Source organism: Xenorhabdus khoisanae (assembly GCF_001037465.1).
Classification (GTDB): domain Bacteria; phylum Pseudomonadota; class Gammaproteobacteria; order Enterobacterales; family Enterobacteriaceae; genus Xenorhabdus; species Xenorhabdus khoisanae.
In genome coordinates, this window is record NZ_LFCV01000050.1 from 1 (window position 1) to 57671 (window position 57671).

Below are 57671 nucleotides of genomic sequence, written 5' to 3' on the forward strand. Positions count from 1 at the left end.
CAATAAATTATGATTTTTATGATAATAACCTTATAAAATTAGTTGATTTCAATCAAAGAATCTTCTCATTTGTATTGGTATACAGGAAATCAAGAATGATGGTTGATTAAGCGCCTATCCGATTAGGCTCTAAGTAATGGTTTGACTAAATAACCAAGATGATGTTGGAGGTATAAATGATTACGGGGATTCAAATTACCCAATCTGACAACGCTGCATTGATGAATTCTTTTTGGCTGTTGGATGATGAAAAAAATGAAGCACGTTGTATCTGCGCTAAAGCAGATTACGATGAAGGCCAGATTGTTGCCAAAGATGAATTGGGGCAATTTGAATATCGAGAAATTCCGTTGGAAGTGAAACCGACTGTGCGTGTAGAAGGGGGACAGCATCTGAATGTGAATGTCCTTCGTCGTGAAACGCTGGAAGATGCAGTGAAGCATCCTGAAAAATATCCTCAACTCACTATTCGTGTTTCTGGTTATGCAGTGCGTTTTAATTCTCTGACTCCAGAACAGCAGCGTGATGTTATTGCCCGTACTTTTACAGAAAGTCTGTGATTTTGTCTAAATTCAGGCAGCTGAGGCTGCCTGATTATTTATAATTGACCACTTCCACCTGCTTCTGATGCAAACCTACCCGGCGTTATTTCTGCGCGTAAAATCATTTTCTTATCTAACTTCGTAATTTTATTTCTTTTATTCATAATAAACAAAATTGTTAATCAAAGATTAAATTTGTTATAAAGGCGTTAATTATTCTGCCGATAGAGAGTTTGGAGTTTTGATTACCTCTAACCTGAATAATCTGTAGGAGAATTTTATGACTCTATCAGTAAATACCAGTTTTTTAAGTGAACTAGGGATATATTCATTACAAGGAAATTCTCTGCAACCTCAATCTAATTCTCCAGCCGAGTCATTACCAGATAAAGCTGAGCGCATTTCTGCCTCATCTATTTTGCTGTCAGAAAACACCAGGCAATCTAATGCACTTTATCAATCATTGATCAACGATATCAGTGCTCGTGCGATGGAATCACCCATATTGACAGCCAATGATATTGCAGGAAAACAGTCTAAGTTTATTGACTATAACCTGACATTAGTTACTCGTGATGTTTACCGGGAGCAAAGTTTAGGAATTCCTAGTTTTGAACGTTTGTCTGATGATGACTTATCACAAGCAGGTATTGATCCTGATACATTGAATGATTATTCAACAGGATTTCAAGCAGGGGTATATAAACATCAGGGGTTATATATTGTTTCTTTCACTGGCTCGAACGAGTTGAGAGATTTCATGGTAAGTATTCGTCAAGGGCTTGGCTACAATGAAAAACAATATAACCAGGCGGTGGAATTAGCGCACAAGTCATTAAAAGTATTTGGGGAAAATGTCATTTTCACGGGGCATTCCTTAGGGGGCGGATTGGCAACAGCGGCTGCACTGGCAACAGGAAAACCCGCAGTTATTTATAATGCTGCCGGCGTTTCAGATCCCACGTTGAAACGTATGGGGGTATCGCCTGAAGTTGCTCGTGAATTGGCCGACAGTGGTTTGATACGCCATTACTCTGTTCAATACGATTGGTTGGGGGATTTGCAAAAAGCATTGCCTGTTCCTCAACCTATGGGTAACACAATCGAGCTTAAATATGAATTAGGAAGTATATGGGATTCCATTCTGCCTCATCGATATGGATTGCATTCATTTAAGGCTCATTTTTTGGAGGCTGTATTGGAATTAATGACGGAACAGAAGCCTTGGCTGAATAATGGCGATGCCATGTTGGCGTCAACTGATGTGACAGATGAAGGGATGTTTGCATTGAACATGCCTTCTTTGCACTCATTGGCGATGACTATGGATGAACCTGCCATTCGAGAACAATTTGAGGAAACTTATCAGCAAATTACATCACAAAGAAGTGGATAAAATTAAGCGATGTAATGCTTGAATAATGTTCAGGTGATATAAGTGGAGAGGCGAAGTCAATTCATATTCAATGACTTCGCCTGTATTGAGATAATTAATCGTTGCCAGATTCAATTACTTCTGGTCTGGGATTACCAGAAGAAGTGCGGCGTTTACCGATATTTTTGCTGTCACGATGACGAACTTTTACTCGTTTTTTCTTCGTGTCTTCTGATTTTCTCTTCTCTTTGCGTTTTTCCAACACTTTTTTAGAAGGTTTATAATTCTTTTTCTCACTTGGTGCTTTGGTTTGCGGGCGAAGCTCATCGACAACCCGTATTTTCAAAGGCTCTTGGAGATAACGGCTAATTTTACCCAGCAGAGGATGATCGTGAGATTCAACCAGAGCAATGGCAGTCCCTTTACGGCCTGCACGGGCTGTACGGCCAATCCGATGCAGGTAAACATCCGCAGTGCGGGGTAAATCAAAGTTAAAGACGTGGCTGACGTTTTCAATATCTAGCCCACGGGAAGCGACGTCTGTTGCAACCAGAATCTTGACTTTGCCATCATTCAGCCGCTTCACGGCATCTGTGCGCTTGGCCTGTACCATTTCACCTTCAAGGAAACTGGCTTGAATTCCTGCCTGACTCAACCAGTCAACCAGTTCACGTACACGTTCACGTTTGCGTACGAACACAATGGACTTTGTAACATCAGGCTGTTGAAGAAGGTTGCATAACAGGGCTGTCTTATGCTCTAACGTATCAGCACGATAATAAAATTGCTGGATTTTCTTGCGTTCGCGACGAGAAGGCTCTGCATCAATCTCAACAGGATCAGTTAACAGGCGCTCGGCAAAATCACGGATGGATTCACCTTCCAGTGTGGCGGAAAATAACAGTGTTTGTTTACGCCAGCGGGTCTCACCCGCAATGGTTTCGACATCATTAGCAAATCCCATATCCAGCATGCGATCAGCTTCATCAAGGATCAACGTTTCCACAGCACGGCAGTCGAAGTTTTCTTCTTTGATGTATTGCAGCAGACGTCCTGTCGTTGCGACAACAATATCCTGATTCTCACTGAATACTTCTGCGTGATTCATATAGGCAACGCCGCCAGTGATTGTGGCGATATCTAAATGAGTGTGAGCTGCAAATTCTTTTGCTTGTTCTGCAACTTGCATTGCCAGTTCACGGGTTGGAGTCAGAATCAGGATACGCGGTGGCCCTGATTTTTTACGGGGAAAATCGAGTAAATGCTGTAATGCTGGCAACAGGTAAGCGGCGGTTTTACCTGTACCGGTTGGGGCTGAGCCAAGGACATCCCGCCCATCCATGGCAGCAGGAATGGCTGCCGCTTGAATTGCTGTCGGGCGTTCGTAGCCTTTATCATTCAGTGCATCAAGCAGGGATTCATCAAGTTGGAATTCAGAAAAGTTTGTCGCAGTCATTATATACCTCTGTTTGGGCCGCCGATTATAAACAGGTTGGGCACATTCTTCATCCTATAAAAACATCCTATAAGCAGGTTGCTTTTATCCGCGAGCCATAAGATTTATGCTATGAGAAACTTTTATTTCAGCAGATATGACTCATGACATCGATAGATAAACCCGTTTTTCGTCGCGGTGGTTTTACATTTAAACAGTTTTTTGTTGGGCATGATAAATGTGCGATGAAAGTCGGAACGGATGGTGTGCTGTTGGGAGCCTGGGCACCAGTATATAACAAGAAAAGGTGTCTGGATATTGGGTGTGGCAGTGGTTTGATTGCATTGATGTTAGCTCAGCGCACAGGAGAGCAGACTGTGATTGATGCGGTAGAACTGGATACTTCTGCTGCAATGCAGGCGATTGACAATATACAGCAATCGCCGTGGTTTTCCCGTATTACGGTACATCAGCAGGATATTCATGACTTTGTGCGGCAGCATGTGGAACAAAATGGGTTACAGGAACATGGTTTGCTGCAAGAACACGGTTTGCAGCAAGACAGTACCCAATATGATTTAATTGTCAGTAATCCTCCCTATTTTGAACCCTCTATTGCATGTCGAAATGAAGCTCGCAATCAGGCTCGTTATACGGAATCATTGACACATCAGGGATTATTGGCGTGTGTACGGGAATTGATTGCCCCTACGGGGCTGTTTTGCGTGGTTTTGCCTTATGATATTGGTGAACAATTTGAAAAGATGGCAGTAGGGTTAGGGTGGTTTACTCATTTTCGTGTCAACATTCGTGACAGACGGGATAAGCCGTTGCATCGCCTGTTGCTGGGATTATCTCTGCATGAGCAGCAAAATCAGGTAAGTGAATTAACGATTCGCGCCTTAGATGGCGCGTATTCAGATGAATTTCGTCAGTTAATAACAGATTTTTATATTTATTATTGATAAGGTTAGCAATATTGGAGTAATGAGGCCGGTTAAAGCAATATTTTCTTTTCACGCATTAAAATCACGTGTCCTGTGAAATAGGGACTATGATTTGTACTATATGTACTCAATATGATGCACTTAATATGATGCACTTAATATGCCCAATAGATTTCTGGTCGCTATGTGGTGATAAGATAAAACTATAAATAAATATAAATATCAATTGGATAAAAGAAGTGAAATACGAAATGACAGGTGGTTGTAATATAAAATTACGGCCAAAGTTGAACTTCACAGTAAATTGATACTCAAAGTCATGCTTGTTCGGGAAAGCAGGACATCATATTGGTTTAAATTAGTACAGAATGTGGAGTTTTACCTCAGGAGAGTGAACCTCGGATGAGCGAGCAGTTAACGGATCAAATGCTGATTGAACGGGTCCAGAAAGGTGATCAAAAAGCATTTAATTTGCTGGTGATAAGATATCAGCACAAAGTAGCGGGCCTGATTGCTCGTTACGTACCTCAAAGTGACGTTCCTGATGTTGCTCAAGAGGTTTTTATTAAGACTTATCGGGCACTTTCTTCTTTCCGGGGCGATAGTGCTTTTTATACTTGGCTGTACCGTATCGCTGTTAACACGGCTAAAAATTATTTGGTTGCTCAGGGGCGTCGTCCTCCATCCAATGATTTGGATGCTAACGATGCAGAAAATTATGATGCGTCAAGTTCATTGAAAGAAATTTCGAACCCTGAGAACTTAATGTTGTCTGAAGAATTAAAGGAAGTGGTTTTCCGTACTATTGAATCGCTTCCGGAAGATTTGCGGGTAGCGATTACGTTGAGGGAGTTGGATGGGTTGAGCTATGAAGAAATAGCCGTCATCATGGAATGTCCCGTAGGCACTGTACGTTCACGAATTTTCCGGGCAAGGGAAGCCATTGATAATAAAGTTCAACCACTAATCCAACAGTAGTGGGACAAAACAATTTTAAAGGTACTTTGGCATGCAAAGAGAGAAACTTTCCGCTTTAATGGATGGAGAAGCTCTTGATAGTGAAGTCGTTCATTTGGTCTCTGAAGATGCAGCCATGCAGAAGCAATGGGAAAGATATCATCTTGTCCGTGATGTCATGCGTGGCGATGTGGGGGATGTATTACATTTGGATATCGCGAGTCAAGTGGCACTGGCGCTTGAGAAAGAGCCCGTCCAGATTAATCCAGCGGCTGTTCTAGAGTCTCAGCCAGAGCCTAAAACATGGGCTAGAATGCCATTCTGGGGAAAAATTCGCCCATGGGCGAGCCAGATTACACAAGTTGGTATTGCTGCATGTGTATCTTTGACTGTGATTATTGGCGTTCAGCAATATAATAGCAGTAGTAGTGTTGACACAGATATTCAATCTGATACGCCAGTCTTCAATACATTGCCTGTGATGGGATCAGCTTCCCCGGTAGGTTTGGCGACTCCTGTCGATGATGAAGCCTTCGGTGGTGACCTGAGCATGCAAGTTCGGGAAAGCAATAAGCGTATTGATGCGATGTTGCAGCAATATGAACTTACCAGACGCATTCATTCTGAAAAAAATTACGGTGTTACTCAGATTAATCAGCCAATTGGAGCACAACAACAATCACAGCAACAGTAATGAAACGTATTTGGGTTTCCATTTTTTTATTGGCGGTTAGCCTGTTGAATCCTCTCAAAGCCTCGGCGCAGCAAAGCGGTACCGAGGCTTTGTTGCAGGATATGAATAATGCTGTACAAACGCTGAATTATGAGCTTGGCTTTATCAACATAGGCCAGCAATTCCTGATTCCGTTGCGTTATCGTCATGCCATTATTGGCGGTAAACCTATTGCGCAAATTATACAAATGGATGGTTCCCGCCGGGAAATCATCCAGCGTGGTGACCAAATCAGCTATTACGAGCCGGGTCTGGATTCATTCAGCTTATATGGCAATCATATTGTCGATTATCTTCCACCGATCATCTTTGCCGATTTTACGCAATTACAAAAGTTCTATCGTTTCATTGATGCCGGCAGTACGCACATTGGTGATAATCCAGTGAGATTTGTTCGCATCATATCGAAAGATGAATCCCGCTATAGCTATAACATTCTGATTGATGAGAAAAATCACCTTCCTTTGCTGATTGATTTGTTGGATAAGGATAATATAACCGTTATTGAACAATTTCGTGTTGTGTCGTCAACCGTGAATGACTACATTAAAAACGAGCTGAGTGCGATTACTGATCTGAAATTACCGCCGATGCTGCTCATTCCGCCTTCCGAAAAATGGAAGTTTAATTGGCGAGTTGGGAAAATACCTGAAGGCTTCAATGAAATTTCCCGTACCAGCCGTAAACTGTCAGAAACAGAATGGTTGGAATCCATCATGTATGGTGATGGATTATTTAATTTTTCCGTAAATGTAGTGGCTGCAAACAAAAAGGCCGTTGGGGAACAACCATTTCGGCAAGGCAGGAGAACGGTTTATACTTTGGCCCGCGGTAAAAATAGCATTACCGTTATTGGGGAGCTGCCTTTCACGACCGCTGAGCGGATTGCGGCAAGCGTGACATTTACGGAGGAAAACTGATGGTCAAAGAGTGGGCGACAGTTGTCCGTTGGCAAAAAGGCCGCGCATTGTTGCGTTATGGTTCATCTTCAGGTTGTGGTAGTTGTCAGTCCAGAACTACCTGTGGTTCTTATTTATTGGAAAAAATAGGGCCGGAAAGTATTCATCAGTTGGAGCTGGAGATCTCTCAGCCACTTCAGCCGGGGCAGAAAGTTGAAGTGGGCATTCCTGAAAGTAGTTTGTTGCGTTCAGCAATGTTAGTTTATTTAACGCCATTACTGGGGTTATTTTTGGGAGGGGTGCTTTTCCAGTTTTGGACGAGCGACCAGTTATGGATATGTTTAGGGGGAATTGGCGGAGGGTTTGCCGGTTTCTTCATTGCCCGCAAGATTGCTACGTATTGGGACAACCTGCAAGCTTACCAGCCTGTTGTGTTACAAATTGGTCTGCCGCCCGATACGATTAAGGTTCTACAGCAAGAATAATCTGTTTTACCCTATGAGCTTCAACTTTTTTATCATACTGGAAATCACAAGGTCATACTGAAAACCACAGGCATGACTAGGTTTTCACAGGTTTGGCATGTAGAATACGACTCCTCAAGGCCAGTGGCCGAACCAATAAACTGTCGCTTTATGTCCATCAGTGTGTCCATAGGCGAATGATTCAGAAATATTAAGGCAAAAAAGATTTAATAATGAAGCAAATACGAAATTTCTCCATTATCGCCCACATTGACCACGGTAAGTCCACTCTATCTGACCGGATTATTCAAATCTGTGGGGGGCTGTCAGATCGTGAAATGGCAGCACAAGTACTGGATTCAATGGATCTTGAACGTGAACGTGGCATCACTATCAAGGCGCAAAGTGTAACTCTTGATTACAAGGCAAATGACGGGCAAGTTTATCAGTTGAACTTTATCGATACGCCCGGACATGTTGACTTCTCTTATGAAGTTTCCCGTTCTCTGGCTGCTTGTGAAGGTGCTTTGCTGGTGGTTGATGCGGGTCAGGGGGTTGAAGCTCAGACCTTGGCTAACTGCTATACTGCCCTCGAAATGGATCTGGAAGTGGTTCCGGTTCTGAACAAAATTGACCTCCCAGCAGCGGAGCCAGAGCGTGTTGCAGATGAAATTGAAGACATCGTTGGCATTGATGCAACAGACGCTGTTCGTTGTTCTGCAAAAACGGGTGTCGGAGTGCAGGATGTTATTGAACGTCTGGTGAAAGAAATCCCGGCACCGGAAGGTGATCCTGATGAACCATTGCAGGCTCTGATTATTGACTCATGGTTTGACAATTACCTTGGCGTTGTTTCGCTTGTCCGTATTAAAAACGGTACATTGCGTAAGGGTGATAAAGTTAAGGTAATGAGTACAGGTCAGGTATATAACGCCGACCGTCTGGGTATTTTCACGCCGAAGCGAATCGATCGTGACGTGCTGAATTGTGGTGAAGTGGGCTGGCTGGTTTGTGCTATCAAAGATATTTTGGGAGCTCCGGTTGGTGATACGTTGACGACTGCACGTCACCCTGCGGAAAAAGCACTTCCGGGTTTTAAAAAGGTTAAACCGCAAGTTTATGCGGGATTATTCCCTATAAGTTCTGATGATTATGAAGCATTCCGTGACGCATTGGGTAAATTGAGCTTAAACGACGCTTCATTATTCTATGAACCGGAAAGTTCTACCGCATTGGGCTTCGGTTTCCGTTGTGGTTTCCTTGGCTTGCTGCATATGGAAATCATTCAGGAACGTTTGGAACGTGAATATGATCTCGATTTGATTACGACTGCACCAACAGTTGTTTATGAAGTTGAGACAAATAGTGATGATATTATTTACGTTGATAGTCCATCTAAGTTACCAGCCTTAAATAATATTAAGGAACTGCGTGAACCGATTGCAGAATGTCATATGCTTTTGCCGAAAGAATACCTTGGCAATGTCATTACGCTCTGTGTGGAAAAACGTGGTATGCAGACTAATATGGTTTATCACGGTAACCAGGTTGCACTGACTTACGAAATCCCAATGGCTGAAGTTGTTCTGGACTTCTTTGACCGTTTGAAATCAACATCTCGTGGTTATGCATCTTTGGATTATAACTTTATCCGTTTCCAGAACTCTGACATGGTGCGTGTGGATGTTTTGATTAATGGTGAACGTGTTGATGCGCTGGCATTGATTACTCACCGTGACAACTCACAGTATCGTGGTCGTGAGTTAGTGGAAAAAATGAAAGAACTGATCCCACGTCAGCAATTTGACATTGCAATTCAGGCTGCCATAGGCGCTCACATTATTGCGCGTTCTACTGTCAAACAGTTACGTAAAAACGTACTGGCAAAATGTTATGGCGGTGACGTCAGCCGGAAGAAAAAACTATTGCAGAAGCAAAAAGAAGGTAAAAAACGCATGAAGCAGGTCGGAAATGTTGAACTGCCACAGGAAGCCTTCTTAGCAATTCTGCACGTTGGAAAAGATAATTAACGAGGTTGTAAGGAGTTTAAATGGCTAACACTTTTGCCTTGATCTTAACGCTAGCAACGTTAATTACCGGTATTTTTTGGTGTATAGATCGGTTTAAATTAGCTCCTGAACGCAAGAAAAAACTTGCGCTCATTCAGGAACAGGCGGCAGGCGCAGAAGCTCAGGAATCTTTGGCTAAAGAAATTAATAAACCTTCATGGGTTGATACATTTGCATCTGTCTTTCCGGTGTTAGCCATTGTTTTGGTGCTGCGTTCTTTTGTGTATGAACCTTTTCAAATCCCTTCTGGTTCAATGATGCCAACATTGTTGATCGGGGATTTCATTCTGGTTGAAAAATTTGCTTATGGTCTGAAAGACCCGATTACACAAACAACCTTGATTAAAACGGGTGAGCCTAAGCGTGGAGATATCGCTGTTTTTAAATATCCAGTTAATCCAAGCATTGATTTTGTGAAACGAATCGTTGGCTTACCCGGAGACCGGATTGTTTACGATTATGTCAAAAAAGAGCTTCAGGTGTATCCAGATTGTGGTTGGAATGCTGAATGCAAGGGAGCTTTACCTGTCATTTATCGGGACATGTTTCCAAGTGAATGGACTATCAAAGAAGATGTAACCCCTGAAGGGGTCCGTGTAAGTGGTGTTTATCAAGTACCACTTGATGAAATATTAGGGCCATATACACTCCGCCAAGGGGAAAGGATTGAAAGCTTAGGTAATGTGTCACACCATATTTTGACCATTCCCCCGGTGCAATCTATACCTCATTATCGTCAGGCAGGTTTGCCACCTGGTGTTTGGGTTGTGCCTGAAGGCCAATATTTCGCGATGGGTGATAACCGTGACAATAGTGCAGATAGCCGGGAGTGGGGATTCGTACCGGAGAAAAATCTGGTAGGCCGTGCAACCGCCATCTGGATGAGTTTTGAAAAACAAGAAGGTGAGTGGCCTACCGGTGTACGTTTGAACCGAATTGGTGGAATTCACTAATATTTATATATTAGCGCAGCATTAATTTATCTCACAGTGTAGAATATTCTTTCAAACGAGATGACTGGTTCCTTATGATGATGGACATCTTAGGGAGCCAGTGCAAACGCAACAGTTTTGTAAGGCTCCCATATTAACCTTTAGGGATATCGCCTCACAGGTCTGTTGCGTGTGCTTTTATTTGATGAATTCTAACTGAATTGGTAGCACATGAACTCCATAATAACGAACCGATTACAACGTAAGCTAGGATATAACTTTACACAGCACGATTTATTGCTTCAAGCCTTGACTCACCGCAGTGCCAGCAGTAAGCATAATGAACGTCTGGAATTTCTTGGCGACTCAATCCTGAGTTTTGTCATTGCTAATTCGCTTTACCATCGTTTTCCCCGTGTTGATGAAGGGGACATGAGTCGTATGCGGGCAACATTAGTGCGTGGCAATACGTTGGCAGAACTGGCTAGAGAATTTGAATTAGGTGAATGCTTACGTTTGGGGCCAGGTGAGTTAAAAAGCGGGGGACACCGTCGCGAATCCATTTTAGCGGATAGTATTGAAGCATTAATTGGGGCTATTTTTCTTGATAGTGATATTCAGACAATTGAAAAGATTATTTTGAGTTGGTATGAAACTCGCTTGAATGAAATCAGCCCGGGCGACAAGCAAAAAGATCCTAAAACACGTTTACAGGAATATCTGCAAGGGCGTCATTTGCCGTTGCCTACATATTTGGTTGTTCAAGTTCGTGGGGAAGCACACGATCAGGAATTTACAATTCACTGTCAGGTCAGTGGATTTGAACAACCTGTCAGAGGAGTAGGTTCCAGTCGCCGCAAGGCAGAACAGGCGGCTGCGGAACAAGCATTAAAACAACTGGAGCTTGAATGAGCGAAGAAAAAAACTATTGTGGATTCGTTGCAATAGTCGGGCGGCCCAACGTCGGTAAATCAACTTTATTGAATCAGTTATTGGGTCAGAAAGTATCCATCACCTCTCGTAAACCTCAAACGACGCGTCACCGCATCATGGGGATTCATACGGAAGGGGTTTACCAGGCCATTTATGTTGATACGCCGGGCCTTCATATTGAAGAAAAACGTGCGATCAACCGTCTGATGAACCGTGCGGCGAGCAGCTCTATTGGTGATGTAGAACTGGTTATCTTTGTTGTGGAAGGTACGCACTGGACACCGGATGATGAAATGGTGGTGAGTAAGTTGCGTCACTTGCGTTGCCCTGTCCTGCTTGCCATCAATAAAGTGGACAATGTGACAGACAAAACCATTCTCCTGCCACATATCGGTTTTCTTAGCCAACAGATGAATTTCATTGATGTTGTGCCGATCAGTGCAGAAAAAGGCATGAATGTTGATACTATTGCCAAAATTGTACGCGATCATATACCACAGGCTGAGCACCATTTCCCTGACGATTATATTACCGATCGTTCACAGCGTTTTATGGCTTCAGAAATCATCCGTGAAAAGCTGATGCGTTTCTTGGGGGATGAGCTGCCGTATTCCGTGACAGTGGAAATTGAACAATTTGTTGCCAATGAACGTGGAGGGTATAAGATCCACGGTTTGATTCTGGTAGAGCGTGATGGCCAGAAGAAAATGGTGATTGGTAATAAAGGCAGCAAAATCAAGACGATTGGTATAGAAGCTCGTCAAGATATGGAAAGGCTGTTTGATGTAAAAGTCCATCTGGAACTGTGGGTAAAAGTAAAAGCGGGTTGGGCTGATGATGAACGAGCGCTGCGTAGCCTCGGTTACATCGACGACTTATAAGGTTGACTTGTGGACGGCTGGCAGAGAGCTTTTGTGCTTCATGGACGCCCTTACAGTGAAACCAGTTTATTACTGGATTTCTTTACTGAAAATGAAGGGCGGGTACGTGTTTTAGCGAAAGGCGCCCGCAGCCGTCGCTCTCATCTAAAAGGTTGCTTGCAACCTTTCACCCCGCTGCTCATTCGCTGGAGTGGGCGGGGGGAAATCAAAACATTACGAGATGCCGAACCTATCTCATTGGCTCTTCCCTTAACGGGGAGCGTACTTTACAGCGGATTGTACGTGAATGAACTCTTATCCAGAGTTCTTGAGCAAGGAATGGCATATCCCGCTCTTTTTTTCGATTATCTCCAATGCCTACAAGTTCTCGCTGCGAGTGAATACACGCCGGAATATGCTTTGCGCCGTTTTGAGTTAGCGTTACTGACCAATATGGGATACGGCGTAGATTATCTTCACTGTGCAGGCAGTGGTGAGCCTGTCGCGGATGAGATGACTTATCGTTATCGTGAAGAAAAAGGGTTTATTGCCAGTTTGGTTATTGATCACTACAGTTTTACAGGTTATGAACTAAAGGCGTTGGCAGCGGGTGAGTTTCCTGATGGTGCGATTTTGAAAGCAGCTAAGCGCTTTACCCGCATTGCATTGAAGCCTTATTTGGGCGGAAAACCACTAAAAAGTCGTGAACTGTTTCGCCAATTTGTACGTAAAAAAACTGATAATCCCAACAAGAAAAATGAAAATTAAAGTAAGTCACTTCTTCATGATGAAGGTATAGACTTTACTGAATTTTATATTATTGCAGGAGCTAAAAATGGCTGAAGTATTGTTAGGTGTCAACATTGATCATATTGCAACCTTACGTAATGCCCGTGGGACACAATATCCTGATCCCGTTCAGGCTGCATTTGTGGCGGAACAGGCGGGAGCTGATGGTATAACGATTCATCTGCGTGAAGACCGTCGCCACATTACTGACAGAGATGTTCAACTATTAGAAAGAACGATTCAAACTCGCATGAATCTCGAGATGGCTGTAACGGATGAAATGGTTGGTATTGCCACTCAAATCAAACCTGCTTTCTGTTGTTTAGTTCCTGAAAAGCGTCAGGAAGTCACGACAGAAGGGGGATTGGATGTGTGTGGACAAAAAGAACATATTGCTGAGGCTGTTAAGATTCTATCGGAAGCGGGCATTCTGGTATCTCTGTTTATCGATGCGGATCACCAACAAATTGATGCTGCTGTTGAAGTTGGAGCGCCATTTATTGAGATTCACACTGGTGCGTATGCAGATGCGGAAGACGAGATACAGCAGGAAAAAGAGTTCCAGCGTATCAAAGAAGCTGTAACTTACGCGGCTGGAAAAGGCATTAAAGTCAATGCTGGTCACGGTTTGACCTATCACAATGTACAGCGTATTGCGGCCTTGCCTGAAATTTATGAACTGAATATCGGGCATGCCATCATTGGCCGTGCTGTATTTAGTGGCCTGTCTGCTGCGGTTGCGGATATGAAAACTTTATTGAGAGAAGCACGTCGTTAATGGGCATTATTGGATTAGGCACAGATATTGTTGAAATATCCCGTATTGAGGAAATTATCGGGCGTTCCGGTGAACGTCTGGCAAGGCGTATACTGTGCGATGGGGAATGGCAACAATATCAACAGCATAATCAGCCTGTCCGCTTCCTTGCAAAACGGTTTGCAGTCAAGGAAGCGGCAGCCAAAGCACTTGGAACGGGTATCCGCAATGGCTTGGCCTTTAATCAATTTGAAGTTATCAATGACCTACTGGGAAAACCCACATTAAAACTTCATGGGGAGGCTAATGTGCTGGCTAATAAACTGAATGTCAGATCTATGCATGTCACACTAGCAGATGAGCGTCGTTATGCTTGTGCGACAGTCATATTGGAAAGTTAAATTCAGATTTTATCAGCATGATGTAAGAGCACAAACTTATCCCACAATTGCTCTTCGGTTTCCTGATGGTTAGGATCAAAAATAATAGTATTAGTGATCGGGCAGACAGACTGGCAAGTTGGCTTTTCATAATGCCCGACACATTCAGTACAGCGTTCAGGCTCAATTTCGTAGATCTCCGCACCCATTGTGATAGCCTGATTAGGGCATTCAGGTTCACACATATCACAATTGATACAGCGTTTGGTAATTAATAGTGCCATTTCAACCTCTTACATAAATTAAGTCTTTTCATTAGTGACTTAATCTTTTCCTGATTTGTTGCTTAGATCGTCCTTGTTATTCCATACGGTGTATTTTTACAAAAAACGCTCTGGGAGACTATATTAGCACAAAGTTAGCACAAAATTTATTGAGACGTGTTTTGTCAAATAAATATTAACAATCGAACTGTGTCATTCTTGTTCAATAAACATTCCATTTAGACAATAACGGAATGGAAAGTCATCGAAGTTCTTCCAGCCAGCTCAATGGAGAATATTTATTGATAATTTCGCCAAAAATCCCGTGTAATTATCATGGTATATACTTAGGTATGTTTTAAATAATTTAGAGTAACAATATGATTGAATACATCGTAAAACACGGTAATGACATCGTGAAGGTCTTGGGATCTATTGGTACTTTCATTGGTATTATTTTATCTGTATTAAAGAAGCTTTATGCAGACGTGTGTGTGTTCAGAGAACGGAAAGCGATAAAGTACATTAAGTATCTGAATCAGTATAATAATTACTTGGATGAAGGTGACAAAAGTTATCTTAAATATGCGATTGCATCTGAGATAATGTTTGATACCACAAAAATTAAATCTGACAGATTCAGAAAAATATTCATCAAGCTGAAACAAGGTGGGCTAAGTGCTGAATGTATCGCTAACCTGAAAAAGTTGAAAACATATGCTGTGTTAGATTCTGGTGTGGTTCAAGTGAAAGTTAAGCCATTTTATTATGTTACTTATTGGTTTGAAAAGATATTTTCTATTTATTTTTTTGCATTGGCATTTGTTGTATTGATTGCGTTTTTATTAAGGGTTGATGTTTTTACTAATACAATAGGAGGGGCTTTCGATTTTCTCTTGGTTATTTTAAGCATGATTTTATTTATGGGTATTGGGATCTACCTATTGGTATTAAGTCCATCAAAATATCAAATTAAAGAACTGAATGATGAATTAATTCAATATAAAATTGATGATGTTTTGTAGTTTAGGTTTGTGAATTTGCCATTGTGTTGTAACTTGAAGCCTGTTACATATTCATCTCAATTATGTAAGTTCCGGAGTTTTTTAATGAAGGCAAGCGGTTTTATAGAAAATGGTTTTATAGAAATAGTATTACCAACTAATTATCACACGAAGGATTTTTTAGCCTTTCATCAAAGAGATGAAATGGAAGTTTCTGAAATCGTGCAACAGAATAAAATTAAAAAGGGAATGGTCTGGCAGGAATACCCGGCTCTCCTGACAATAGCCCTTGAAAAGAATAAAGCACGTATACAGCTTGATATTGATGGCGATGGGGATCTTTGCTCAGATGAAGCATTATCTGCGCTGGCTTCACACATGTTAGGGTTGAAGCAGCCTGTCGAATTGTTTGAATCCATATATCAAGATCATCCTGTTATTGGCGATTTGGTTACCAGACAAACGGGTTTACGCATTTATCAGTCAGCCACACCTTTTGAAGCACTAAGTTGGGCAATCATCGGCCAACAGATCAGCGTAAGTGCAGCAATTTCTATTCGACGGCGTTTTATTCAGGCAATCGGCATCCAGCACTCTTCAGGATTATTGTGCCATCCGACTCATAAACAGGTCATTCAGTGTTCTGAACAGGATCTGCGTCAGTGTGGTTTTTCCGTAGGTAAAGCCAATGCCTTGCTGAATGTTTGCCGGCTTATCGATTCTGGCGCGTTGGCGTTGAATATTCCAGAGGGGGAAAATGAAATCAACTGTCTGACGGATAATTTACTTGCCATCAAAGGCATCGGCATGTGGACAGTTAATTATGCTTTGCTGCGGGGGCTTAATTATCTGAATGGCTCACTGCATGGTGATGTTGCGGTAAGGCGTAATCTCCAATATTTGCTTAAGCAAGAAGATAAAGTGGGCGCTGCTCAGGCAGAAGAATGGCTGGCAGGCTTTTCTCCCTGGAAGGCTCTGGTAGGCGCACATTTATGGCGACAGCAGTCCAGTAGTGGGTATTAATTAATACCATTCCAATCCCTTGTAAGGCTTGTTCCTTAAGGTATCAAGGCGGCTTGCAAGTGAACCAACGTGGATTTCAAGTTGGTGCCCATCGGGATCAAGCAGATAAATGGATTCTCCTTCACTGCGATTCTCTTTCCATTGTTGTATACCCGCAGCCAGTATTTTCTCTTTGAAAGCAGGAAAATCATTAGCCGAAATGCTAAAGGCGATGTGGGTATAATCCCTTGCAGGTTTGGCTTCATCACAAGAAAGACAAAGCCACAGTTCTCTAAGACTTAGGTAAGCGCCATTTTGCCAACGTACATGTAGCGTAAAACCAAGCTGATTAATGTAGAAATTCAGGCTGCGTTCAAGGTTTGATGTGGTAAGTGTCAGGTGATTAAGTCCTGTCAGCATGGATATTTATCCTTTGGGGAAATAATGGATCTTAATAACCAATATCAGGATGTTAAAAAAAGCGCGTTTAATAAGCAAGTTTTGTTTATAGATGAACATCCTGAATACAGATGAAATGTTATTGTTTGTTTTGCTTATATGATACTTCCATTCATTGAGAGGTTTTGACCATGTTACTTTTTTCACCATTTGAAAATCTAGCTCAACAACTTTTACCTATGGCAATAGAAGGTGATGATGGTGCTCATGATGTTGCCCATCTTTATCGGGTATGGAGAAATGCGAAGCAAATTTGTGAAGCGGAGTCTGGTGATTTGCGGTTGGTGTTTGCTGCTGTGTTATTACACGATTGTGTGAATGTTGAAAAAAACGCCCCAAACCGACACCTTGCTTCACGCATGGCAGCAGAAAAAGCAGCATTAATATTGGAAGAGTTGGGGTGGAATGAAGAGGATATTATTGCCGTCGGTCATGCTATTGAAGCGCATAGTTATTCAGCAGGGTTAACGCCCAAAACATTGGAAGCCAAAATTGTGCAGGATGCAGATCGGCTGGATTCCATTGGTATGGTTGGTATTGGGCGCTGTTTTTATATTGCAGGGCGTATGGGGTCTTCACTGTATGATTTCCACGATCCTTTGGCAAAACACCGGGAATATAATGACAGGGCTTATACTATCGATCATTTTTATACCAAGTTACTTAAAATAGAGGCCGGATTTCAGACTGCATCGGGCAGGAAAATGGGCAGTGAAAGAACAGCACGCATGAAACTATTTCTTGATGCTTTTCTGGATGAAATTCAGGTTGAATCAGCAAATTGAGATGAGTAAACAATATTGATGATGACCCGCTATAATGAACGGGATTTTCATAAGTAAGAGAACATGCAGTGACAGAAATATATACGGTAACCGAAAACTATAATGATGAATATTGGATGCGTCGGGCAATAAAGTTAGCAATGCAGGCACAAGAAAAAGGTGAGATTCCTGTAGGTGCTGTATTGGTAGCAGATAATGAAATTATTGCCGAAGGATTTAATCATCCGATTACCGATCATGATCCTACCGCACATGCAGAAATCATAGCTCTGCGACGTGGTGGTATGCAATTGCAGAACTATCGTCTATTGAATACGACACTGTATGTCACTCTGGAACCTTGCATCATGTGCGCTGGGGCAATGGTGCACAGCCGGATACAACGGTTGGTTTATGGTGCCAGCGATATGAAAACGGGGGCTGCGGGATCATTGATTGATATATTGCGTCATCCGGGCATGAATCATCAGATTGACATCACCGGCGGTGTATTGGCGCAAGAGTGCTCCTCTATGTTGAGTGCGTTTTTCAAACAACGTAGGGAGCAACATAAGGCATTGAAGAAGTTGAAAGCCCAACAACAAGAAATGCCATAGTCAGTGATGATTGAAGGCCTGTTATGGCTGGACTACCTTCTCAGATTGCGCCGGGGTTTTTTCCTCCGGCGTTTTTTCATGAGATTCAGCTTTAGTGCCTTCCGCTTCATCATTACTGTCGGTTTTAGAATCTTCTGTTTTACCATTTTCAGGTTGAGGCTCGCTGACTGTGGTTGTATTCGCTGAAACTTCATCTCTCTCTGCTTTCTCGCGGTTAGCTTTTGCCCGCAGATACCCTTCCAGACTCAAATAGTAACGCCGGATATTTTCCACATAGCGGTAAGCTTCATAGCCGCGAGCATAACCATACGTTGTATTAGTATAGTATTTTTTCTTACTTAGCAGAGGCAGGCGTTTTTTAACATCCAACCAACTGTCAGGACTGCCTTTTTGTGCAGCAGTTAGTTTTCTGGCATCAAGCACATGCCCATACCCCATATTATAAGCGGCGAGGGCGAACCAGATACGTTCATCTTCCGGAATAGTTTTTGGCAACCGATCCATCAAATAGTGTAAATAAGACATTCCACCTTTCACACTATCTTCCGGATCTAACCGATCGTGAACGCCTGCCCATTCCGCTGTCGGGCGAGTGAGCATCATCAGGCCACGGACGCCGGTGGGAGACGTTGCCTGAGGGTCCCAATGCGATTCTTGCCATGCAATAGATGCCACTAATTGCCAATCAAGTGAACCGGCATATTTTTCAAAAATCGGCTGATATGTCGGTAATGTTGTATTGATGGCGCGAATAAATGAAATAGTGTCGAAATAATCGAACGAACCGACATGACTGAAATACTTTTCTTGCAGCCGCGACATAATGCCGTTTTCAGCCAACATGCTGAAAAAATCAAGCATGGCTGAATAGAGACTATAATCATCATTTCGTCTTAAATACCAAGTCAGGGGACGTTCTTCACTGACATCAAAAGCAACAGCTAAATTGGGATGAATACGCTGTTGCAGGGCTAAGCTGATTGAATCGCTGATTGTATAGTCGATTGTCCCTTCGGAAACTTGTTCAAGTAATTGCTGAGAGTTTTCGTGTAACGTCTCTTGCCAAGTTAAATCAGGATAAGATTGCTCTTTCCATTTTCTTAGTTCGCTTGCATGGGTTGAGCCAGCGGTGACGATGAGAGTGCCTTTTAAATCATTAAACGAGCGTGGGCGCGTTGTTCCCTTACGATAAACCAGCTGTTGTAAGACTGAAGCGTAGGCAGGGCCCGTGCGTGTTTGATCCAGCCTATCTCTATTATAGATAAGACCAGCAGCCAAAAAATCGGCTTTATCATTTTCTAAGTCGTCAAAAAGCTGGTTAATGTTGGTACGAAATTTAATGACAAGTTTAACACCCAAATAATCAGCAAACCGTTTGGCTAGTTCATAGTCGAATCCCGTGGGTTCATTTTTATTGTTAAGAGAAATCAGAGGAGAGGTGATGGTACTAACCCGAAGCTCTCCCCGTGCCAGAATTTTGTTTATCTGCTCCTGCTGTTTATTGGGCCAATTGATGTTTAGGCCAATGATGGCAGCAGAGAGGAGCGCGATAATCACGATAACAAAATAATTAATCTTTATATTACTCAAATAGTTATCTCTCGCTAGTGCGATTAGGCTCCGTGTGAAATGTAAGATAATAGCATGGTCAAATTCCCAGTAATCGAGAATTTTGCGCAACAAAATTGGGATGTGCAACTTTATTAAATTAATTTAGAGGCTTTATTAAGTGTATTGTTAGGTTAATAAATGGTCGCGCAAACGGTTTCGTCAGGGAGAACATTCCTCTATAATGTCTCGCGTTTCCCCTGAGGCATCAGTCAGGCTTTGCTTCTAAGATGAGAGAACCTATTATTATGGAAATTCTGCGTGGCTCGCCCGCTTTATCAGCGTTTCGTATTACCAAGCTCCTTTCCCAGTGCCAAGATCAGCGGCTTCCTGTTACAGACATTTATGCAGAATATGTGCACTTTGCAGATGTTAACGCTCCAATCGCAGGAGATGAACGGGAAAAATTAAATCGGTTATTAAAATATGGTCCCTCTTTGGCTGAATATGAGCCGAAAGGTCAACTATTGTTAGTTACACCAAGGCCGGGAACAATATCTCCTTGGTCATCGAAAGCGACAGAAATTGTCCGCAATTGTGGTTTAAACCAGATTGTCCGTTTAGAAAGGGGAATTGCCTATTATATTCAGGGTGCTGGTATGAATGCTGAGCAGGGACAAGCGCTGTCAGCGTTATTGCATGATCGCATGATGGAAAGTGTGTTCACGGAGTTTGAACAGGCTGATGCTCTGTTTTCCCAACAAAAACCTTCGCCATTGAAACAGATTGATGTCTTGCAATTGGGGCGGACAGCACTGGAATCAGCAAATATTGAACTGGGATTGGCTTTGGCAGCGGATGAAATTGATTATCTGGTAAGAGCGTTCCAAATGTTGGAACGTAATCCGACGGATGTTGAACTCTATATGTTTGCTCAGGCGAATTCTGAACACTGTCGCCACAAAATTTTCAATGCAGATTGGGTTATTGATGGCCAGGCCCAACCCAAGTCGTTGTTCAAGATGATCAAAAATACATTTGAACAGACACCGGATCATGTGCTCTCAGCTTATAAAGATAACGCTGCTGTGATGGAAGGCTCCCATATTGGTCGCTTTTTCCCTGATCCCGCAACAGGTATCTATGATTATCACCAAGAGCCCGCTCATATCTTAATGAAAGTCGAAACCCATAACCATCCGACGGCGATTTCGCCTTGGCCTGGTGCTGCAACCGGCTCTGGTGGAGAAATCCGTGATGAAGGCGCAACAGGACGAGGAGCCAAACCTAAAGCCGGATTGGTAGGGTTTTCAGTTTCAAACTTGAAAATTCCTGGCTTTGAACAGCCGTGGGAAGAAGATTTCGGCAAGCCTGAACGTATTGTCAGTGCGTTGGATATCATGCTGGAAGGGCCATTGGGAGGCGCTGCGTTTAATAATGAGTTTGGTCGCCCGGCATTATTGGGGTATTTCAGGACTTATGAAGAAAAAGTGTACTCCCATAACGGTACAGAACTACGTGGTTATCACAAACCCATCATGCTGGCAGGGGGAATTGGAAATATTTGTGAAGAGCACGTCCAGAAAGGGGATATTCCGGTTGGTGCAAAATTAATTGTGCTGGGTGGGCCAAGCATGAATATCGGTTTGGGGGGCGGTGCTGCATCCTCAATGGCTTCGGGTCAATCTGATGCGGACTTAGATTTTGCCTCTGTGCAGCGTGATAATGCAGAGATGGAGCGCCGTTGTCAGGAAGTGATTGATAGTTGCTGGCAGCGGGGGGAGAAAAATCCCATTCTGTTTATCCATGATGTAGGGGCTGGTGGTTTATCAAATGCCATGCCTGAATTAGTCAGTGATGGCGGCCGAGGCGGGCGCTTTGAACTGCGTAACATTCTCAATGATGAACCGGGAATGAGTCCATTACAGTTATGGTGCAATGAATCTCAGGAGCGTTATGTTATGGCTGTAGCCCCTGAGCAGCTTGCTCTGTTTGAAGAAATTTGCCGTCGTGAACGTGCTCCCTATGCCGTGATTGGGGAAGCAACAGAAGAACGACGCCTTGTGTTGAATGACAGCCATTTCAATAATCAGCCAATCGATATGCCTTTGGATGTGCTGCTCGGCAAGACACCCAAAATGCTAAAAAATGTGCAGGTCTTGAAAGCGCAAGGGCAAAATTTAGATCGTAAAGGAATTGATCTTGCGGAAGCCGTAAAACGTGTTCTGCATTTACCGGCTGTTGCAGAGAAAACATTCCTGATTACGATCGGGGATCGCTCTATAACGGGTATGGTTGCCCGTGATCAAATGGTTGGCCCGTGGCAAATCCCTGTGGCAGATTGCGCAGTGACCACTGCCAGCTTGGACAGCTATTACGGTGAAGCCATGTCAATGGGAGAGCGGGCACCGATTGCATTACTGGATTTTGCTGCCTCGGCACGTATGGCGGTTGGGGAAGCATTGACCAATATCGCTTCTGCGTATGTGCAGGATCTGAAGCGAGTGAAATTATCGGCTAACTGGATGTCGGCATCAGGTCATGCAGGCGAAGATGCGGGTTTGTATGCTGCGGTGAAAGCGGTGGGGGAAGAGCTGTGTCCGGCGCTGGGATTGACCATTCCAGTGGGTAAGGATTCGATGTCAATGAAAACCTGTTGGAATCAAAACGGGGAAGAACGTGAAATGACTTCACCACTTTCATTGGTTATCAGTGCCTTTGCCCGGGTGGAAGATGTTCGCCGCACAGTAACACCAGAATTATCTACCGAAGATGACAATGCACTTTTGTTGATCGATCTGGGGCAAGGGCAGAATGCGCTGGGAGGAACCGCGCTGGCCCAGGTTTATCGTCAGCTTGGCGATAAAACGGCGGATGTTCGCAGTGTTGAACAACTGGGCGGTTTCTTTAATGCAATTCAGCAACTGATTTCAGAACAAAAATTGTTGGCTTATCATGATCGTTCAGATGGTGGCCTGCTGGTAACATTGGCTGAAATGGCTTTTGCGGGCCATTGTGGATTGCATGTCGATCTCAGTGCATTTGATGAAGACATTCTGGCAGCATTGTTCAGTGAAGAATTGGGTGCAGTGATACAAATTCGCGAAACTGACAGAGAGCAGGTTGAAAAGCTGTTGGCTGACTATGGCTTGAGTGGTTGTGTACATTATTTGGGTAAAGCTCAGTCAGGCGATGACTTCATTATTTCCAGTGACAATATGGAGGTTTATCGCCAAAACCGCAGTACGTTGCGCTTATGGTGGGCGGAAACGACGTGGCAAATGCAGCGCCTGCGTGATAACCCAGAATGTGCTGATCAAGAACATCAGGCAAAACAGGATGAGCATGACCCTGGTTTGAATGTGAAATTATCTTTTGATCCTGCTGAAGATATTGCTGCTTGTTATATCTCGAAAAAAGTACGCCCGCGTGTTGCCGTATTGCGTGAACAAGGTGTTAACTCTCAGGTCGAAATGGCGGCTGCATTCCATCGTGCGGGGTTTGAGGCCGTGGATGTCCATATGAGTGATTTGCTGAGTGGACGCATCACGTTGGATCAATTCCAGACATTGGTGGCTTGTGGTGGCTTCTCATATGGGGATGTACTTGGTGCGGGTGAAGGTTGGGCAAAATCCATTCTGTTTAATTCACAAGTGCGTGATGATTTTGCGAGCTTCTTTGCAAGACCGGATACTTTGGCACTTGGCGTGTGTAACGGTTGCCAGATGATGTCTAATTTGCATGAACTGATTCCGGGGACAGAACACTGGCCGCGTTTTGTTCGTAACCGTTCAGAGCGTTATGAAGCGCGTTTTAGTTTGGTGGAAGTCGTGGATAGTCCCTCACTGTTCCTGAAAGATATGGCAGGTTCTCGCTTGCCGATTGCGGTTGCTCATGGCGAAGGTCAGGTGGAATTCAGAAACAGCCTGAGTCTGGCGGAACTTGAAAAGCAGCAGCAAGTGGCACTGCGCTTTGTTGATAACTACGGTTCAGTGACAGAAAATTATCCTGCAAACCCGAATGGTTCTGTGAACGGGATCACGTCAGTAACTAACCTTGATGGTCGAGTCACGGTGATGATGCCTCATCCTGAAAGGGTATTCCGTACTGTCAGTAATTCCTGGCACCCTGAAGAATGGGGCGAAGATAGCCCGTGGATGCGTATTTTCCGTAATGCCCGCAAACAGTTAGGTTAATTTCTCTGGCAATTTCATTTTTCTGTGTAAAGGCTCTGAAAATTCATCAGGGCCTTTATTTTTCATTTGACACCTTGAAAGAAAATGATGCTAATCATTTGTTTTAAAAGTGCTTTTAGAGTGTCATTACATGATTATCTGATAGACTGATTTGAACATAACTGCCTTATCGAGTGTTGACGTTTGTCAACGATGGATTTATTCTAGTCATATCAGGGAGGAAGATGAAGAAGCATCCTAACCAATTCATTCAGGCAGCAATTGACTATGCATTATACAAAGGATGGAAATTCCGCCCGAGCTACGGGCATGCTTTTGGTCGGCTTTATTGTGGAACACCAAATCATCCTGAACATATGATGAGTATATGGTCTACTCCACGAAATCCTGAGAATCATGCAAAGCAGATTATTCGTAAAGTAGATACCTGTCAGTAATGAATATGTTTAATAAAGAAATGACTAAGGCGGAGAAATCCGCCTTTAAAGAGGAGCTCTCAGTGCGATTTTACCATTTTTCATTAACACTTTCTGGTGTGACAGCGGAAACAGAGGGATTGGAAGACAAGCTATTTGAAAATGGTTGTGATGATGCTTTGATTTGTTTTTACGGTAGATATGTTTACTTGGAATTTGATCGTGAAAGTGAATCGTTTTCTAAGGCAATTTTGAGTGCGATTAATGATATTGAATCAGCAGGGTTGAACGCAAAAGTCGTCGCTGTTGATGCTGCACTGGTCGGGTTAAGTGATATCGCCAGATTGACGGATATGTCCCGTCAGGCTATTAGCATGTTAAAAGATGGGGTACGTGGCTCCGGTGATTTTCCTGCACCAATCCAAAGAATAAAGGGAACCTCCCCTTTATGGCGTTGGTCTGAGGTTGCGTCATGGTTGGCTGACAGAGGCAAGATAAATGCTGAGCTGTCCGAGAATGCGCAGGTTTTGGATACTATCAACATGGTTCTGCAATTGCGGGAGTTCAAGGGGATTAAAGATATTGAATATTATGTGAAGCTGCTTAGCCATCCTGAAAAATTGAACGTATTTTGCCACTGATTTGATGTTATTAATGAGTTTTAAGGGCGGCGTCTCTAAATGGCGACAATAGCCCTTGATGGTGTCTCAAATAGGTGACACTTAATTTATTGATATAAAAGTAAAAATACTCACATGTGCTTAAGTGTCATAAATAGACGACAATAATACATACCGGGCATTAGAAAACAGAATTAGAAGACATTGATAAAGAAACCCAAAGAATTTATCCATTTTAAATTTTCAATAAAATCAATTAATTAAAAATTATTTTGCAAGTTGGCACACAATGTGCATAATAACTGGCAGTTGCTCATTCAACTTCTTATGTCGGCCCGCAAATAGGTGGAAACATGCCACATAAGCCCAGAATGACGCCGAAGTAAGGTGCCTACCGTCCAACATCATGATACTCGCTTTCGGGCTTTATCAAACACAGGGCGACACGTGGAGTGAGGCACCACCTATCATACTCATCAGGTAGCATGAAGGTTCCTCGCTGGCGGGATAGCAAATTAAAATTGTTATCCCGCCGTCATTATTACAGGCGAATCCTGTCCATCGTGTTCATGTATGCATCCGCATAGTTTCCAATTACCCGTTATTTTCAACTAGATTAAAAAAGCAGAGAAAAAGTAACTTTATAATCTATCATCAGGCAGACTTCCTCTTCCGCCTTATGTCGGTTAGCATCAATGTAATTGCAGGTTATGAGATGATTTCTTTGAAAAAATGGCGTTTATTTCCACGCTCATTGCGCCAACTGGTTGTAATGGCTTTCTGTCTGGTGTTATTACCACTTTTAGTGCTGGCTTATCAGGCTTACCAAAGCCTTGACCAGTTGAGTACTCAAGCCGCTGAAATTAGTCGTTCGACTTTATCGGATGCGCGCCGCAGCGAAGCGATGATTGGCTCTGCCCTTGAGATGGAGCGTAGTTACCGTCAATACTGCGTATTGGGGGATGTGCGGCTGGAAAAGCTCTATCAACGTCAATACCGACAATATACCAATATGCTCGGTAATCAGATAGCCATGTTGGCTAATGCAGAGTATACGAAAAAGTTTAATGAACTATTATCAGGCCTGACAAAAATTTCCTGTAGTAACGGTGTCCCGGAGCCTGCTGTATCTAAATTACTTGAAGAATTCTCTACTGCTAATAATCTTTTGGTACAGGAAACCCGAAATATCATTTTCAGTCGTGGTGAACAATTGCAAAAAGATATTGCAGAGAAAGGGCAACTTTTTGGTTGGCAGAGCCTTATCCTATTTCTGTTAAGTGCGTTTTTAATCGCGCTATTTACACGTATGATCATTGGACCGGTGAAAGGCATTGAGCGGATGATTAATCGGTTAGGAAAAGGACAATCATTGGAAAATGAGATTGAATCATTTAAAGGGCCACGGGAGTTGCGATCGCTGGCACAGCGCATTATTTGGTTAAGTGAGCGGTTATCCTGGCTTGAATCTCAGCGCCATGAATTTTTACGTCATATTTCCCATGAACTGAAAACACCTTTAGCCAGTATGCGCGAAGGGACAGAGTTATTGGCAGATGAAGTTGCCGGGCCGCTGACCGCAGATCAAAGAGAAGTTGTCAGTATTCTGGATAGCAGCAGCAGGCATTTGCAACAGCTTATCGAGCAATTGCTCGAATATAACCGTAAACTGGCAGATGGCCCTGCTGAGCATCAGGTTGTGTCTTTAAAAGAGATTGTGAATAGTGTTGTGTTGTCACATCAACTGCCGGCACGTGCGAAAAACATTAATACAGCAATTCAATTGTATATGGAGTATTGTTGGGCGGAACCTAATTTATTGAGAAGGGTGATTGATAATCTCTACTCCAATGCAGTGCACTATGGTGCTGAATCCGGTAACATTTGGATTTCCAGTCGGCAAACGGGAGAAAATCTTCAAATTGACATTGCCAACACAGGAACGCCTATCCCTGAATTAGAAAAAAGTATGATTTTCGAGCCTTTTTACCAAGGAAAACTGCAAAGAAAAGGGGCTGTTAAAGGAAGTGGCCTTGGCTTGAGCATTGCGCAAGATTGTATTAAACAGATGGGGGGAGAGCTTCATTTGATAGAATCCGAATGTGCTGACGTATGTTTTCGAATTGAACTGCCATTAACCGCAGAGAACGGCTAAATAATATGTATAACCGGTTTACTTACCGCCTTATGACGAAGACGGGACAGCAAGATATTGTGACTCAGCCGATGAAAAAAACTGCTGTTATGCGGTCTATTCTGGCACGCGCTTCAACCTTACGTTTCCGTGCCATGTTGTTATTGTTTATTCCCTATTTACTGACCGGGTGCGTTAAAACCACCGGAGCAGACAATTTGGCATCGATTGCACAATCTATCCTGCCTGAGCAACATGTCACAGATTATCGTTTTAAGGATTGTGATTCAATCTGGGATATAACAAAGCCATCGGCAATGGAAAACGGGCTTTATTGGCTGAGGGTTATTGATTGTGCGGATCGCCTGTCCTCAGTTGAAGCGCGTGAAATAGCGAACAACTTCAATACAACCGATTGGCATCAAACGTTCAAACAGAGTATCTTGATGAATAGAGCGGCTTCTACAGTGGTTGAACGCCGGAAAATTGTAGAAAATCTTAATCAATATAGTACGCAATTTCCCGTGGCCTTGCGGACACTCTTCCAATTGTGGCGTGAACAGCAATATCTGAAAATCAACCTCGCTGAAGAGAGGGCTAAGTTTCAGCGGTTCCAGTTTGACAGTGATAATAAAGTTGACCGCTTGAAAGAAGCACGAGCACGTTTAGAATATGAACTTCACTCAATATCCCGCAAACTAGAAAATCTGACAGATATTGAACGCCAGCTTTCCTCCCGTAAACAAGGCCAAAATAGTCTTGTCACGCCAAGTGGAACAGAACAAATGAAGGACTCAGATACTTCATCCAATAAATTAAAGCTGGAAGATAAATCGGCAACGGATGAGGAAATGAAAAACCCGGAAACTAAAGCGGAAGCTAATCCTCCAGCAGAAAAAGGAGCCGAATAATAATGACAGTACGCAATCCCGCCCATCTTCTTTTAGTTGATGATGATCCAGGCTTGCTAAAACTATTGGGAATGCGTCTGACTAGCGAAGGGTTTCGTGTCACGACAGCAGAGAGTGGTCATGAAGGGTTGCGTATTCTGGTAAAAGATAAAATAGATCTTGTTATCAGTGACTTGAGAATGGATGAAATGGATGGTATGGCACTGTTTGCCGAAATTCAGAAACAGCATCCTGGTATGCCTGTCATTATTCTGACCGCTCACGGTTCTATCCCTGATGCAGTGGCAGCAACCCAGCAAGGCGTATTTAGTTTCCTGACCAAGCCCGTTGACCGTGATGCACTTTATAAAGCTATTGATGATGCTCTGGAGTTGTCAACGCCAGCTATAGATGGGCAATGGAGTGAGCAGATTGTCACGCGCAGCCCCTTGATGTTGCGTCTGTTAGAGCAGGCAAAAATGGTGGCTCTGTCTGATGTCAGCGTTTTAATTAATGGGCAAAGCGGAACCGGTAAGGAAGTATTGGCTCAAGCCATCCATCGGGCAAGTCCCAGAGCGAAGAAACCTTTTATTGCAATTAACTGCGGGGCCTTACCTGAGCAGCTACTTGAGTCTGAACTATTTGGTCACGCCAAGGGTGCATTTACTGGTGCTGTCAGTAGCCGGGAAGGGCTATTTTTAGCGGCTCAGGGCGGAACCTTGTTCCTTGATGAGATCGGTGATATGCCGATGGCGCTGCAAGTTAAATTATTGAGAGTTTTGCAGGAGCGGAAGGTTCGTCCATTAGGAAGCAACCGAGATATAGACATTGATGTCAGAATTATTTCTGCTACCCACCGTGATTTACCAAAAGCAATGCAGCGTAATGAATTTCGTGAAGATCTCTATTACAGGTTGAATGTCGTTAACCTGAAAATTCCTGCATTGAATGAACGTGCGGAAGATATTCCTTTATTGGCCAATCATCTGTTGCGGGAATCAGCCAAGCGCCATAAACCCTTTGTTCGTAGTTTTTCCACTAATGCCATGAAATGTCTGGTGGCAGCAAGTTGGCCGGGCAATGTTCGTCAATTGGTTAACGTTATAGAACAATGTGTGGCGTTGACGATGGCTCCGGTTATTAGTGATGCTTTGATTATGCAGGCATTGGAAGGAGAAAATACGGCGCTGCCGACATTTGTGGAAGCTCGCGGGCAGTTTGAACTGAACTATCTGCGCAAATTGTTGCAAATGACCAAAGGCAATGTGACCCATGCTGCCCGCATGGCAGGGCGTAACCGGACTGAATTTTATAAATTGCTGGCACGTCATGAGCTGGACGCTAACGATTTTAAGGAATAACTTTCCTGCTATTCCGGAAATTCTTACACTGAATAGAAATTATCTATATTGACTGTCTTTAATTCTGAATAAGACAGAGAGATGAATTATGGCCTAGGAGAGCCACATTCTATGAGTCGTACTCTTAATATTGCTCTTGCCCAGTTAAACTGGTTGGTGGGAGACATTGAAGGCAACTGCGAGCGCATGTTGCAGACAGTACAAGAACAGCAAGAAAAAGGTGCTGATCTGGTTATGTTTTCTGAGTTGGCGCTGTCTGGCTATTTTCCTGAGGATTTGCTGTTCCGTCCCGATTTACACCAGCGTTGTCGTGAGCAGTTGGTACGTTTACAAGAGGCAAGTTCCCAGATTGGCATTTTGGTTGGGCATCCGTGGCAACAAGACGGAAAACTCTACAATGCGCTTTCCTTATTTTGGAAAGGAGAAATTGTTGCTCGTTACTTCAAACAGCTACTGCCCAATTATGGTGTCTTTGATGAAGAGCGTTATTTCAAGGCTGGTGATCAAAGCTGCGTTATACCATTCAAGGGATATAACCTGGGCTTATTGATTTGTGAAGACTTATGGTTTGATGCACCGATTAATGCTCTGAAACAAGCCGGTGCAGAAATTATCCTGTCGATTAATGCCTCTCCTTATAATCGTGAAAAACCCAATATTCGCAGTACATTAATTAGAAACCACTGTCAGCGCATTCAACTTCCTATCATTTATCTTAATCAGGTAGGTGGGCAAGATCAGCTTATCTTTGATGGTTGTTCTAAAGTCTTTGATGCAAATGGTGAAATTACGCATCGTATGGCCGCCTTTGAGGAGCAGATCGAGCAGTGTCGTTTCAATGACATGAAAATTGAACTCATGGCAAACCCTATTCCTCAATTGCCACCACTTGCACAAATCTATAAGGCACTGGTTCTCTCTGTGCGTGATTATGTGCGGAAAAATGGCTTCAAAGGTGCGTTGCTTGGTTTATCTGGCGGGATTGATTCTGGTTTGACTTTAGCGATTGCCGTGGATGCTTTGGGTAAAGAGCATGTGCAGGCAGTCATGATGCCATTCCGTTATACCTCAGAAATGAGCATTCATGATGCCAGAGAACAGGCGGAATTACTGGGTGTTGAATTCGACATAGCATCCATAGAACCCATGTTTGATGCTTTCATGGCACAGCTTGAACCTATGTTCGCCGGAACGGAAAAAGATACGACAGAAGAAAATTTGCAGGCCCGTTGCCGTGCCGTTATTTTGATGGCGATATCGAACAAACGCCATCGCTTGGTGCTGACGACCAGCAACAAGAGTGAATCAGCAGTCGGTTATTCAACACTGTATGGCGATATGGCAGGGGGATTTAATGCTTTGAAAGATGTCCCTAAAACTATGGTATTTGCATTATCCAAATACCGTAATACAGTATCTCCGGCTATTCCTCAGCGTGTGATTGATCGCCCACCTTCAGCGGAATTAGCGCCGGACCAACTGGATCAGGACAGTTTGCCTCCATATGACATGCTGGATGCTATCCTTGAGGGGTATGTCGAAAAAGACAAATCAGTGGCTGACTTGGTTGCTGAAGGTTTTGACGAAGCCATTGTTCGCAAGGTGATCCGGCTGGTGGATATCAATGAATATAAACGCCGTCAGGCACCTATCGGCCCACGCATTACACAACGTGATTTTGGCAAAGACCGGCGCTACCCGATTACTTCTGGTTTCGGGCGTAAGAACTGGTAATTACAGGAAAACTTCATGAAAAAGATTGATGCAATTATCAAACCTTTCAAGCTGGATGATGTGCGTGAAGCTCTGGCTGAAGTGGGTATCACTGGTATGACCGTGACAGAAGTAAAAGGATTTGGTCGCCAGAAAGGGCACACTGAACTGTATCGCGGTGCAGAATATATGGTGGATTTTCTGCCAAAAGTCAAAATAGAAATTGTCGTACCGGATGATATTGTTGATACCTGTGTCGAGACAATCATGCAAATTGCACAAACCGGCAAAATCGGTGACGGCAAAATTTTTGTTTTCGATGTTGCCCGTGTGGTACGTATTCGAACTGGTGAACAGGACGAAGAAGCCATTTAAATCTAAATGGGAGATGGTTGTAACCTCTCCCATTTTGTCACTGTTATCGCTTAATGTGTTGCAATTAGCGCGTTAGATCACTTTATGTGGGCCAAAACATTCATAGTGGATATGTTGTTTATCAACACCCATTGCCAGAAGTTGGTTAGCAATGAATTGCATGAAAGCGACTGGCCCACAGAAATAGAATTGCATTCCTTCTACTGCGATTAATTCTTTTACGAGAGAAAGATCCATAAACCCGGTATGCTGATAATGTATGCCTTTCTGATCTGTATCTCGTGGTTCGCGATACCAAACCTGCGAATGCAAATTAGGCATGGACTGAGAAATTTCATTTACCTTATTTGCGAAGGCATGATAGCCGCCATGCTCTGCGGCATGGAACCAATTCACTGTTCCTGTATGATGCTGATTATGCAGATGTTGTAGCATACTCATCATTGGCGTTAAACCTACACCCGCTGAAATCAGCGTAACGGGTGTATCATGCTGGACATTGAGGAAAAAATCACCGCGTGGTGCTGCCAGCATCACGAGATCTCCTTCCTGTACTTTATCATGCATGAAGTTTGAAACCTTGCCCTGAGATTCACGCTTAATGGCAATCTGGTAATTGCTTCCGTTTGGTGCTGCGGTCAGAGAATATTGGCGAATTTCACGGTTCTCAAAAGCAGGATCGTCTATATAAATCCCTAAATATTGCCCCGGTTTGTAATCCATGACCTTTTCACCATCAACAGGAACAAACTCGAAGCTGGTAATAACCTCACTTTGTGGCTGTTTCCGGCTAACACGGAATTGACGTAATTCACGCCAACCGCCCTCCAGAGATTCACCACTTTGATAAATTTCTTCTTCTCGGTTGATAAAGACATTGGCCAGCACATTGTAGGCTTTTCCCCAGGCACTGAGAACTTCATCACCAGGATGGAACATTTCATCAATTGTCGCCAGTAAGTGCGTACCTACAATCTGATAATGTTCGGGTTTAATGTTCAGGCTCGCATGCTTATGAGCGATTTTTTCTACCGCAGGCAATAAAGCAGACAGATTATCGATATTAGCAGCGTAAGCGCAAAGGGCATTGAAAAGAGCTTCACGCTGATCACCGTTGAGCTGATGGCTCATATTAAAAATATCTTTTAATTCAGGGTGATGCTTGAACATACGTTCATAAAAATGCGCAGTCAGCTTGGGGCCCGTAGAAACGATTAATGGGATGGTGGATTTTATAGTTGCGATAACCTGACTATCTAGCATGGGATCTCCTGAATTTTTCTCAAATGATGCTGAAGTCTATAACTTGCATTTTAAATGCAACTTATTGCGTTTGGGAATAGGTTTAATTGAGAAAAGAAGATCATCTTGATTTAAATCAAAAATTCAGAATTTGTATTACCAGAAACCCTGACTAAGATCACAAATATCATTGATAAATTGAGAATTGTTGATTTTACAGTCAGTTATTTAGCTCCCAATGCGCTGTTAATACACCATGCAAACGTTTGCGTAAATTATCTTGTCAAGACTATCTCATTTGATAAAAAGAGTTTACACTGTGTGGCATTCTGGCCCTCAGGGGTATTTTTTAGAGAAGTAGCTGAGTCAGGAGAACCAAATGTTAAAGCGTGAAATGAATATTGCGAATTACGATCCCGAACTGTGGCAGGCGATGGAACAGGAGGTTTGTCGTCAAGAAGAACACATTGAATTGATTGCTTCTGAAAACTACACCAGCCCAAGAGTTATGCAGGCTCAGGGGTCTCAGCTCACTAACAAGTATGCGGAAGGCTATCCGGGTAAACGTTATTACGGTGGCTGTGAATATGTTGATGTGGTTGAACAACTTGCGATTGACCGTGCAAAAGAGCTGTTTGGTGCAGATTATGCAAACGTCCAGCCCCACTCAGGTTCTCAGGCTAATGCCGCAGTGTACATGACACTGCTGAAACCCGGCGATACGGTTTTAGGGATGAATCTGGCACACGGCGGTCATTTGACTCATGGCTCTCCAGTTAACTTCTCCGGCAAACTTTATAACATCGTACCTTATGGTATTGATGAAAAAGGCAAAATCGATTACGACGATATCCGTGCCCAAGCGCAAAAACACCAACCAAAAATGATCATCGGTGGCTTCTCTGCTTACTCCGGTGTTGTTGATTGGGCGAAGATGCGTGAAATTGCCGATGAAATCGGTGCCTATCTGTTCGTTGATATGGCTCACGTAGCGGGTTTGGTTGCCGCTGGTGTTTATCCAAACCCAGTTCCTCATGCGCATGTTGTGACAACAACAACGCACAAAACTCTGGCAGGCCCGCGTGGTGGCCTGATTCTGGCGAAAGATGGCGATGAAGAATTTTACAAGAAGCTGAATTCTTCTGTTTTCCCGGGTTCTCAGGGTGGCCCACTGATGCACGTCATCGCGGGTAAAGCTGTTGCACTGAAAGAAGCAATGGAACCTGAGTTTAAGATCTATCAACAGCAAGTCGCTAAAAATGCGAGAGCCATGGTCGAAGTATTCCTGCAACGTGGCTATAAAGTTGTTTCTGGTGAAACGGAAAACCATCTGTTCCTGTTGGATCTGGTAGATAAAGATATTACGGGTAAAGATGCTGATGCTGCATTGGGGCGTGCCAATATTACTGTTAACAAAAACAGTGTGCCTAACGATCCGCGCAGCCCGTTTGTGACTTCTGGTATTCGTATCGGGACACCTGCAATTACTCGCCGTGGCTTTAAAGAAGAAGAAACCCGTGAGCTGGCAGGTTGGATGTGTGATGTGCTGGATAACATCAATGATGAAGCAACCATTGAAAGCGTTAAGCAGAAGGTTTTGAATATCTGCGCAAAATATCCGGTTTACGCATAATTAAAAATAAAGTGTAGTTTAGTAATAAGCCCGACTCATGACGTTAGTTTTGAGCGGGTTTTTTTGTATTTGAGAAATGAGGGTATTTGGATGGTTATTCCATCAACATTTTGGCTAGGGTTAGGTTATTTCACTTATTTTTTCTCTTTCGGTATCTTTCTACCTTTTTGGGCTGCCTGGCTAAAAGGTGAAGGCATTGAGCCTTCAATGATAGGAATACTGCTGGGTGTTGGGCTGGTTGCCCGATTTATCGGTAGCCTGATTATTTCTCCTAGGGTAAAAGATCCATCGAAATTAATTAAAGCGTTGCGACTCCTTTCATTGCTGGCGTTGATTTTTGCTGTTGGTTTTGTATTTGGTAGCCATTGGCTATGGCTTTTCTTTGTCATGGTAGGTTTTAACTTATTTTTCTCGCCACTCGTGCCTTTATCGGATGCGTTGGCAGGAACATGGCAAAAACAATTTACTTTTGATTACGGCAAGGTAAGAGTCTGGGGTTCGATTGCATTTATTATCAGCTCTGCGCTGACCGGCATATTAATGTCTGCCAATGGAGTAAATTTTTCAATCAGTAGCCTCGACATTGGCTGGAGTATGTCATTTGATAGTCTGAATGGCTGGATTGGCAAAGAGGTGTTTGGAACACACCATATTATTCTCGCTTTTCTGATTTTCAGTATTACTGTTATGCTGCTGGGAATGATGCTGAAACCCGCCGTTATGCCAGTTGGTAAAGAGAAGACCACGAATACTAATACCGTCTCTTTTAAAGAACTTTTGTCTGAAAAATCTGTGTGGCAATTTTTAGTCTGTGTAACGCTATTGCAGGCTGCGCATGCGGGTTACTATAGTTTTGGCACTATTTATTGGGAGAATGCAGGTTACTCGCCATCAACCATTGGTTATCTCTGGTCGTTAGGCGTTATGGCAGAAGTCCTCGTTTTTACTTTCAGCAAACAGTTATTCCGTCGTTGGAGTGCACGTAATCTGTTATTGCTATCCGGTATCTGTGGTGTGATTCGTTGGGGATTAATGGGAATATCAACGGAATTACCCGTGCTGATTATTATTCAGATCCTGCATTGTGGTACTTTTACCGTTTGCCATTTAGCAGCAATGCGTTTTATCGGAGCCAGAAAAGAAAATGAAATCATCCGATTGCAGGCGACTTACTCCGCTTTGGCAATGGGAGGAGGGATTGCTGTTATGAGTGTGATTGCTGGTTTTATGTATGAACATATCAGTAATGGCATATTTTGGGTGATGGCATTGGTTGCATTACCTGCTCTGTTTCTGCGGCCAAAAGTTGAAGCTCATACACATTAATTAAAATATTTGGCGATAAAAAGGGCACCAATTAAGTGCCCTGAAAATAACATTGCTCAAATTATATTTATATAATTATTAACGAATTAACGTTTCAGTGCTTCCGTTAATTCTTCACGCATTTCAGACAAAATGTCTTTAACGATACGTGGGCTACCTGCAACGATGTTGCCGGAGTTAACATAGTTATGACCACCGACGAAATCGGTAACGATGCAGCCGGATTCACGTACCAGCAATTCACCGCCCATGAAATCCCATGGTTTCAGGCCAATTTCGAAGAAACCATCTACACGCCCGGCAGCAACATAAGCCATATCCAGTGCGGCGGAACCCGTGCGACGGAAATCCGCGCAACGATCAAATAATTTACCCAGTACATTTATGTAAGGGATAGAGTGCTGTTTGGCTTTGAACGGGAAACCAGTCGCAAGGATAGTACCATCCAGATCACGAGCATTGGTACCACGCAGACGATAGCCGTTTAATTGCGCGCCTTGACCACGAGTCGCGCTGAACAGCTCATTGCGCATTGGATCGTAAACCACGGACACTTCAGTGCGGCCTTTAATACGCACAGCAATGGAAACAGCAAAATGAGGGAGACGTTTAATAAAGTTGGTGGTGCCATCCAGTGGATCGATAACCCATTGGAAATCGTTTTCTTCGCCTAAGTGCTCACCGCTTTCTTCGGTAATAATTGTATGCTTAGGATAAGATTTACGAATAACTTCGATAATCAGCTTTTCTGCGTCACGATCAACATTGGTGACGAAATCATTATTGCCTTTTTGGCTTGCTTCAATGGCATCAGGGGTTTCGTAGCTTTTGGCAATGTAGTTGCCGGCCTTACGTGCAGCGCGTATAGCGATGTTTAGCATCGGATGCATGGGGTATCTTCCACCAGAATTTTAAAGAACGGGAAACAAATCGGCGCGCAGTATAGCAGTAGTTCGTCAAAATGACTAATGCTGTGTTAAGATATTCGGCTCTTATACTGAATTTAAAAGCCATCATGTTAGAGAATATCCGCATTATTCTGGTTGAAACCTCCCACACGGGCAATATGGGATCAACCGCTCGGGCCATGAAAACAATGGGATTGTCCAATTTGTATCTGGTGAATCCGTTAGTTCAACCTGACTCTCACGCTATCGCACTTTCAGCCGGTGCAAGTGATGTTATTGGCAATGCGACGATTGTGAGTACGTTGGATGAGGCATTAGCTGGGTGTGAATTGGTCATCGGAACCAGTGCCCGTTCCCGTACCCTTTCCTGGCCAATGGTGGAACCTCGTGAATGTGGTGAACGTTGTGTCAAAACTGCCAACCACTCTCCGGTTGCGATTGTATTTGGTCGTGAACGTGTTGGGTTGACTAACGAAGAGCTGCAAAAATGTAATTACCATCTTTATTTTCCGACAAATCCGGAGTACGGTTCGTTGAATTTGGCGATGGCTGTTCAACTGGTTAGCTATGAAATTCGCATGGCGCATCTTTCAGCTCAGGAACAACCAGAAACCCTTTCGTCAGATCATGAGGTAGAATATCCGGCTGTTGAGGATATGGAGCGTTTTTATCAACATCTTGAACAGATATTGAACGAATCAGGCTTCATCCGCAAAGCGCATCCGGGTCAAATAATGAACAGGTTAAGACGTCTTTATACTCGTGCACGGCCTGAAACGCAGGAGCTGAATATTCTGCGAGGTATACTAACTTCTATGGAAAAATGGGCTAGGAAATAACTGAGATCCAGCGGAAAGAGCTAGCAGGAACAACCAAAAAACCCAAGGTAAACAGGTGAAAAAGCGTTCAAATAATAGTTGAGTGAATTACTAGGTTAAATAGTTGACTAAAACACTCAGGAATGTCACAATTTCATCTATATTTCACCATGGAGTTTTTGTTATGAGACTGACATCAAAAGGACGTTATGCGGTAACTGCCATGCTAGATGTGGCGTTGCATTCACAAGAAGGGCCGGTGCCATTAGCCGACATTTCTGAACGTCAGGGAATTTCCCTTTCCTATCTTGAGCAGTTGTTCTCCCGCCTGCGTAAAAATGGTCTGGTTTCTAGCGTCCGTGGTCCAGGTGGCGGTTATTTACTGGGCAGAAATGCCGGTAAGATTTTCGTTGCCGAAGTGATTTCAGCTGTTGATGAATCCGTTGATGCAACTCGTTGTCAGGGCAGAGAAGGCTGTCAAGGCGGTGATCGTTGTTTGACGCACGCATTGTGGCGTGACCTCAGTGATCGCATCACAGGTTTCCTGAGCAGCATCAGTTTAGAAGAATTAGTGAATAACCAAGAAGTATTAGACGTTGCTGATCGTCAAGACGGTGATAAGCGCCGTACACCGAACGGCAGGCCTCAAGAGACGATTAACGTTAACCTGCGCGCATAACCTTGCGGCAAAGCGGCAAACAAAAGTATTAAAAGTGTCTTACGGAGCATGTGAGCAATGAAATTACCCATTTATTTGGACTATTCAGCAACAACACCAGTCGATACACGTGTTGCTGAAAAGATGATGAACTATCTAACTATGGACGGGATTTTTGGTAACCCGGCTTCCCGTTCACACCGATTTGGTTGGCAGGCTGAAGAAGCGGTTGATATCGCGCGTAATCAAATTGCTGATTTGGTTGGCGCAGATCCGCGTGAAATCGTGTTCACTTCAGGCGCTACAGAGTCAGATAACCTTGCGATTAAAGGTGCTGCAAAATTTTATCAGAAAAAAGGCAAGCACATTATTACCAGCAAAACTGAACACAAAGCGGTTTTAGATACTTGCCGTCAGCTGGAGCGCGAAGGTTTTGAGATCACTTACCTTGCACCAATGAGCAATGGCATGCTTGATCTGAAAGAGCTGGAAGCCACCATGCGTGAAGATACGATTCTGGTTTCCATCATGCACGTCAATAACGAAATTGGTATTGTCCAAGACATTATGACCATCGGTGAAATGTGCCGTAGCCGTGGTATCATTTTCCATGTTGATGCAACCCAAAGTGTTGGTAAATTGCCGATCGACCTCAGCAAACTGAAAGTTGATCTGATGTCTTTCTCTGCTCATAAACTTTATGGCCCTATGGGTATCGGTGCACTGTATGTTCGCCGTAAACCTCGCGTGCGTATTGAGGCACAGCAGCACGGTGGTGGTCATGAGCGTGGTATGCGTTCAGGTACATTACCTGTTCATCAGATTGTAGGTATGGGTGAAGCTTATCGTATCGCAAAAGAAGAGCTGGAATCAGAAGCAGAACGCCTGCGTGGATTGCGTCTGCGTTTGTGGAACGGTATTAAAGATATTGAAGAAGTTTACCTGAACGGTGATTTGGAACTGGGTGCGCCGCACATTCTGAATGTCAGCTTCAACTATGTTGAAGGTGAGTCATTGATGATGTCATTGAAAGATCTGGCGGTTTCTTCTGGCTCGGCATGTACTTCCGCGAGTTTGGAACCTTCCTATGTCCTGCGGGCACTAGGCATGAATGATGAACTGGCACACAGTTCTATTCGTTTCTCTTTGGGGCGTTTTACCACAGAAGAAGAAATAGACTATGCAATCAAGTTGATTCTCAACGCGATTGGTCACCTGCGTGATCTTTCTCCATTGTGGGAAATGTTCAAACAGGGTGTGGATCTCAGCACCATCGAATGGTCTCATCATTAATCAGACGGTTTCAGGAGTAACGACATGGCTTACAGCGACAAAGTAATTGATCACTATGAAAACCCACGTAATGTTGGTTCATTCGACAGTGAAGATCCTTCAGTGGGTAGTGGTATGGTAGGGGCACCCGCTTGTGGTGACGTCATGCGGCTGCAAATTAAAGTCAACGATGAAGGCATCATCGAAGATGCACGCTTCAAAACTTATGGCTGCGGCTCTGCGATTGCATCCAGCTCTCTGGTAACAGAATGGATGAAAGGAAAATCGCTGGAGCAGGCTGAGTCTATCAAAAATACTCAGATTGCTGACGAACTGGAACTACCGCCAGTGAAAATCCACTGCTCTATTTTGGCAGAAGATGCAATCAAAGCTGCTATTGCTGATTACAAGAATAAGCGCCAAGCAAAATAACTATTATAGAAAATAATTCTGGTGGATATTGGTTCAATATCCACCTTTACTGGTTTTAAAAGTGAGGTGTTGTATGTCAATTTCCCTGACAGAAAGTGCAGCCCAGCGTATTTTGGACTTTCTTGACAATCGAGGAAAAGGTGTCGGGTTGCGTTTGGGAGTGAGAACTTCCGGCTGCTCTGGTATGGCATATGTACTTGAATTTGCTGATACAGTTAATGAAGAAGATCAAATTTTTGAAGATAAGGGCGTGAAAGTCATCATTGACGGTAAAAGCATTCTTTACCTTGATGGCACTGAGTTGGATTTTGTCAAAGAAGGTCTGAATGAAGGCTTTAAATTCAACAACCCCAATGTTTCCAGCGAATGCGGTTGTGGGGAAAGCTTCCACGTTTAACCCCATTGTTTGACTCCGCACTTTGCGAAACTAAGAGTAACTTATGGACTACTTTACTTTATTCGGGCTGCCTTCGCGTTATGCGATTGACCGTGAGTTGTTGGCGACCCGTTATCAGGAATTACAGCGTCAGTTTCACCCAGATCGTTTTGCCAACCAACCTGAACGTGAAAAAACGCTGGCACTCCAACAAGCTGCTACCATCAATGCAGGTTACCAGACGCTAAAACATCCCCTGAAACGCGCAGAATATATGCTTTCTCAGCAAGGGTTTGATCTATCCAACGAACAGCACACAATGCAGGATACGGCTTTCCTGATGCAGCAGCTGGAGTTACGCGAAGAGCTTGATGTCATCGGACGTAGCACGGACCCAGAAACAGCACTGACCCATTTTTCATCTCGCCTCAATAAAATGATTAAAACTCGTAGTGAGCAGATGGAGCATCAGTTAGATGCTGGCGAATGGTCAACGGCAGCCGATACAGTTCGTAAATTACGCTTTTTGGATAAATTGCAACAGCAGGTTGAACAACTGGAAGAGCGGTTGCTGGATGATTTTTAGCTGAGATTTTTAGCTGCATAGTAGTTAGCTGAATAGTTAGCTGAATAGATTTATAGGGGCACACATGGCTTTATTACAAATCAGCGAACCTGGTCTATCTGCCGCACCTCACCAGCGTCGTCTGGCTGTGGGGATTGATCTTGGTACGACTCACTCACTGGTTGCGACTGTCCGCAGTGGTCAGGCGGAAACGTTGGCAGACAGTGAAAACCGTCACTTACTTCCTTCCGTTGTACAATATCGCAAAGAAGATATTCAAATTGGTTGGCAGGCTCGTCAGCAAGCAGCATCCGACCCCACTAATACCGTGAGTTCCGTCAAGCGTATGATGGGACGCTCTTTGGCTGACATTCAGCAACGTTATCCCAACCTGCCATATCAACTTCAGGCGAGTGAAAACGGTCTGCCATTGATCAACACTGTGGCGGGCTTGGTAGATCCTATTCAGGTTTCTTCTGAAATATTGAAATCGTTGGCACAACGGGCAGAAGAAACCTTGGATGGCAAACTCGATGGTGTTGTGATCACGGTTCCTGCTTACTTTGATGATGCACAACGTCAAGGCACCAAAGATGCTGCGCGATTAGCCGGTTTGCATGTTCTCCGTCTTTTGAATGAGCCTACAGCCGCGGCTATTGCTTATGGCCTTGACTCAGGTCAAGAAGGTGTAATCGCTATTTACGATCTTGGTGGCGGAACATTCGATGTTTCTATTCTCCGCCTTAGCCGTGGCGTATTTGAAGTTTTGGCAACGGGAGGCGATACCGCACTGGGTGGTGATGATTTTGACGCATTATTGGCGAATTGGATCCGTGAACAGGCCGGAATTAGCAATGACGATCATGGGTTACAGCGTCAATTGTTGGATATTGCTACTCAAACCAAGATTGCCTTGAGTGAAGCGGAGAGTGCGGAAATCCGGATTGCTGGCTGGGAAGGTAGAATCAGCCGCACAGAATTCAACGAATTAATTACCTCTCTGGTTAAACGCACATTATTTTCCTGCCGAAGGGCACTGAAAGATGCGGGTGTTACCGCTGATGAAGTATTGCAGGTAGTCATGGTTGGCGGTTCAACACGAGTGCCATTAGTGCGCAGTATGGTAGGGCAATTCTTTGACCGTGAGCCATTGACCTCTATTGATCCAGATAAAGTCGTGGCTGTCGGCGCTTCAATTCAGGCTGATATTTTGGTGGGTAACAAGCCTGACAGCGAAATGCTATTGCTGGATGTCATCCCCCTGTCACTTGGTTTAGAAACGATGGGAGGGCTAATTGAAAAAGTCATTCCACGTAATACCACTATTCCTGTTGCAAGAGCGCAAGAGTTTACCACTTTCAAAGACGGCCAAACTGCGATGAGCATCCATGTGGTGCAAGGCGAAAGGGAATTGGTCAACGATTGTCGTTCACTGGCACGGTTCACATTGCGTGGCATTCCGCCATTGCCGGCCGGTGGTGCACATATTCGCGTGACTTTTCAGGTCGATGCTGATGGTCTATTGAGCGTCAGTGCATTGGAGAAATCTACGGGTGTTGAAGCTTCCATTCAGGTGAAACCTTCTTATGGTTTATCAGATGAAGAAATCGCACGCATGCTCAAAGACTCCATGACGAATGCACAGGAAGATATTCAAGCCCGTAAATTGGCTGAACAAAAAGTGGAAGCCGCTCGGGTTCTGGAAAGTTTAACCAGCGCACTGGAAAAAGATGCTGACTTACTGAGTCAGGAAGAACATGCTGCCATTGACGCTGCTGCACAAGTATTAATTGAAAGCGTTCAGGGTGCTTCCCCTGATGCGATTGAAAGTGCAATTAAAGAATTGGACAAACAAACGCAGGAATTTGCCGCGCGCCGTATGGACACATCAATCCGCCGGGCTTTGGCGGGTCATTCTGTGGATGAGATTTAATTATGCCTAAAATTGTATTTTTACCTCATAACGAACTTTGCCCTGAAGGTGCAGTATTGGACGCTAAGGAAGGCGAATCAATTCTGGATGTTGCACTGCGTAATGGCATTGAAATTGAACATGCTTGTGAAAAATCTTGTGCATGTACCACCTGTCATTGCATCGTCAGAGAAGGTTTTGACTCACTGGAGGAAAGCACTGAACTGGAAGATGACATGTTGGACAAAGCATGGGGGCTGGAGCCGGAAAGTCGGTTGAGCTGTCAAACCAAAGTCACTGATGAGGATTTGGTCGTAGAAATCCCTAAATACACCATCAACCATGCCCGTGAACACTGACAGGAGGACGGAAAATGAAATGGTCTGACAGTCGTGATATTGGCGAAGCGCTGTATGATAAATTTCCGGATCTAGATCCCAAAACAGTACGTTTCACCGATATGCATGAATGGATTTGTGAACTGGATGGTTTTGATGATGACCCACAGAAATCCAATGAAAAAATATTGGAAGCTATCTTGTTAGTGTGGCTGGATGAATATGAGTAACGCGATATTTGTTCAAGACAAAAATAGCGCAAACTCACTGATTCTTGCTCAATAGCTTGGCATAGTCTGCATTTAATGGAAAACTGGCAATTGCCAGTTTTTTTACATTAGTAAACCCTTACTGTGAAACAGTGAATAATAAGATAAGAAGTGAGAGAAAATGACAAAACAAATCATGCCCATAACACTGTCTTATGAGCCAGCTAATGCTTGTTGGGGTGAAAAAGCACTAATTAGTTCGAGTGAGCAAGGGATCACCATCCACTTGGAAGGTAATGGAAAATTAGGCGCAATTCAACGCGCAGGGCGTAAAGTTGACGGACAAGGCATTCGCAACATTGCTCTAGTGGGTGATGGTTGGGATCTGGAAAGAAGTTGGGCATTCTGGCTGGGCTTTCGTTCACCTAAGGGCCTGCGCACGATTGAATGGCCGCAGTTATCTGTGGCGGAAAAACAAGAACTGGAAAGAAGGATTAAATTCATTGATTGGGTACGCGATACCATCAATCTTCCAGCAGAAGAATTAGGGCCAGAACAGCTTGCTCAACGGGCCATTGATTTGCTGACTGGCGTAGCAGGTGATGCCGTTAGTTATCGAATCATCAAAGGGAATGACCTGCGTGAGCAGGGTTACATGGGAGTCCATACTGTCGGACGTGGCTCTTCGCGTGAGCCTGTTTTTCTGGCATTGGATTTCAACCCGACAAAAGAGGCAAAAACCCCTGTCTTTGCCTGTCTGGTCGGTAAAGGTATTACCTTTGACTCTGGCGGGTATAGCATTAAACCTTCCAGTTCCATGGATTCCATGAAATCGGATATGGGCGGTTCGGCAACAGTAACGGGAGCATTGGCTCTTGCCATCAGTCGCGGTTTGAAGCATCGCGTAAAACTGTTCCTGTGCATTGCAGACAATATGGTGAGCAGCAATGCTTTCAAATTGGGCGACATTATCCGTTATCGCAATGGCAAAACGGTTGAAGTGATGAACACGGATGCGGAAGGGCGTCTGGTTCTGGCTGATGGTTTGATTGATGCCAGTGCAGAAAAAGCCCCACTGATTATTGATGCTGCAACTTTAACTGGTGCAGCAAAAATGGCAGTAGGGAACGATTATCACTCTGTATTCAGCTTTGATGATCAATTGGCATCTGATTTGTTATCAGCGGCTGATACTGAAAATGAATTGTTCTGGCGTTTACCGCTGGCTGAATTCCATCGTAGCCAATTGCCATCCAATTTTGCAGATCTGAACAACATTGCCTCACCTGCACATTCAGCGGGAGCAAGTACCGCAGCAGCGTTCTTGTCTCACTTTGTCGAAAATTACAAAAAAGGCTGGGTGCATATCGACTGCTCTGCAACTTACCGTAAATCATCTGTTGAACAGTGGGCAGCGGGTGCAACGGGATATGGTGTGCGTACTATTGCCAATTTATTGTTAGCGAAAGCAAAATAAAAGCGAAGAAGTAAAAAATCACATTTTCAAATTGCCTTTCTTGATAGCCTCTCTTAATGGGGGGCTATATGATTGAACTTTTCAATAGTCTTAACTGTAGTTCAAACATCATTGTTCGGAGATTTTCATGAGCTTATCAAATGGGCCTGTCGTTACCGAAATAAAAGTCCCTAGCGGAAGCAGTATCACCCTTAGTCAGCCAGAAGAACAACCGGTTCAGCTTATTGAGGCTTTAATTAATTTATTCAAACAACATAAACCCATTCGGCGTGCTTTTCTGGTTATGGCCCATGATAAAAATGTAGATGAAAAACCCAATCTATTAATTGGCTTAGAGTTTAGTGTGACACTATCAGACGATGAAATAAATTTGTTGATTCAAGAAGCGGGTGAACTGGCTTGCGAATATCTTGATGAAGATGAATCGGTCGATTTTTGCTTGCTTGATGAAAAAGAAAGGGGCATTAGTCATTATCTGATTCAGCATACTCAACCTTTCTATCAGCGAAAATTAGGTAGTTGGTTGAGGGATACTATCCCTGTTATCAATCAATAATGACCGAGTGTAATTTGGTTGTAATTATTCAACCAATATTACGAGAGATATCGAAAATTTGAAAAAACATAGGGTAAAAGTGCAGGGAGAATTTTATTCCAGCTAGAGAATTCGCTATTTTTTCTGCGCTTTAGTTATGTGAAATAGGAAGTACCATAATGAATATCCAAAAAAATAATATTCCGGACTATCCGGTAATCAATAAGGGTTATGGTTATGTATCAATGTCAATTTTGGCAAAAGGCTGCAAGGAGAAAGCGATACCTTGTGGTGATGATTGCTTCGTTATTTGCACTATTTGTACTGTCAGGATGCGATCAATCTGATAATACAGATAAAACTAAAACAGAAAACATCGAAAAACAGAACATTTCATTACCTCAGAATAAGCAGGTGGCCGATAATGAGAAATCGGAAACTTCGACTCCTCAATTAACAGTATCAGCCACAGAAAAAACAGTTACTGAAAAAGAAAGCCCTGAAAAACAGGCGACTAAAAAAGAACAACGTTATGCGGGTAAAGATGTCACCATCTTAGATGCCTCTGAGCTGCAATTGGATGGTGCGAGTGCGATGATAGTGACATTCTCCGTTCCTTTAGATCCGAATCAAAATTTCTCACAAAAATTGCATCTTGTTGATATTAAATCGGGGAAATTGGATGGGGCATGGGAGCTTTCCGATAACCAGATGGAGCTTAGGTTGCGTCATTTACCGCCGGCACGTGAGTTACAATTGACTGTTGATGAAGGTGTCCAAGGTATAAATGAGCGTCGATTGGCAACTGCCTATGAAAAAAAATTTAATACCAAACCTATTACGCCATCGGTAGGTTTTGCCAGCAAAGGAGTGTTGCTACCCAGTAAAGCAGCGGAAGGATTACCTGTTTTAGCGCTCAATGTTGATAGCGTAGATGTCAATTTTTTCAGAATCAAAGATGCGGCATTGCCCTCATTCATTGCCAACTGGCAATACAGCAGTAATATGAATTACTGGGAATCCAAGGAATTACTGCAAGAAACGGAATTAGTCTACACTGGTCGTTTTGACCTCAATCCTACTGCCAATACCCGTGAAAAATTATTGCTGCCAATTAATAACATCAAAGAATTACAAAGAGATGGCGTCTATCTGGCCGTAATGCAACAAGCGGGAAAATACACTTATAGCCATCCAATTACTCTGTTTACATTGAGTGACATTGGCGTCTCAATGCACAACTACCTGAACAGGATCGATGTATTTACCCAGTCACTGGAACAAGGATCTGGTCTGAAAGGCGTTGAAATTCGCCTTTTGGATGTAAAAGGGCAGCTTTTGTCAAAAGCAACAACGGACGGTGATGGTCATGCCTCGCTCGAAAAAACGGATAAAGCAAAATTACTGCTGGCCACTCAGGATGGGCACACCAGCATTATTGACTTGAATTCTCCGGCTTTGGATCTTTCTGAATTTGATATCGGAGGCCCTCAGGGATACAGCAAACAGTTTTTCGTCTTTGGCCCACGAGATCTTTATCGGCCGGGAGAAACGCTGATCGTTAACGGTTTACTGCGTGACGGTGATGGTCGTCCACTTAAATCACAGCCAGTTAAAGTAGATGTATTGAAAGCGGATAATCAGGTTGTTCGCAGTTTTGTTTGGCAAGCTGAAAACGGGTTGTACCAATATCGTTATCTGATACCTCGTGAAGCTGAAACAGGAATGTGGTCATTGCGATTTGATGTAGGTGATAACATCCCACGTTATTACAAATTTAATGTTGAAGATTTCATGCCTGAACGTATGGCGTTGGAAATTAAAGGAAACGTTAATCATCAACCGATATTGAAAGATCAAAATATTGAGTTCGCTATAACGGGCCGTTACCTGTATGGCGCGCCTGCTGCTGATAATCGTTTGCAAGGGCAATTGTTCTTGCGTCCTGCCCGTAATGCAGTGGCGAAATTATCAGGGTATGAATTCGGTTCTGTACAAGAAACTGATTTGATACGGACGCTGGATGAGTTTGATTTCACTTTAGATAGTGAAGGGAAAGCAAATCTCTCTGTCAGTGATAATAACTGGAAATCCGTTGCATCTCCCGTAAAAGTCATAGTACAGGCCAGTTTGCTGGAATCAGGCGGGCGCCCGGTGACACGCCGCGCAGAGCAGGCTATTTGGCCGGCCGAACAGCTAGTTGGTGTGCGTCCACTATTTAATAAGAAGTCCATTTATAATTATCGCACTGGTCGTGATGAAAACCGCTATAACGTGGATGAAAATTCACTGGCAGAATTTGAAATAGTTTATGCGGATGCGAACGGCAAAAAGCATGCTATATCAGAATTAAGGGCACGTTTGATATATGAACGGCGTGATTATTACTGGCGTTGGTCAGACAATAACGGTTGGGATTCGGGTTATGACCAGAAAGATTTGGTGATGGCTGATGAGCCTGTTCAGATTGCGAAAAATGGTGTAGCTAAAGTCAGTTTTCCTGTTGATTGGGGATCTTATCGCATTGAGGTAGTGAACCCTCAGAATCAGCTTGTCACTAGCCTGAATTTCTGGGCCGGTTATTCATGGCAGGATAATACCGGAGGTACAGGCGCAGTTCGCCCGGATCAGGTCAAATTGTCACTGGATAAACCCGCTTATAAGCCGGGTGAGAAAGTGAAGCTGCATATGATTGCACCGCAGGAAGGTAAAGGTTATTTGTTGGTAGAGTCCAGTGATGGCCCATTGTGGTGGCAGGAAGTAGACGTACCGGAAAAAGGTTTAGATATTGATGTCCCAATTAATCAAGCGTGGGCCCGTCATGATTTATATATCACAGCCGTTATTGTACGTCCGGGAGATAAATCTCGTCAGGCAACGCCTAAGCGAGCGATTGGCGTATTACATCTGCCACTGATGGACGAGGGGCGTAAGTTAAATTTGACCTTAAACGCACCTGATAAGATGCGCCCAAATCAGGATCTTACTGTCAGAATCAAAGCCGCACCTCAACAGGGACAAGAACTTCCTAAACAAGTCTATGTTTTACTTTCAGCAGTGGATACAGGAGTGTTGAGCATTACCGATTTTAAAACCCCTGATCCTTATGACGCTTTCTTCGGTCGTAAGCGCTACAGTGTTGACCAATATGATGTTTATGGTCATTTGATTGAGGCAGAAGGGCGTCAGGCCAACCTGCGCTTTGGGGGAGATGGTAGCGATAGTTCACTTGATCGGGGCGGTAAAAAACCACTGACAGAAGTTAAAATCATCGCAGAACAAGCCAAACCAATTACATTAAATGCTAATGGAGAGGGGGAAATTACCCTGCCGATCCCTGATTTCAATGGGGAGCTAAGGCTGATGGCGCAGGCATGGAGTGGCGATGAATTTGGTCACAGTGAACGTAAAATCGTTGTTGCCGCGCCAGTCATTACTCAGATGTCATTGCCTCGTTTTATGGCGGGAGGCGATCAATCCCAACTGTCACTGGATCTCACCAATTTGACTGAACAGCCACAAGCATTGACGCTGAACTTTGCTGCTGAGGGGCTGATTAAATTACAAGATGTGACAAGCAAAAAACTTATACTGGAAAAAGGAAAGCGGACAACAATTCAAATTCCTGTCAAAGCAGATTATGGTTTTGGGCAAGGTGAAGTGTTCCTGACGGTGAATGGCCTGAACTTACCTGACGAAAATCTGAAACAGTATAAAAATAGCTGGAAAATTGGCGTTCGCCCTGCATATCCAGCTAAAACTATCCAATTTGCTGATGTGATCCAGCAAGGGCAGAATTGGCAGTTACCACTGACGGCTATTGCTGGTTTGGAACCCAATACATTGGAAGGGCAGCTATTGCTGACCAGCAGACCGCCATTGCAAATCGCACGCTATATTCGTGAATTGTATGCTTACCCTTATGGCTGTCTGGAACAAACAGTGAGTGGGCTTTATCCATCACTCTATTCCAATGAATCCGAATTGAAAAAACTGGGTATCAAGACACAGAGCGATGAAAAACGTCGGGCAGCAATTGAGGCAGGAATTACACATTTGCTGAGTATGCAGCGCCATGATGGCGGCTTTTCATTGTGGAACCGTAATGGCGATGAAGAGTTCTGGCTGACTGCTTATGCGACAGATTTCCTGTTCCGTGCAAGTCAGCAAGGTTACAGCGTGTCGGTTGATGCCTTGAAAGCGGCTAATAACCGTTTACTGCGCTACCTACAGGATAAAGCCATCATTAGTGATCGTTACAGTAGGTCACGATCTGCGACACAATTTTCTGTACAAGCTTATGCCGGGTTAGTCTTGGCAAACCAGCAAAAAGCACCGCTGAGTGGATTGAGACAACTTTATGAACGTCGGGAACAGGCCGGAAGTGGCTTGTCTCTCGTTCAGCTAGGTATTGCACTGAAAATGATGGGGGATAATACTCGTGGCAATGAAGCTGTTCAGTCAGGGGTTGATAAATCACGTGAACCTGGCTATGGATTGGGTGATTACGGCAGCACCATCCGTGATAACGCACTGATTGTTGCCCTGCTGACAGAGCACAACATGTTGCAGAAAGAGCGGGATAATAAATTGCTCAATTTATCCAATGAACTGGCAACCCGTCACTACTTCTCAACACAGGAAAGTAATTCTCTTTATCTGGCAGGGCGTTACCTTATCGGCGTTACTGAACAACCATGGAAAGCAGCGATTAACCAGCAAATGCCACCACTTAACAGTGCCAGTGCATTGACTGAGTTGTTAACTGCGGAGCAGATCTCGAAAGGCATAGATATCAGTAATCGTGGTGATAACACGTTGTATTCACGCCTGAATGTAGTGGGCTATCCACTGAATACTCCGAGCCCTTATTCAAACGTTCTGAAAATTAAGCGTACTTACCTTGATTTGGAAGGAAACCCCGCTTACATCGAACGCATGAAAAGTGGAGAGATGGTCATTGTGAAGCTGGAAGTGAGTGCGAACCAATCAGTGCCAGATGCATTGGTGGTTGATTTACTGCCAGCAGGATTGGAAATTGAAAACCAAAATCTGGCAACCAGCAGTGCCAGTTTGAGTGAAAGTGCGGCAGGTTTGCAAGCGCTTGTTGAGGAAATGCAAAAAGCTGATGTGCGTCATATCGAATACCGTGATGATCGCTTTGTTGCCGCTGTTGCTGTGCCATCCTATAACTCAGTGACATTACTGTATCTGGCTCGCGCGGTCGCACCGGGAGTTTATCAGGTGCCTGCTCCGCAGGTTGAATCCATGTATGTTCCTAATTGGCGTGCAGTGGGTACAACCAACGCAAAACTGGAAGTTGTCCGCTAATTATCATCAGCCCCTATTATTGAAGATAGGGGCTCTTTTCTTTCGGATGCAGTTTTTCGGATACAGTTTTAATGAGAAGATTGTTTTCCCGCATTTATCTGCCTATTTTGGCAAGTATTCTGGCTATCTTGTTGCTACTTTTTGCCGCAATGTGGTTAGCAGATAAAATCTGGCCGTTGCCAATACATAACGTCAAAATGGCGCGAGTAGTGGTAGGATCTGATGGCTCACCATTGTGGCGCTTTGCTGACAATGAAGGAATTTGGCGTTATCCCGTCACGTTAGATCAAGTTTCTCCTGAATATCTTCAGGCATTGTTGACCTATGAAGATCGTTGGTTTTACAAACACCCGGGTATCAATCCTGTCTCTTTATTAAGAGCGGCATGGCAGGATATTCGTGCAGGAAAAATTGTGTCGGGAGGAAGTACCATTTCGATGCAAGTTGCCCGACTGGTTGATCCCCATCCTCGTACCTTTGCCGGAAAATTCAGGCAAATTTGGCGCACACTACAACTGGAGTGGCATTATTCAAAAGATGAAATTTTGGAGATGTATCTGAACCGTGCGCCATTTGGTGGCACATTGCAGGGCGTTGGGGCGGCAAGCTGGGCTTATTTGGGGAAATCGCCGTCAGAGCTTTCATCCGGCGAAGCGGCATTATTGGCTGTATTGCCACAAGCTCCCAGCCGATTACGGCCAGATCGCTATCCGGAACGGGCACAAGCCGCTCGTGATAAAGTATTACAGCGACTGGCGCAATATAACGTTTGGTCAGCGAAAAAAGTGGCTGATATTAAGGAAGAAAATGTCTGGCTGGCCCCGCGTCAGGTTCCTCAACTTGCGCCATTACTGGCAAGACGAATGATTAATGAAAACCAGCAGGAAGTCATTCAAACAACGATTGACACCAGTTTACAACGCCAACTGGAAGATATGGTACTTCACTGGAAATATCAACTGGCAGCAAAAACATCAATGGGTGTTTTGGTTGTTGATCACACCGACATGTCTGTCAAAGCTTACATTGGCTCTGTCGATTTTCAGGATAACAGCCGTTTTGGGCATGTGGATATGATAAGTTCATGGCGTTCACCGGGTTCCACACTCAAGCCCTTCTTGTATGCTATGACGTTGGATGATGGGCTGATTCATGGTGAATCTTTATTGCAGGATGTTCCTCGCCGTTTTAATGATTATCGCCCGGGTAATTTTGACAGTGGTTTTAATGGGCCAGTGAGTGCCAGCGAAGCGTTGGTAAGATCGCTGAATTTGCCTGCGGTGCAGCTTCTTGAAGCTTATGGTGCCAAGCGATTCACCGCTCATTTACGTAACGTGGGGATGAGTCTGCGTTTCCCATTGGGCAGTGAACCGAACTTAGCCCTTATTCTGGGAGGAACTTCCGTTCGTATGGATGAGTTGGTTGCGGCCTACAGTGCTTTTGCCCGTCAGGGAAAAGCATCTCCAGTGCGTTTTACACCACAGCAGGAAATACGGGATAGGCAACTGTTTTCTGCCGGGGCGGCTTGGATAGTCAGAAGGATTATGGCAGGAGAGGGACGTCCTCAACCTGATAATGTTTTACCGGCTGAAGTGCCACTGGCATGGAAAACAGGTACAAGCTACGGTTATCGTGATGCTTGGGCAATTGGTCTGAATGCCCGCTATACCATAGGGGTTTGGGTTGGCAGGCCGGATGGAACTCCTGTTGTTGGTCAATTTGGTTATGCCACTGCGATCCCTGTCATGAATCAAATCAACGGATTGTTAATGGAAAATCTACGTTATAGCTCAATGCGTACTCCTGTTGATCCGCGACCAGCCAGTGTCAGTCAGACGACTATTTGTTGGCCAAGTGGCATGGCTTTTTCTCAAGAAAGTGTTTTTCGGGAAGACGGTAATTGTCGCCAGCGCCGCCTGAGCTGGATTTTGGATAATACCATTCCCCCAACATTGCCTGCTGTTGGGCAAGAAGGTCTTTCAGGGATCAACGAACGAATATGGCTGGATAAAAATGGCTGGCGTGTTGCCCCTGATTGTCCTGATGCCAAGCCAGAGACAGTTGTCTTATGGCCAATTACACTGGAAGCATGGTTACCTGTTAAAGAGCAGCGGGCAAATCGTCTTCCTCCCATTAATCACCAATGCCCGCCCATGAAAGTGGATGAATCGCCATTGTTGATTATCGGGGTGCGTGAAGGAGATGTACTGAAACGCATTCCGGGTCAAAAGGATTTGGATTTACGAATAACAACGCAAGGAGGCAGTGGTAAACAATGGTGGTTTTTGGATGGTGAACAAGTTGCTGTGACAGAACATAATCAGTCATGGGTTAAGACCTTATCGCAACCGGGAAAATATCAGCTTACTGTGTTGGATTTGGGTGGTCAAATCAGCTCTATCAATTTTGTATTGAAGTGACTTATTCGTTGGTTATGGGAAGTAAACCATTAGATACGGAATTATCTTTTAAAACATGGCATTAGCCATGTTTTTTTGTATGTGAATATAGCTCACCTGTCTTTTATTCTTCTTTTGCGATAAAAAATTATTGTTTTACGTTAATTTATGTCTATAATTTAAACGACTCTGGCAATGGATTATAAAAATGATGAACACAGAAAAACTCACACGAATAACGACACTCAGTTTAGTCATGTCTAAATTATCGTTGTTAATTATCATCATCGTGATGGTGATTAATATTTTTAGCTGGTTGGAACCACAGTTAATTTTAGAAAAGTATGGATTAGAAATTTCGTTGACCGGAAGAGTATTATCTAACTTTGATCATAATGCTTTCAGTGCATGGAAATTAACCGGGGGAATATTGATTTCGACAATACCGCTATTGTCGCTGAGTGGCGGCTTTTGGGCTTTTCATCGCTTGTTTGGCAATTATAGAAAAGGTGATTATTTCTCCAAGCGTACTGTTAAATATTTGGAATATGCTGGCTGGGGAGTAATTCTATGGAGTGTCTTGGATATTCTTTGTGAACCTTTATTAACACTCTGGTTAACAATGGGAGCACCAGTCGGTGAACGTTTCTTCTCGTTGAGTTTAACTTCGAGTCATTTTGTCGCTATTTTCATTTCAGTTTGCCTGGCTATCATTTCACGTATTCTTTACCAAGCATGTGATATATACGATGAAAATCAGAGCATTATATAGGAGATACCATGGCAATTCTCATGAACTTGGATGTGATAATGGCGAAACGGAAAGTTAAATCCAAAGAATTAGCACAGGCTATTGGTATTACTGAACAGAATCTTTCTTTATTAAAGACCGGAAAAATTAAAGGAATTCGATTTTCTACGCTGAATGCTATTTGTCAATATTTGGATTGCCAACCCGGGGATATATTGGAATTTAAAGAGGATTAATCAGTTATTAAACTATACCCTTCGTCTTTTAAGTTGCTTCTTTGTTGGCTGCACTCACTCACCCCGGTTACATAGTTATCTATGCTCCCGGGGATTCATTCCCTTGCCGCCGCGATGCAACTTAAAATCCATTGGGTATCTATTAGGTTATTAATTCAACATAAACAGTGAGGGGAAAGATGAAAAGTTTTTCATATGTTTTGCTGTTGGGTATATTTTATATTCCAACTTCGTTTGCGGATATATCAGCAAAAAATGGTACTCAAAAAAATAGTAACCAAGAAATAACAGTTCAAAAGTCTTCTCATCCGGGAGAGTTGAGAAAGTGTACAGATTTATTACCCGCCGGCCACAAATATACCATTAGCATTATTGGCACATCGGATAAAACGACTCAAAGTACAGAAGGGAAGTTTACCGGGGACTTTAAAGTGTCTAATGATGTTAAACACGACGTCAACAAGGAAACAGCCGAAGAGATCAAGCCTTTTGTTCAATGTGTAACAGAGAGGGTTTTATAATTAATATTGGAATTAAAGTGCAAATTCAATGATCTTGGGCAGAATGCCTGTTTGGGATTTAATCGCCTGAGCAGGCATTCTGAGTTAAAATGTGATTCATGCTAAAAAATGATAATTTTCGCTAAGAAAGTTTTAATGAAATGTTATGTTTTTTGTAGGCAAGCAGAAAGTCTCCTCCTATAATCAACGCCTATTTTTATTCCTGTGAGATACAGGGTAAATTTGCCCTCAGTTTGACTTGGGGCATAAAAATTAAAATGAATCATCGCTGAAAGTGCCAAAGAGGTTATCCAATGACAATTGAACGTACTTTTTCCATTATCAAGCCCAATGCAGTAAAGAAAGATGTTATCGGCTCCATCTATGCTCGTTTTGAAAGCGCAGGGTTTAAAATCATCGCGGCCAAAATGCTGCATCTGACTCGTGAACAAGCAGAAGGTTTTTATGCTGAACACAAAGGCCGCCCTTTCTTTGATGGTCTGGTAGAGTTCATGACCTCTGGCCCAATTATGGTACAAGTTCTGGAAGGAGAAAATGCAGTACAGCGTCACCGTGATCTGATGGGTGCAACCAACCCTGACAACGCGCTGGCAGGAACGTTGCGCGCAGACTATGCGGATAGCTTTACTGAAAATGCTGTTCATGGCTCAGATTCCATTGAATCTGCAAACCGTGAAATTGCTTATTTCTTCAGTGATGATGAGATTTTCCCTCGCCACTGAGTCTTCAGTTACCCGTAGCATCTAAGCAGTAAAGTTTGTACAATGACGCGCCCCACTGATTTGATTTAGTGGGGCGTTTATTATTTTTATTTCAATGTTCGTTCTCTATTTCTGGAATTTTATAATGACTGGAATTCGAGATCGCCAGAATGGAATGTTCATTGAATTGGCAGTCACCGCATGAGAACTTAGTGCTGAAATGAAATCAGCACAGAGCCGAAAGTGTAACAACGAGGCGATGTAAAAAATGTCCCAACTTAACGAAACCGTACCACCTTCAACCTCCGCCGTATCTGTCACGCCTGAAAAGAAAAACGGTAAAATCAACCTGCTTGACCTTAACCGTAAACAAATGCGTCAATTCTTTATCGATATGGGAGAAAAACCTTTTCGTGCCGATCAGGTCATGAAATGGATTTACCATTATTGCTATGACGACTTTGAGCAGATGACAGATATCAACAAAGTTCTCAGGGCTAAATTGCAACAAGTTGCTGAAATCAAAGCACCGGAAGTTGCAGAAGAACAACGCTCCTCTGATGGCACCATAAAATGGGCGATTACTGTTGGTGATCAACAGGTTGAAACGGTTTATATCCCGGAAGATGATCGGGCGACACTATGTGTTTCATCTCAGGTGGGATGTGCTCTAGAGTGTAAGTTCTGTTCTACGGCTCAGCAGGGTTTTAACCGTAACCTTCGGGTATCTGAAATTATTGGTCAGGTTTGGCGCGCCGCTAAGATCATTGGTTCGCTGAAATCCAGTGGTCGCCGTCCCATCACCAATGTGGTGATGATGGGAATGGGCGAGCCATTACTCAATTTGAATAATGTCGTGCCCGCAATGGAAATCATGATGGATGATTTCGGTTTTGGCCTGTCAAAACGTCGCGTGACATTATCAACGTCCGGCGTTGTCCCTGCATTGGATAAATTGGGCGATATGATTGATGTTGCATTGGCAATTTCTTTGCATGCACCTACCGATGACATTCGTGACGAAATCGTGCCAATTAACCGAAAATACAACATTGAAGAGTTTTTGGCTGGGGTACGTCGTTATCTGACAAAATCCAATGCCAATCAGGGGCGTGTCACGGTGGAATATGTGATGCTTGATCACGTTAATGACAGCGTTGAACAGGCTCACCAGTTGGCGGAATGCCTGAAAGATACGCCAAGTAAGATCAACTTGATCCCTTGGAACCCGTTCCCCGGTGCACCTTATGGCCGTAGTTCCAATAGCCGAATCGATCGTTTTTCCAAGGTTCTGATGGAATATGGTTTCACAACCATCGTGCGTAAAACGAGAGGAGACGACATTGATGCTGCCTGTGGACAGCTTGCGGGTGAGGTCATTGATAGAACAAAACGGACATTGAAAAAACGTCTGGCAGGTGAACCTATTCAGGTAAAAACAGTCTAATTTTTTGTTTAATATCGATTAATAGCTAAAAATTTGGCGAAGTTTGACATATTCTTATAAATGAAAATGGTATGATACGGAAATCAATAATTTGGTCTATAGTTTGTTTTGGCTTGTTAGCGGGGTGCGCAGAACACTCAACGCATCGTGCTTCTCAGGTCGTTGCCATAGATACACGATTACAGCTAGGGAAGGCTTATTTGGTAGAACGGAATTTACCGGCTGCCAAATATCATTTTCAGAAGATCTTGCTGGTGGAGCCCCGTCATCCAGAGGCGCATTTAGGTATGGCATTGCATGAACAATATGCTGGCCGACCTGAAGCCGCCAGCCAGCATTACGGAATAGCCATGCAGCAGACGGCAGGACGTGATACTGTAATACGTCATTATCATGCTTTTCTCTGTGAACAAAAGCGGTTTGAAGAAGCTAAGCAATTGCTCACGGAAAATAGGGAAAGCAACATAAACCGTTATCTCTGTGAGAGATGATTTTTTGCGTTCAACGCAGTGCAAGATGATTTCGCGGCACAAATTAGTTAGAAGCTCTCTTAAATTAATTTGCGTAAATTCTTTAACCCAGAACAGTACCAGTGTCCCTAGCTAATGAAGACTGAAACTTACCCAGAAGAAGCCAATCTGACAACAGGTCAGATTCTGCGTCAGGCTCGTGAAAAACTTGAGCTTTCTCAGCAAACTGTGGCAGATCGCTTGTGTCTTAAACTGTCCACTGTTCGTGATATTGAAGAAGATAATATTCCATCAAATATTACACCAACATTTTTTCGTGGATACATTCGCGCTTATGCGAAACTGGTTCAAGTGCCTGAATCTGAGATCTTAAGCATTTTAGATAAACAAATGCCCGCCAAAACCATGAAAGTTTCTCCAATGCAAAGTTTTTCCTCGGGGAAAAAACGTAAAAAGAGTGATGGTTGGTTAATGAAATTAACATGGGCTATCATCATTCTGCTACTTGGTATGACTGGCTTATGGTGGTGGCAGAACTACAAGGCGCAACAAAAAGAATTGTCCACAATGGCATCACAATCCAGCGTCCAAAGTGCCCATGTTCAGGGCGCTGAAAATAGCCCGGGTACTTCAACCGCAATAGCGGATAACACGATAGCGGATAATGTATCCGCACCCCT

Annotated in this window: 54 protein-coding genes (1 of these 54 running past the window's edge); 48 read left to right on the plus strand and 6 right to left on the minus strand. The window is 43.6% G+C overall.

Annotated features, from left to right (window positions below; genetic code table 11):
* Nucleotides 1–176: 176 nt before the first annotated feature.
* Entirely contained in the window at nucleotides 177–560 is a 384-nt protein-coding gene (gene grcA, locus AB204_RS08315; protein WP_047962917.1) for an autonomous glycyl radical cofactor GrcA, read from the plus strand.
* A 262-nt stretch (nucleotides 561–822) separates the two neighbouring features.
* Nucleotides 823–1938 carry a hypothetical protein gene (locus tag AB204_RS08320; protein WP_047962918.1) on the plus strand — a complete coding sequence of 372 codons (1116 nt, stop codon included), beginning with the start codon at nucleotides 823–825 and terminating at the stop codon, nucleotides 1936–1938.
* A gap of 94 nt (nucleotides 1939–2032) precedes the next feature.
* Here the strand turns inward: AB204_RS08320 and srmB are convergent, their stop codons facing one another.
* Entirely contained in the window at nucleotides 2033–3373 is a 1341-nt protein-coding gene (gene srmB, locus AB204_RS08325; RefSeq protein ID WP_047962919.1) for an ATP-dependent RNA helicase SrmB, read from the minus strand.
* A gap of 143 nt (nucleotides 3374–3516) precedes the next feature.
* Here srmB and AB204_RS08330 point away from each other — a divergent pair, with 143 nt between their 5' ends.
* The 12 genes from AB204_RS08330 to acpS all read left to right on the plus strand — a co-directional run bounded on the left by AB204_RS08330 (nucleotide 3517) and on the right by acpS (nucleotide 14093).
* A complete protein-coding gene (locus AB204_RS08330; RefSeq protein WP_047962920.1) occupies nucleotides 3517–4317 on the plus strand; it encodes a tRNA1(Val) (adenine(37)-N6)-methyltransferase in 801 nt (266 codons plus the stop codon).
* Between the two features lie 384 nt (nucleotides 4318–4701).
* Entirely contained in the window at nucleotides 4702–5277 is a 576-nt protein-coding gene (gene rpoE, locus AB204_RS08335) for an RNA polymerase sigma factor RpoE (protein ID WP_047962921.1), read from the plus strand.
* A gap of 31 nt (nucleotides 5278–5308) precedes the next feature.
* Nucleotides 5309–5950, plus strand: coding sequence for an anti-sigma-E factor RseA (gene rseA, locus AB204_RS08340; RefSeq protein WP_047962922.1), 642 nt, complete (start codon nucleotides 5309–5311; stop codon nucleotides 5948–5950).
* Entirely contained in the window at nucleotides 5950–6909 is a 960-nt protein-coding gene (gene rseB, locus AB204_RS08345; RefSeq protein WP_047962923.1) for a sigma-E factor regulatory protein RseB, read from the plus strand. The genes rseA and rseB overlap by 1 nt, the downstream gene beginning before the upstream one ends.
* Nucleotides 6909–7373 carry a SoxR-reducing system protein RseC gene (gene rseC, locus AB204_RS08350; protein ID WP_047962924.1) on the plus strand — a complete coding sequence of 155 codons (465 nt, stop codon included), beginning with the start codon at nucleotides 6909–6911 and terminating at the stop codon, nucleotides 7371–7373. The genes rseB and rseC overlap by 1 nt, the downstream gene beginning before the upstream one ends.
* Nucleotides 7374–7585: 212 nt before the next feature.
* A complete protein-coding gene (gene lepA, locus AB204_RS08355) occupies nucleotides 7586–9382 on the plus strand; it encodes a translation elongation factor 4 (RefSeq protein ID WP_047962925.1) in 1797 nt (598 codons plus the stop codon).
* Between the two features lie 20 nt (nucleotides 9383–9402).
* Nucleotides 9403–10374, plus strand: a complete 972-nt coding sequence (gene lepB / locus AB204_RS08360; protein ID WP_047962926.1) for a signal peptidase I — start codon at nucleotides 9403–9405, stop codon at nucleotides 10372–10374.
* A 210-nt stretch (nucleotides 10375–10584) separates the two neighbouring features.
* Nucleotides 10585–11265, plus strand: coding sequence for a ribonuclease III (gene rnc / locus AB204_RS08365; RefSeq protein WP_047962927.1), 681 nt, complete (start codon nucleotides 10585–10587; stop codon nucleotides 11263–11265).
* Entirely contained in the window at nucleotides 11262–12167 is a 906-nt protein-coding gene (era, locus tag AB204_RS08370; RefSeq protein WP_047962928.1) for a GTPase Era, read from the plus strand. The genes rnc and era overlap by 4 nt, the downstream gene beginning before the upstream one ends.
* A 9-nt stretch (nucleotides 12168–12176) precedes the next feature.
* The gene (recO, locus tag AB204_RS08375; protein ID WP_047962929.1) at nucleotides 12177–12914 is read left to right on the plus strand and encodes a DNA repair protein RecO; all 738 of its coding nucleotides are present in this window, start codon (nucleotides 12177–12179) and stop codon (nucleotides 12912–12914) included.
* Between the two features lie 67 nt (nucleotides 12915–12981).
* On the plus strand, nucleotides 12982–13713 hold the full coding sequence (pdxJ, locus tag AB204_RS08380; protein ID WP_047962930.1) for a pyridoxine 5'-phosphate synthase: 732 nt from the start codon (nucleotides 12982–12984) through the stop codon (nucleotides 13711–13713).
* Nucleotides 13713–14093, plus strand: a complete 381-nt coding sequence (acpS, locus tag AB204_RS08385) for a holo-ACP synthase (protein ID WP_047962931.1) — start codon at nucleotides 13713–13715, stop codon at nucleotides 14091–14093. The genes pdxJ and acpS overlap by 1 nt, the downstream gene beginning before the upstream one ends.
* 2 nt (nucleotides 14094–14095) lie before the next feature.
* On the opposite strand, the gene AB204_RS08390 is transcribed toward acpS, so the two are convergent.
* Nucleotides 14096–14356: a YfhL family 4Fe-4S dicluster ferredoxin gene (locus tag AB204_RS08390; RefSeq protein WP_047962932.1), complete on the minus strand. Its 261-nt coding sequence runs from the start codon at nucleotides 14354–14356 to the stop codon at nucleotides 14096–14098.
* A gap of 359 nt (nucleotides 14357–14715) precedes the next feature.
* On the opposite strand from AB204_RS08390, the gene AB204_RS08395 reads away from it, so the two are divergent.
* Both AB204_RS08395 and AB204_RS08400 read left to right on the plus strand, forming a co-directional pair.
* Nucleotides 14716–15360, plus strand: a complete 645-nt coding sequence (locus AB204_RS08395) for a hypothetical protein (protein ID WP_047962933.1) — start codon at nucleotides 14716–14718, stop codon at nucleotides 15358–15360.
* A gap of 183 nt (nucleotides 15361–15543) precedes the next feature.
* Nucleotides 15544–16362, plus strand: coding sequence for a DNA-3-methyladenine glycosylase family protein (locus tag AB204_RS08400; protein WP_235428053.1), 819 nt, complete (start codon nucleotides 15544–15546; stop codon nucleotides 16360–16362).
* Here AB204_RS08400 and fos read toward each other — a convergent pair whose 3' ends face one another.
* Entirely contained in the window at nucleotides 16363–16761 is a 399-nt protein-coding gene (gene fos, locus AB204_RS08405) for a fosfomycin resistance glutathione transferase (protein ID WP_047962935.1), read from the minus strand.
* A 170-nt stretch (nucleotides 16762–16931) separates the two neighbouring features.
* On the opposite strand from fos, the gene AB204_RS08410 reads away from it, so the two are divergent.
* Together AB204_RS08410 and tadA are read left to right on the plus strand one after the other, a co-directional pair.
* A complete protein-coding gene (locus tag AB204_RS08410; RefSeq protein ID WP_047962936.1) occupies nucleotides 16932–17585 on the plus strand; it encodes an HD domain-containing protein in 654 nt (217 codons plus the stop codon).
* Between the two features lie 68 nt (nucleotides 17586–17653).
* Complete coding sequence (tadA, locus tag AB204_RS08415) at nucleotides 17654–18181, plus strand: tRNA adenosine(34) deaminase TadA (protein WP_047962937.1); 528 nt, start codon at nucleotides 17654–17656, stop codon at nucleotides 18179–18181.
* A 21-nt stretch (nucleotides 18182–18202) separates the two neighbouring features.
* Here tadA and mltF read toward each other — a convergent pair whose 3' ends face one another.
* On the minus strand, nucleotides 18203–19771 hold the full coding sequence (gene mltF, locus AB204_RS08420; protein WP_047962938.1) for a membrane-bound lytic murein transglycosylase MltF: 1569 nt from the start codon (nucleotides 19769–19771) through the stop codon (nucleotides 18203–18205).
* A 266-nt stretch (nucleotides 19772–20037) separates the two neighbouring features.
* On the opposite strand from mltF, the gene purL reads away from it, so the two are divergent.
* From purL to glnB, 8 genes are all read left to right on the plus strand, one after another.
* On the plus strand, nucleotides 20038–23925 hold the full coding sequence (purL, locus tag AB204_RS08425; protein ID WP_047962970.1) for a phosphoribosylformylglycinamidine synthase: 3888 nt from the start codon (nucleotides 20038–20040) through the stop codon (nucleotides 23923–23925).
* Nucleotides 23926–24149: 224 nt separating this feature from the next.
* Nucleotides 24150–24362 (plus strand): hypothetical protein, encoded by a 213-nt coding sequence (locus AB204_RS08430; RefSeq protein ID WP_047962939.1) that lies wholly within the window; start codon nucleotides 24150–24152, stop codon nucleotides 24360–24362.
* 62 nt (nucleotides 24363–24424) lie between these two features.
* Complete coding sequence (locus tag AB204_RS08435; RefSeq protein WP_152671516.1) at nucleotides 24425–24982, plus strand: helix-turn-helix transcriptional regulator; 558 nt, start codon at nucleotides 24425–24427, stop codon at nucleotides 24980–24982.
* Nucleotides 24983–25676: 694 nt separating this feature from the next.
* Entirely contained in the window at nucleotides 25677–27116 is a 1440-nt protein-coding gene (locus AB204_RS08440; RefSeq protein ID WP_047962972.1) for a sensor histidine kinase, read from the plus strand.
* Between the two features lie 5 nt (nucleotides 27117–27121).
* Nucleotides 27122–28006, plus strand: coding sequence for a two-component system QseEF-associated lipoprotein QseG (gene qseG, locus AB204_RS08445; RefSeq protein ID WP_047962940.1), 885 nt, complete (start codon nucleotides 27122–27124; stop codon nucleotides 28004–28006).
* A 2-nt stretch (nucleotides 28007–28008) separates the two neighbouring features.
* The gene (gene glrR, locus AB204_RS08450) at nucleotides 28009–29346 is read left to right on the plus strand and encodes a two-component system response regulator GlrR (RefSeq protein WP_047962941.1); all 1338 of its coding nucleotides are present in this window, start codon (nucleotides 28009–28011) and stop codon (nucleotides 29344–29346) included.
* A 111-nt stretch (nucleotides 29347–29457) separates the two neighbouring features.
* Nucleotides 29458–31080 (plus strand): NAD+ synthase, encoded by a 1623-nt coding sequence (locus tag AB204_RS08455; protein ID WP_047962942.1) that lies wholly within the window; start codon nucleotides 29458–29460, stop codon nucleotides 31078–31080.
* Nucleotides 31081–31095: 15 nt separating this feature from the next.
* Nucleotides 31096–31434, plus strand: a complete 339-nt coding sequence (glnB, locus tag AB204_RS08460) for a nitrogen regulatory protein P-II (protein WP_045958055.1) — start codon at nucleotides 31096–31098, stop codon at nucleotides 31432–31434.
* A 72-nt stretch (nucleotides 31435–31506) separates the two neighbouring features.
* Here the strand turns inward: glnB and hmpA are convergent, their stop codons facing one another.
* Nucleotides 31507–32697: an NO-inducible flavohemoprotein gene (gene hmpA / locus AB204_RS08465; protein ID WP_047962943.1), complete on the minus strand. Its 1191-nt coding sequence runs from the start codon at nucleotides 32695–32697 to the stop codon at nucleotides 31507–31509.
* Between the two features lie 358 nt (nucleotides 32698–33055).
* Between hmpA and glyA the strand changes: the two genes are divergently transcribed.
* On the plus strand, nucleotides 33056–34309 hold the full coding sequence (gene glyA / locus AB204_RS08470) for a serine hydroxymethyltransferase (RefSeq protein ID WP_047962944.1): 1254 nt from the start codon (nucleotides 33056–33058) through the stop codon (nucleotides 34307–34309).
* Between the two features lie 90 nt (nucleotides 34310–34399).
* Nucleotides 34400–35635 (plus strand): 3-phenylpropionate MFS transporter, encoded by a 1236-nt coding sequence (locus AB204_RS08475; protein WP_047962945.1) that lies wholly within the window; start codon nucleotides 34400–34402, stop codon nucleotides 35633–35635.
* Between the two features lie 86 nt (nucleotides 35636–35721).
* On the opposite strand, the gene suhB is transcribed toward AB204_RS08475, so the two are convergent.
* Nucleotides 35722–36525, minus strand: coding sequence for an inositol-1-monophosphatase (gene suhB / locus AB204_RS08480; RefSeq protein WP_047962946.1), 804 nt, complete (start codon nucleotides 36523–36525; stop codon nucleotides 35722–35724).
* 125 nt (nucleotides 36526–36650) lie between these two features.
* Here suhB and trmJ point away from each other — a divergent pair, with 125 nt between their 5' ends.
* From trmJ to rodZ, 20 genes are all read left to right on the plus strand, one after another.
* The gene (trmJ, locus tag AB204_RS08485; protein ID WP_047962973.1) at nucleotides 36651–37382 is read left to right on the plus strand and encodes a tRNA (cytosine(32)/uridine(32)-2'-O)-methyltransferase TrmJ; all 732 of its coding nucleotides are present in this window, start codon (nucleotides 36651–36653) and stop codon (nucleotides 37380–37382) included.
* Between the two features lie 163 nt (nucleotides 37383–37545).
* Nucleotides 37546–38040 (plus strand): Fe-S cluster assembly transcriptional regulator IscR, encoded by a 495-nt coding sequence (iscR, locus tag AB204_RS08490; protein WP_047962947.1) that lies wholly within the window; start codon nucleotides 37546–37548, stop codon nucleotides 38038–38040.
* Nucleotides 38041–38097: 57 nt separating this feature from the next.
* Complete coding sequence (locus AB204_RS08495; RefSeq protein ID WP_047962948.1) at nucleotides 38098–39312, plus strand: IscS subfamily cysteine desulfurase; 1215 nt, start codon at nucleotides 38098–38100, stop codon at nucleotides 39310–39312.
* 24 nt (nucleotides 39313–39336) lie between these two features.
* Nucleotides 39337–39723, plus strand: a complete 387-nt coding sequence (gene iscU, locus AB204_RS08500) for a Fe-S cluster assembly scaffold IscU (protein ID WP_047962949.1) — start codon at nucleotides 39337–39339, stop codon at nucleotides 39721–39723.
* 73 nt (nucleotides 39724–39796) lie between these two features.
* Nucleotides 39797–40120, plus strand: a complete 324-nt coding sequence (gene iscA, locus AB204_RS08505) for an iron-sulfur cluster assembly protein IscA (protein ID WP_047962950.1) — start codon at nucleotides 39797–39799, stop codon at nucleotides 40118–40120.
* A gap of 43 nt (nucleotides 40121–40163) precedes the next feature.
* Nucleotides 40164–40685, plus strand: a complete 522-nt coding sequence (hscB, locus tag AB204_RS08510) for a co-chaperone HscB (protein WP_047962951.1) — start codon at nucleotides 40164–40166, stop codon at nucleotides 40683–40685.
* 64 nt (nucleotides 40686–40749) lie between these two features.
* Complete coding sequence (hscA, locus tag AB204_RS08515; protein ID WP_047962952.1) at nucleotides 40750–42597, plus strand: Fe-S protein assembly chaperone HscA; 1848 nt, start codon at nucleotides 40750–40752, stop codon at nucleotides 42595–42597.
* Between the two features lie 2 nt (nucleotides 42598–42599).
* Nucleotides 42600–42935 (plus strand): ISC system 2Fe-2S type ferredoxin, encoded by a 336-nt coding sequence (fdx, locus tag AB204_RS08520; RefSeq protein ID WP_047962953.1) that lies wholly within the window; start codon nucleotides 42600–42602, stop codon nucleotides 42933–42935.
* Between the two features lie 14 nt (nucleotides 42936–42949).
* A complete protein-coding gene (gene iscX / locus AB204_RS08525) occupies nucleotides 42950–43144 on the plus strand; it encodes a Fe-S cluster assembly protein IscX (RefSeq protein WP_047962954.1) in 195 nt (64 codons plus the stop codon).
* A gap of 160 nt (nucleotides 43145–43304) precedes the next feature.
* Nucleotides 43305–44600 (plus strand): aminopeptidase PepB, encoded by a 1296-nt coding sequence (pepB, locus tag AB204_RS08530; protein WP_047962955.1) that lies wholly within the window; start codon nucleotides 43305–43307, stop codon nucleotides 44598–44600.
* A 127-nt stretch (nucleotides 44601–44727) separates the two neighbouring features.
* Complete coding sequence (locus AB204_RS08535; RefSeq protein WP_047962956.1) at nucleotides 44728–45156, plus strand: enhanced serine sensitivity protein SseB C-terminal domain-containing protein; 429 nt, start codon at nucleotides 44728–44730, stop codon at nucleotides 45154–45156.
* Nucleotides 45157–45372: 216 nt separating this feature from the next.
* Nucleotides 45373–50466, plus strand: coding sequence for an alpha-2-macroglobulin family protein (locus AB204_RS08540; RefSeq protein ID WP_047962957.1), 5094 nt, complete (start codon nucleotides 45373–45375; stop codon nucleotides 50464–50466).
* 71 nt (nucleotides 50467–50537) lie between these two features.
* Nucleotides 50538–52886, plus strand: a complete 2349-nt coding sequence (gene pbpC, locus AB204_RS08545; protein WP_047962958.1) for a peptidoglycan glycosyltransferase PbpC — start codon at nucleotides 50538–50540, stop codon at nucleotides 52884–52886.
* A 187-nt stretch (nucleotides 52887–53073) separates the two neighbouring features.
* Nucleotides 53074–53637 (plus strand): DUF2975 domain-containing protein, encoded by a 564-nt coding sequence (locus tag AB204_RS08550; RefSeq protein ID WP_053067861.1) that lies wholly within the window; start codon nucleotides 53074–53076, stop codon nucleotides 53635–53637.
* 8 nt (nucleotides 53638–53645) lie between these two features.
* A complete protein-coding gene (locus tag AB204_RS08555) occupies nucleotides 53646–53852 on the plus strand; it encodes a helix-turn-helix domain-containing protein (protein ID WP_047962959.1) in 207 nt (68 codons plus the stop codon).
* Between the two features lie 179 nt (nucleotides 53853–54031).
* Nucleotides 54032–54373: a hypothetical protein gene (locus tag AB204_RS23450; RefSeq protein WP_235428054.1), complete on the plus strand. Its 342-nt coding sequence runs from the start codon at nucleotides 54032–54034 to the stop codon at nucleotides 54371–54373.
* A 293-nt stretch (nucleotides 54374–54666) separates the two neighbouring features.
* On the plus strand, nucleotides 54667–55095 hold the full coding sequence (gene ndk / locus AB204_RS08565) for a nucleoside-diphosphate kinase (RefSeq protein WP_047962960.1): 429 nt from the start codon (nucleotides 54667–54669) through the stop codon (nucleotides 55093–55095).
* Nucleotides 55096–55342: 247 nt separating this feature from the next.
* On the plus strand, nucleotides 55343–56521 hold the full coding sequence (locus AB204_RS08570; protein WP_047962961.1) for a bifunctional tRNA (adenosine(37)-C2)-methyltransferase TrmG/ribosomal RNA large subunit methyltransferase RlmN: 1179 nt from the start codon (nucleotides 55343–55345) through the stop codon (nucleotides 56519–56521).
* Nucleotides 56522–56592: 71 nt separating this feature from the next.
* Nucleotides 56593–57012, plus strand: coding sequence for a tetratricopeptide repeat protein (locus tag AB204_RS08575; RefSeq protein WP_047962962.1), 420 nt, complete (start codon nucleotides 56593–56595; stop codon nucleotides 57010–57012).
* Nucleotides 57013–57126: 114 nt separating this feature from the next.
* On the plus strand, nucleotides 57127–57671 hold the 5' portion of the coding sequence (rodZ, locus tag AB204_RS08580; protein ID WP_047962963.1) for a cytoskeleton protein RodZ. The gene runs 493 nt beyond the window's last position; the window shows 545 of its 1038 coding nt (coding positions 1–545); it begins with the start codon at nucleotides 57127–57129; its stop codon lies off the right edge, out of view.

Bases quoted from the DNA above. Each gene is read 5' to 3' on its own strand.
- grcA (WP_047962917.1), top strand. From the start codon at position 177: ATGATTACGGGGATTCAAATTACCCAATCTGACAACGCTGCATTGATG.
- AB204_RS08320 (WP_047962918.1), top strand. From the start codon at position 823: ATGACTCTATCAGTAAATACCAGTTTTTTAAGTGAACTAGGGATATAT.
- srmB (WP_047962919.1), bottom strand. From the start codon at position 3,373: ATGACTGCGACAAACTTTTCTGAATTCCAACTTGATGAATCCCTGCTT.
- AB204_RS08330 (WP_047962920.1), top strand. From the start codon at position 3,517: ATGACATCGATAGATAAACCCGTTTTTCGTCGCGGTGGTTTTACATTT.
- rpoE (WP_047962921.1), top strand. From the start codon at position 4,702: ATGAGCGAGCAGTTAACGGATCAAATGCTGATTGAACGGGTCCAGAAA.
- rseA (WP_047962922.1), top strand. From the start codon at position 5,309: ATGCAAAGAGAGAAACTTTCCGCTTTAATGGATGGAGAAGCTCTTGAT.
- rseB (WP_047962923.1), top strand. From the start codon at position 5,950: ATGAAACGTATTTGGGTTTCCATTTTTTTATTGGCGGTTAGCCTGTTG.
- rseC (WP_047962924.1), top strand. From the start codon at position 6,909: ATGGTCAAAGAGTGGGCGACAGTTGTCCGTTGGCAAAAAGGCCGCGCA.
- lepA (WP_047962925.1), top strand. From the start codon at position 7,586: ATGAAGCAAATACGAAATTTCTCCATTATCGCCCACATTGACCACGGT.
- lepB (WP_047962926.1), top strand. From the start codon at position 9,403: ATGGCTAACACTTTTGCCTTGATCTTAACGCTAGCAACGTTAATTACC.
- rnc (WP_047962927.1), top strand. From the start codon at position 10,585: ATGAACTCCATAATAACGAACCGATTACAACGTAAGCTAGGATATAAC.
- era (WP_047962928.1), top strand. From the start codon at position 11,262: ATGAGCGAAGAAAAAAACTATTGTGGATTCGTTGCAATAGTCGGGCGG.
- pdxJ (WP_047962930.1), top strand. From the start codon at position 12,982: ATGGCTGAAGTATTGTTAGGTGTCAACATTGATCATATTGCAACCTTA.
- acpS (WP_047962931.1), top strand. From the start codon at position 13,713: ATGGGCATTATTGGATTAGGCACAGATATTGTTGAAATATCCCGTATT.
- AB204_RS08390 (WP_047962932.1), bottom strand. From the start codon at position 14,356: ATGGCACTATTAATTACCAAACGCTGTATCAATTGTGATATGTGTGAA.
- AB204_RS08395 (WP_047962933.1), top strand. From the start codon at position 14,716: ATGATTGAATACATCGTAAAACACGGTAATGACATCGTGAAGGTCTTG.
- AB204_RS08400 (WP_235428053.1), top strand. From the start codon at position 15,544: ATGGAAGTTTCTGAAATCGTGCAACAGAATAAAATTAAAAAGGGAATG.
- fos (WP_047962935.1), bottom strand. From the start codon at position 16,761: ATGCTGACAGGACTTAATCACCTGACACTTACCACATCAAACCTTGAA.
- AB204_RS08410 (WP_047962936.1), top strand. From the start codon at position 16,932: ATGTTACTTTTTTCACCATTTGAAAATCTAGCTCAACAACTTTTACCT.
- purL (WP_047962970.1), top strand. From the start codon at position 20,038: ATGGAAATTCTGCGTGGCTCGCCCGCTTTATCAGCGTTTCGTATTACC.
- AB204_RS08430 (WP_047962939.1), top strand. From the start codon at position 24,150: ATGAAGAAGCATCCTAACCAATTCATTCAGGCAGCAATTGACTATGCA.
- AB204_RS08440 (WP_047962972.1), top strand. From the start codon at position 25,677: ATGATTTCTTTGAAAAAATGGCGTTTATTTCCACGCTCATTGCGCCAA.
- qseG (WP_047962940.1), top strand. From the start codon at position 27,122: ATGTATAACCGGTTTACTTACCGCCTTATGACGAAGACGGGACAGCAA.
- glrR (WP_047962941.1), top strand. From the start codon at position 28,009: ATGACAGTACGCAATCCCGCCCATCTTCTTTTAGTTGATGATGATCCA.
- AB204_RS08455 (WP_047962942.1), top strand. From the start codon at position 29,458: ATGAGTCGTACTCTTAATATTGCTCTTGCCCAGTTAAACTGGTTGGTG.
- glnB (WP_045958055.1), top strand. From the start codon at position 31,096: ATGAAAAAGATTGATGCAATTATCAAACCTTTCAAGCTGGATGATGTG.
- hmpA (WP_047962943.1), bottom strand. From the start codon at position 32,697: ATGCTAGATAGTCAGGTTATCGCAACTATAAAATCCACCATCCCATTA.
- glyA (WP_047962944.1), top strand. From the start codon at position 33,056: ATGTTAAAGCGTGAAATGAATATTGCGAATTACGATCCCGAACTGTGG.
- AB204_RS08475 (WP_047962945.1), top strand. From the start codon at position 34,400: ATGGTTATTCCATCAACATTTTGGCTAGGGTTAGGTTATTTCACTTAT.
- suhB (WP_047962946.1), bottom strand. From the start codon at position 36,525: ATGCATCCGATGCTAAACATCGCTATACGCGCTGCACGTAAGGCCGGC.
- trmJ (WP_047962973.1), top strand. From the start codon at position 36,651: ATGTTAGAGAATATCCGCATTATTCTGGTTGAAACCTCCCACACGGGC.
- iscR (WP_047962947.1), top strand. From the start codon at position 37,546: ATGAGACTGACATCAAAAGGACGTTATGCGGTAACTGCCATGCTAGAT.
- AB204_RS08495 (WP_047962948.1), top strand. From the start codon at position 38,098: ATGAAATTACCCATTTATTTGGACTATTCAGCAACAACACCAGTCGAT.
- iscU (WP_047962949.1), top strand. From the start codon at position 39,337: ATGGCTTACAGCGACAAAGTAATTGATCACTATGAAAACCCACGTAAT.
- iscA (WP_047962950.1), top strand. From the start codon at position 39,797: ATGTCAATTTCCCTGACAGAAAGTGCAGCCCAGCGTATTTTGGACTTT.
- hscB (WP_047962951.1), top strand. From the start codon at position 40,164: ATGGACTACTTTACTTTATTCGGGCTGCCTTCGCGTTATGCGATTGAC.
- hscA (WP_047962952.1), top strand. From the start codon at position 40,750: ATGGCTTTATTACAAATCAGCGAACCTGGTCTATCTGCCGCACCTCAC.
- fdx (WP_047962953.1), top strand. From the start codon at position 42,600: ATGCCTAAAATTGTATTTTTACCTCATAACGAACTTTGCCCTGAAGGT.
- iscX (WP_047962954.1), top strand. From the start codon at position 42,950: ATGAAATGGTCTGACAGTCGTGATATTGGCGAAGCGCTGTATGATAAA.
- pepB (WP_047962955.1), top strand. From the start codon at position 43,305: ATGACAAAACAAATCATGCCCATAACACTGTCTTATGAGCCAGCTAAT.
- AB204_RS08535 (WP_047962956.1), top strand. From the start codon at position 44,728: ATGAGCTTATCAAATGGGCCTGTCGTTACCGAAATAAAAGTCCCTAGC.
- AB204_RS08540 (WP_047962957.1), top strand. From the start codon at position 45,373: ATGTATCAATGTCAATTTTGGCAAAAGGCTGCAAGGAGAAAGCGATAC.
- pbpC (WP_047962958.1), top strand. From the start codon at position 50,538: ATGAGAAGATTGTTTTCCCGCATTTATCTGCCTATTTTGGCAAGTATT.
- AB204_RS08550 (WP_053067861.1), top strand. From the start codon at position 53,074: ATGATGAACACAGAAAAACTCACACGAATAACGACACTCAGTTTAGTC.
- AB204_RS08555 (WP_047962959.1), top strand. From the start codon at position 53,646: ATGGCAATTCTCATGAACTTGGATGTGATAATGGCGAAACGGAAAGTT.
- AB204_RS23450 (WP_235428054.1), top strand. From the start codon at position 54,032: ATGAAAAGTTTTTCATATGTTTTGCTGTTGGGTATATTTTATATTCCA.
- ndk (WP_047962960.1), top strand. From the start codon at position 54,667: ATGACAATTGAACGTACTTTTTCCATTATCAAGCCCAATGCAGTAAAG.
- AB204_RS08570 (WP_047962961.1), top strand. From the start codon at position 55,343: ATGTCCCAACTTAACGAAACCGTACCACCTTCAACCTCCGCCGTATCT.
- AB204_RS08575 (WP_047962962.1), top strand. From the start codon at position 56,593: ATGATACGGAAATCAATAATTTGGTCTATAGTTTGTTTTGGCTTGTTA.